At 70.0% G+C, this 47,549-nt stretch carries 44 protein-coding genes and 1 pseudogene; 25 read left to right on the top strand and 20 right to left on the bottom strand.

Features of this window, described 5'->3' with window-relative positions; all coding sequences use genetic code 11:
* Positions 1–91: 91 nt before the first annotated feature.
* The 3 genes from HNQ58_RS12150 to HNQ58_RS12140 form a co-directional block, all read right to left on the bottom strand.
* The gene (locus HNQ58_RS12150) at positions 92–700 is read right to left on the bottom strand and encodes a hypothetical protein (protein WP_183949200.1); all 609 of its coding nucleotides are present in this window, start codon (positions 698–700) and stop codon (positions 92–94) included.
* 92 nt (positions 701–792) lie between these two features.
* On the bottom strand, positions 793–1,266 hold the full coding sequence (locus HNQ58_RS12145) for a hypothetical protein (protein WP_183949199.1): 474 nt from the start codon (positions 1,264–1,266) through the stop codon (positions 793–795).
* 68 nt (positions 1,267–1,334) lie between these two features.
* Positions 1,335–1,817: a hypothetical protein gene (locus HNQ58_RS12140; RefSeq protein WP_221301290.1), complete on the bottom strand. Its 483-nt coding sequence runs from the start codon at positions 1,815–1,817 to the stop codon at positions 1,335–1,337.
* A 920-nt stretch (positions 1,818–2,737) separates the two neighbouring features.
* Here HNQ58_RS12140 and HNQ58_RS12135 point away from each other — a divergent pair.
* The 5 genes from HNQ58_RS12135 (at position 2,738) to dxs (ending at position 9,184) form a co-directional block, all read left to right on the top strand.
* Entirely contained in the window at positions 2,738–3,349 is a 612-nt protein-coding gene (locus HNQ58_RS12135; RefSeq protein ID WP_343057306.1) for a GNAT family N-acetyltransferase, read from the top strand.
* A gap of 442 nt (positions 3,350–3,791) precedes the next feature.
* Positions 3,792–4,985 carry an RtcB family protein gene (locus tag HNQ58_RS12130; RefSeq protein WP_183949202.1) on the top strand — a complete coding sequence of 398 codons (1,194 nt, stop codon included), beginning with the start codon at positions 3,792–3,794 and terminating at the stop codon, positions 4,983–4,985.
* 198 nt (positions 4,986–5,183) lie between these two features.
* Complete coding sequence (locus tag HNQ58_RS12125; RefSeq protein ID WP_183949196.1) at positions 5,184–5,828, top strand: HNH endonuclease; 645 nt, start codon at positions 5,184–5,186, stop codon at positions 5,826–5,828.
* Between the two features lie 220 nt (positions 5,829–6,048).
* Entirely contained in the window at positions 6,049–7,164 is a 1,116-nt protein-coding gene (locus tag HNQ58_RS12120; RefSeq protein ID WP_183949195.1) for a hypothetical protein, read from the top strand.
* Positions 7,165–7,279: 115 nt separating this feature from the next.
* A complete protein-coding gene (gene dxs, locus HNQ58_RS12115; protein WP_183949194.1) occupies positions 7,280–9,184 on the top strand; it encodes a 1-deoxy-D-xylulose-5-phosphate synthase in 1,905 nt (634 codons plus the stop codon).
* Positions 9,185–9,211: 27 nt separating this feature from the next.
* Here the strand turns inward: dxs and prmC are convergent, their stop codons facing one another.
* From prmC to ahpC, 3 genes are all read right to left on the bottom strand, one after another.
* Complete coding sequence (prmC, locus tag HNQ58_RS12110) at positions 9,212–10,069, bottom strand: peptide chain release factor N(5)-glutamine methyltransferase (RefSeq protein ID WP_183949193.1); 858 nt, start codon at positions 10,067–10,069, stop codon at positions 9,212–9,214.
* A 109-nt stretch (positions 10,070–10,178) separates the two neighbouring features.
* Complete coding sequence (gene ahpF, locus HNQ58_RS12105; protein ID WP_183949192.1) at positions 10,179–11,768, bottom strand: alkyl hydroperoxide reductase subunit F; 1,590 nt, start codon at positions 11,766–11,768, stop codon at positions 10,179–10,181.
* 240 nt (positions 11,769–12,008) lie between these two features.
* The gene (gene ahpC, locus HNQ58_RS12100; protein WP_183949191.1) at positions 12,009–12,572 is read right to left on the bottom strand and encodes an alkyl hydroperoxide reductase subunit C; all 564 of its coding nucleotides are present in this window, start codon (positions 12,570–12,572) and stop codon (positions 12,009–12,011) included.
* 188 nt (positions 12,573–12,760) lie between these two features.
* Between ahpC and oxyR the strand changes: the two genes are divergently transcribed.
* The 5 genes from oxyR to HNQ58_RS12075 all read left to right on the top strand — a co-directional run bounded on the left by oxyR (position 12,761) and on the right by HNQ58_RS12075 (position 16,924).
* Complete coding sequence (gene oxyR / locus HNQ58_RS12095; RefSeq protein ID WP_183949190.1) at positions 12,761–13,729, top strand: DNA-binding transcriptional regulator OxyR; 969 nt, start codon at positions 12,761–12,763, stop codon at positions 13,727–13,729.
* 94 nt (positions 13,730–13,823) lie between these two features.
* A complete protein-coding gene (rnk, locus tag HNQ58_RS12090) occupies positions 13,824–14,237 on the top strand; it encodes a nucleoside diphosphate kinase regulator (protein WP_183949189.1) in 414 nt (137 codons plus the stop codon).
* Between the two features lie 145 nt (positions 14,238–14,382).
* Positions 14,383–14,802, top strand: coding sequence for a rubrerythrin family protein (locus tag HNQ58_RS12085; protein ID WP_183949188.1), 420 nt, complete (start codon positions 14,383–14,385; stop codon positions 14,800–14,802).
* A gap of 130 nt (positions 14,803–14,932) precedes the next feature.
* The gene (locus HNQ58_RS12080) at positions 14,933–16,276 is read left to right on the top strand and encodes a heterodisulfide reductase-related iron-sulfur binding cluster (protein WP_183949187.1); all 1,344 of its coding nucleotides are present in this window, start codon (positions 14,933–14,935) and stop codon (positions 16,274–16,276) included.
* A gap of 66 nt (positions 16,277–16,342) precedes the next feature.
* Positions 16,343–16,924 (top strand): DUF3501 family protein, encoded by a 582-nt coding sequence (locus tag HNQ58_RS12075; protein WP_183949186.1) that lies wholly within the window; start codon positions 16,343–16,345, stop codon positions 16,922–16,924.
* A gap of 27 nt (positions 16,925–16,951) precedes the next feature.
* Here the strand turns inward: HNQ58_RS12075 and HNQ58_RS12070 are convergent, their stop codons facing one another.
* From HNQ58_RS12070 to HNQ58_RS12050, 5 genes are all read right to left on the bottom strand, one after another.
* Positions 16,952–17,326, bottom strand: coding sequence for a hypothetical protein (locus tag HNQ58_RS12070; protein WP_183949185.1), 375 nt, complete (start codon positions 17,324–17,326; stop codon positions 16,952–16,954).
* 180 nt (positions 17,327–17,506) lie between these two features.
* Entirely contained in the window at positions 17,507–18,025 is a 519-nt protein-coding gene (locus HNQ58_RS12065; protein WP_183949184.1) for an adenine phosphoribosyltransferase, read from the bottom strand.
* The gene (locus tag HNQ58_RS12060) at positions 18,022–18,909 is read right to left on the bottom strand and encodes a DMT family transporter (protein WP_183949183.1); all 888 of its coding nucleotides are present in this window, start codon (positions 18,907–18,909) and stop codon (positions 18,022–18,024) included. Before HNQ58_RS12060 ends, HNQ58_RS12065 begins: the two co-directional genes overlap by 4 nt.
* A gap of 214 nt (positions 18,910–19,123) precedes the next feature.
* Complete coding sequence (locus tag HNQ58_RS12055; protein ID WP_183949182.1) at positions 19,124–21,346, bottom strand: diguanylate cyclase; 2,223 nt, start codon at positions 21,344–21,346, stop codon at positions 19,124–19,126.
* Between the two features lie 166 nt (positions 21,347–21,512).
* Positions 21,513–21,791: a putative signal transducing protein gene (locus HNQ58_RS12050; protein WP_183949181.1), complete on the bottom strand. Its 279-nt coding sequence runs from the start codon at positions 21,789–21,791 to the stop codon at positions 21,513–21,515.
* Between the two features lie 63 nt (positions 21,792–21,854).
* Here HNQ58_RS12050 and HNQ58_RS12045 point away from each other — a divergent pair, with 63 nt between their 5' ends.
* The 5 genes from HNQ58_RS12045 (at position 21,855) to rlmM (ending at position 26,544) form a co-directional block, all read left to right on the top strand.
* Positions 21,855–22,373, top strand: a complete 519-nt coding sequence (locus HNQ58_RS12045; protein ID WP_183949180.1) for a DinB family protein — start codon at positions 21,855–21,857, stop codon at positions 22,371–22,373.
* Positions 22,374–22,437: 64 nt separating this feature from the next.
* Positions 22,438–24,174 (top strand): glutamine--tRNA ligase/YqeY domain fusion protein, encoded by a 1,737-nt coding sequence (locus HNQ58_RS12040; protein WP_183949179.1) that lies wholly within the window; start codon positions 22,438–22,440, stop codon positions 24,172–24,174.
* A 176-nt stretch (positions 24,175–24,350) separates the two neighbouring features.
* A complete protein-coding gene (locus HNQ58_RS12035; protein WP_183949178.1) occupies positions 24,351–24,734 on the top strand; it encodes a hypothetical protein in 384 nt (127 codons plus the stop codon).
* A 4-nt stretch (positions 24,735–24,738) separates the two neighbouring features.
* Positions 24,739–25,311 carry a nucleoside deaminase gene (locus HNQ58_RS12030; RefSeq protein WP_183949177.1) on the top strand — a complete coding sequence of 191 codons (573 nt, stop codon included), beginning with the start codon at positions 24,739–24,741 and terminating at the stop codon, positions 25,309–25,311.
* A 192-nt stretch (positions 25,312–25,503) separates the two neighbouring features.
* Positions 25,504–26,544: a 23S rRNA (cytidine(2498)-2'-O)-methyltransferase RlmM gene (gene rlmM, locus HNQ58_RS12025; protein ID WP_183949176.1), complete on the top strand. Its 1,041-nt coding sequence runs from the start codon at positions 25,504–25,506 to the stop codon at positions 26,542–26,544.
* Between the two features lie 15 nt (positions 26,545–26,559).
* Here the strand turns inward: rlmM and HNQ58_RS12020 are convergent, their stop codons facing one another.
* Both HNQ58_RS12020 and ubiH read right to left on the bottom strand, forming a co-directional pair.
* Complete coding sequence (locus HNQ58_RS12020) at positions 26,560–27,735, bottom strand: FAD-dependent oxidoreductase (RefSeq protein WP_183949175.1); 1,176 nt, start codon at positions 27,733–27,735, stop codon at positions 26,560–26,562.
* A complete protein-coding gene (ubiH, locus tag HNQ58_RS12015; protein WP_183949201.1) occupies positions 27,732–28,940 on the bottom strand; it encodes a 2-octaprenyl-6-methoxyphenyl hydroxylase in 1,209 nt (402 codons plus the stop codon). Before ubiH ends, HNQ58_RS12020 begins: the two co-directional genes overlap by 4 nt.
* Positions 28,941–29,021: 81 nt before the next feature.
* On the opposite strand from ubiH, the gene HNQ58_RS12010 reads away from it, so the two are divergent.
* The 9 genes and pseudogenes from HNQ58_RS12010 to HNQ58_RS11970 form a co-directional block, all read left to right on the top strand.
* The gene (locus tag HNQ58_RS12010) at positions 29,022–29,618 is read left to right on the top strand and encodes a hypothetical protein (RefSeq protein ID WP_183949174.1); all 597 of its coding nucleotides are present in this window, start codon (positions 29,022–29,024) and stop codon (positions 29,616–29,618) included.
* Between the two features lie 194 nt (positions 29,619–29,812).
* Positions 29,813–30,367, top strand: a complete 555-nt coding sequence (locus HNQ58_RS12005; protein WP_183949173.1) for a cob(I)yrinic acid a,c-diamide adenosyltransferase — start codon at positions 29,813–29,815, stop codon at positions 30,365–30,367.
* A gap of 121 nt (positions 30,368–30,488) precedes the next feature.
* Positions 30,489–31,409 (top strand): arginase family protein, encoded by a 921-nt coding sequence (locus tag HNQ58_RS12000; RefSeq protein WP_183949172.1) that lies wholly within the window; start codon positions 30,489–30,491, stop codon positions 31,407–31,409.
* Positions 31,410–31,498: 89 nt separating this feature from the next.
* On the top strand, positions 31,499–33,700 hold the full coding sequence (gene lptD / locus HNQ58_RS11995) for an LPS assembly protein LptD (protein ID WP_183949171.1): 2,202 nt from the start codon (positions 31,499–31,501) through the stop codon (positions 33,698–33,700).
* An 86-nt stretch (positions 33,701–33,786) separates the two neighbouring features.
* Entirely contained in the window at positions 33,787–35,151 is a 1,365-nt protein-coding gene (locus HNQ58_RS11990) for a peptidylprolyl isomerase (RefSeq protein ID WP_281379665.1), read from the top strand.
* A 19-nt stretch (positions 35,152–35,170) separates the two neighbouring features.
* Positions 35,171–36,148 (top strand): 4-hydroxythreonine-4-phosphate dehydrogenase PdxA, encoded by a 978-nt coding sequence (gene pdxA, locus HNQ58_RS11985; protein WP_183949169.1) that lies wholly within the window; start codon positions 35,171–35,173, stop codon positions 36,146–36,148.
* A 179-nt stretch (positions 36,149–36,327) separates the two neighbouring features.
* Positions 36,328–37,140 (top strand): 16S rRNA (adenine(1518)-N(6)/adenine(1519)-N(6))-dimethyltransferase RsmA, encoded by an 813-nt coding sequence (gene rsmA, locus HNQ58_RS11980; RefSeq protein ID WP_183949168.1) that lies wholly within the window; start codon positions 36,328–36,330, stop codon positions 37,138–37,140.
* A 9-nt stretch (positions 37,141–37,149) separates the two neighbouring features.
* Positions 37,150–37,530: a Co2+/Mg2+ efflux protein ApaG gene (gene apaG, locus HNQ58_RS11975; RefSeq protein ID WP_183949167.1), complete on the top strand. Its 381-nt coding sequence runs from the start codon at positions 37,150–37,152 to the stop codon at positions 37,528–37,530.
* Positions 37,530–38,366, top strand: a pseudogene (locus HNQ58_RS11970) (symmetrical bis(5'-nucleosyl)-tetraphosphatase); the annotation flags it as partial. The gene apaG and the pseudogene HNQ58_RS11970, both read left to right, overlap by 1 nt.
* Positions 38,367–38,509: 143 nt before the next feature.
* On the opposite strand, the gene HNQ58_RS11965 reads toward HNQ58_RS11970, so the two are convergent.
* The 4 genes from HNQ58_RS11965 to HNQ58_RS11950 all read right to left on the bottom strand — a co-directional run bounded on the left by HNQ58_RS11965 (position 38,510) and on the right by HNQ58_RS11950 (position 41,935).
* A complete protein-coding gene (locus HNQ58_RS11965) occupies positions 38,510–39,001 on the bottom strand; it encodes a dihydrofolate reductase (protein ID WP_183949165.1) in 492 nt (163 codons plus the stop codon).
* Positions 38,998–39,792, bottom strand: a complete 795-nt coding sequence (locus tag HNQ58_RS11960) for a thymidylate synthase (RefSeq protein WP_183949164.1) — start codon at positions 39,790–39,792, stop codon at positions 38,998–39,000. Before HNQ58_RS11960 ends, HNQ58_RS11965 begins: the two co-directional genes overlap by 4 nt.
* 68 nt (positions 39,793–39,860) lie before the next feature.
* Complete coding sequence (gene lgt, locus HNQ58_RS11955) at positions 39,861–40,739, bottom strand: prolipoprotein diacylglyceryl transferase (protein WP_183949163.1); 879 nt, start codon at positions 40,737–40,739, stop codon at positions 39,861–39,863.
* Positions 40,736–41,935, bottom strand: coding sequence for a class I SAM-dependent methyltransferase (locus tag HNQ58_RS11950; protein ID WP_183949162.1), 1,200 nt, complete (start codon positions 41,933–41,935; stop codon positions 40,736–40,738). The genes lgt and HNQ58_RS11950 overlap by 4 nt, the downstream gene beginning before the upstream one ends.
* A 74-nt stretch (positions 41,936–42,009) precedes the next feature.
* Here HNQ58_RS11950 and HNQ58_RS11945 point away from each other — a divergent pair, with 74 nt between their 5' ends.
* Positions 42,010–44,094, top strand: a complete 2,085-nt coding sequence (locus tag HNQ58_RS11945) for a thioredoxin domain-containing protein (RefSeq protein ID WP_183949161.1) — start codon at positions 42,010–42,012, stop codon at positions 44,092–44,094.
* Here the strand turns inward: HNQ58_RS11945 and HNQ58_RS11940 are convergent.
* The 3 genes from HNQ58_RS11940 to HNQ58_RS11930 form a co-directional block, all read right to left on the bottom strand.
* Entirely contained in the window at positions 44,079–44,468 is a 390-nt protein-coding gene (locus tag HNQ58_RS11940) for a diacylglycerol kinase (protein WP_183949160.1), read from the bottom strand. The genes HNQ58_RS11945 and HNQ58_RS11940 overlap by 16 nt on opposite strands.
* Before the next feature lie 20 nt (positions 44,469–44,488).
* Positions 44,489–45,946: an aminomethyl-transferring glycine dehydrogenase subunit GcvPB gene (gene gcvPB, locus HNQ58_RS11935; protein WP_183949159.1), complete on the bottom strand. Its 1,458-nt coding sequence runs from the start codon at positions 45,944–45,946 to the stop codon at positions 44,489–44,491.
* 257 nt (positions 45,947–46,203) lie between these two features.
* Positions 46,204–47,187, bottom strand: a complete 984-nt coding sequence (locus tag HNQ58_RS11930; protein ID WP_183949158.1) for an isoaspartyl peptidase/L-asparaginase family protein — start codon at positions 47,185–47,187, stop codon at positions 46,204–46,206.
* Positions 47,188–47,549: the final 362 nt, after the last annotated feature.

Genomic DNA, 47,549 nt, shown 5'->3' with positions numbered 1-47,549 from the left:
CGCCCGGCGGCGGCGCCAGGTCGGTCACGGTGCGCCGTTGCGCGAGTGGCTGACGACGTTGCCGGCACTTGGATGAATTTCGCAGGGCCGACTACTTGAGCTCCAGATCTGGATCGAGAGCACGAACCACTTCGAGCATCTCGTCTGCCATCGCCAAGGTGTGCTTGCTCGCGCGAGCCTCCCAGTAGGAACGGTCGGTTACTGCTTGGACTTCTTCGTCTTCGTCCACGAGGCCCAGCCGCACCTCGTCAAGCACCTTCGAACAAATGAGGGACACGGAATCGCCGAGCCGAACCGCGCTAAGCTGAATGGCGACAAGGGGAATAGATCCGTTGAAGAGACTGATGACGTTGAGGAACCGGCTCGTAATGTCTTCGGCGACGATCACTGCCGTGTGGTCGTACTGGGGGTAACGCTTGCGTTCGATATCCCAGTACTCGATGGCGCGGATGATGTGCGCCTCGTCAGTCCTGCCCAATTGCACCTCGACTTCGTAGCGCTTGTTTGTCTCGGCGTCTTGGAGAAGAAGGTCGAGCCGTCCGGCCCGCGGTTGAAGTCGCTCCCGGTCCTTCAATACGAGGTCTCCGAGACCAAGGAGTGAAGGGTCCTCACCGATTCGGTCCTGAAGCCATCGCTCGTTCAGTTCGGGATGGTTCTTCAACCAGATCCGTTCGGGCTTCGTGTACTTCAAAGAGGTCATGCCAATCTCCGTTGCTGCTCAGGCTGCATAACGTTTGAGTTAAGCGACGCACGGCTTTTTGCGCGTCCGCTTGGACGAATAGTTATACGGCATCACTCGCCTTCCTCGCGCTCTGCGTCGATGACTCGGTACGTTGTTTTTTCCGCTGGCTTTTTGCCTGTAATTTCCTCGTATAGAACACCAAGAAATGCAGCGCCCGCACCGAATACAACCCAAAGTGGCACACCGATTGCCGTACCAAGCGCAGCTATACCCGCCCCTTGGCTACCAAACAATGCAAGCCCGATTGCGGCACCGCCAATACCTAGCCGGCCCGTCAATCCGCGGTCATCCCAGGCGAGGCGTTTTGTTTCGCGAGCAATGATCTTGACCGTAGGAACAACAACGCTACTGCTTGCCGTTAGGGTGATGGCCTGCTTGGCTTTTTGGATAGCAGGAAGGCCGGATGCTTTAAGTTCCAAGAGCCGCTCAATCCAAATGCGTAGCGCCTCCTTCTCTGCGGCGTTCGCTGTTGAGGCGATACGAACAGCAAGTTGCTTCTGCTTCTCTGGGCTTGGATCACTCATGGCACCCCCCTGCCGTATAACGCCTGAATTAAGCCGAGCCGCGAAGCGGCTTCGGCTTGAATGAATTGTTAGGGGGCGGGCTCATGCTTCTCGAAGTCCTTTGCAAATGCGGTATTGAGATCCTTCACCGCATCAACCGCCACCTTGCGTTTATGAAAGGTGCGAACCTGTTTGAAACTTAGGTTCTCCTGCTCAAGCTCAGAAGCTATGGCCTGCAAGGCGCTTAGCAAGGGAGCAAATCTCTCGCTCTCTCGGTGCAGCTTGGCAAGCTCGTCGTATGCGCGGCTGACTATCTCTGAATGCGGCGCATCAACTCCGCCGGAAAGTTTTGCTCGGATAGCATGAGGGATCTCTTTGACTATCACGGCATTTGCTGAGTGATGGAACGAAAGTGCGACTTGATAGGCATCCCAGAAGACATTGGATTGAACCAGAGTGCGAAGCCTGTGGTGAGCTGGGCGGTGAAAGTTGGAGCCCGAAAGCGGCGTGAAGCCATCGGTTAGCTGGTCTCTGTCAAATTGTTCTTCAGAGTCACGGTACTCCTTTAGCACATGTAGGCATCGAGCCCAGTTGTGACTAAACGCTCCGCTAACTGACTCAAGCTCAGCTGCGACCAAATCAACAGATTGCTCAAGGTATCGTTGCTTTACAAGCTCATATTCCTTCTGTCGAAAGTAGACCCATAAACCCACTCTCGCGACAACCAGCCCGACGGTAAGAGTGATCAGGCCGCGTATGATTTCCTGGCAAATTGTAGGCATCTTTCCGAGCCCCCTAACGCCGCGTTAAGCGGCCGCGGGTGCGAGCTGCATCAGGAAACACGATAGCCTCTCCCCGCGGTCCGCTTGAACGCATAGTTAGGTGCCATTCGCGCAGCTAAGGAAGGCGTACGTGCTCGGCTCGACCTTCCGAACGTACTGGCCTTGAGTGTAGTTCAGGATCATGCCCTGCCCAAGGAAATTGAGGCTCCAGTCGGATCCGGAGACGACGACACGGGAAACAAACGTGGCATGGGCACGCTCCCAACCACCCGTGCTTGCGTCAAGAAGAGATTGGAGCTGTGAAAACACGCTCGAGCCGGGCTGCAGAATACATTGTTCAACGTGAGCGCCGGCGCGATAGATGGACAGCTGGAGCGGCTCGGAGCTCGGCAGCTGAAATGCGATCTCCCGTGCGCACGCCGACGCCAGAAGAAGCGACAAAATGGCTGTGGATGCGCGGCAAAGCATGAAAATGGCACCTAACTACGATTCGGCCCCATTGTGGGGCGTAATCCCGACGCATAACACCGGCACCCGCCCGCCCTGCCACCAGCGCACCCCCGGCAACACCAAGCAGCAACCACCCGCCTAATGTCCTGCCCGGACGGGTCCACATCCCACAACCCCACCCACGCATCGAAGTCACGGCAGCGGTGCATCGCCACTCTCCCCGGGCTCGTGTCGGCCGGTGCGTGGAACCGGCCCGGGCGATGGTCGCGCTGTCGTGGCCGGCTGTCCAGTTTGCCGGGGGCGGCGGGGCAACCCCCTCCACAGCCCCGCCGGAGGATGGTAAAGATGCGCGACGGATTCCCCCGGACCGACCGTTCGCCGCAGCGATGCATATCCAGGCCGCCGATACCGAACTGCTGATGCGGGCCGCCGAGCCCGCCGACGACGATTTCATCCTCGGGCTGGTGCCGCGTTTCACCAGCTTCGAACTGCCGCCGGGGCGCAAGAAGCTGGTGGTGTCGGAAGGCATCCGGCGCGATCTGCTCAAGCATCTGGACGGCAGCCAGCCGGGCAGTTTCCTGTTCATCGCCGAGACCGACGACGGCGAGCCGGCGGGCTTTCTTCACCTGCAAATCGTCAACGACTTTTTCTCCGGCAAGCCCAACTGCCACATCTCCGACCTGGCGGTGGCCAACGGCTGGGACGGCAAGGGGCTGGGGCGGGCGATGCTGGATTTCGCCGAGCGCTTCGCCCGCGAGCACCGCTGTGAGCGGCTGACCTTGTCGGTGTTCGTCGGCAACGAGCGGGCACGCCGGTTCTACGAGGCCAACGGCTTCAGCACGGAAATGCTGCGAATGGCCAAGCCGCTGTGAGGCGGCTGTTCTCCCTCCCCTTCAGGGGGAGGGCCGGGGTGGGGGTGGTGTTTCGCGCCTTGCAGGCCGCGCGGGCGTTCGCTCGGGTGTTCGCGGTGATCGACCCCCCCCTTGAAGGGGAGGGCTTGAAGCGACCGGCTTGAAGAAGCGACCGCATGAAGGGGCAGGCTCGAAGCAGCGCTTCTGCCCGGACGCGCACGCTTCGACTCCGGCGCTTCCAGGGAAAGCCTGAACAAGTCCACTGGCGCTCATCATTCCCGCGAGAGCGGGACCGAGCGCAGCGATGGCATGGCCGCGAAGCGGCCGAGTCCAGTGCCTTGAGTTTTCAAAGGCTTGAAGTCGCTGGATCCCCGCTTTCGGGGGGATGACGATACTTGTTCGGGCTTTCCCTAGAATGGTGACTGCCGACGGCGCGCTGCGCCACGGCCGTGTTCCCGCCGCCATGCCGGTCCAGCTCGTCCTCGCCACGCCCAACGTCCCGGTCCGCGTCTGGACCGAGGATGTCGATCCGCAGGCGCTCGAACAGCTCAAGCGCACCGCCGCCCTGCCCTTCGTCCGCCACCACGTCGCGGCGATGCCGGACGTGCATCTGGGCATCGGCGCGACGGTGGGCTCGGTGATCGCCACCCGCGGGGCGATCGTGCCGGCGGCGGTCGGGGTGGACATCGGCTGCGGGATGATGGCGGTGCGCACGACGCTGACGGCGGCCGATCTGCCCGATACGCTCGGGCGGCTGCGCGCGCGCATCGAGGCGGCGGTGCCGGTCGGCCTGGATCAGCACGACGAGCGGCACGCGCCGGTGCAGGCCGCCAAACGACTCGACGCCGGCCTGCGCGCCATCCTCGACCGGCACCCGGCGATCGCGCCGAAGGGCAAGGAGCGATCGCGCTGGGTGCAGCAACTGGGCACGCTCGGCGGCGGCAACCACTTCATCGAGGTCTGCCTGGACGAGGACGAGCGGGTGTGGGCGATGCTGCATTCGGGCTCGCGCGGCATCGGCAACCGCATCGGCACGTACTTCATCGCCCGCGCCCGCGAGCTGGCGCAGGCGGCGGACGCGCACCTGCCCGACCGGGACCTGGCCTGGCTCGACGAGGGCAGCGCCGACTACGACGACTATCTTCACGCGGTCGGCTGGGCGCAGGACTACGCGAGCGAGAACCGTCGGCAGATGATGGCGGCAGTGCTCGACGCGATGCGCGCCGAGCTGCCGGCCTTCCGCACCGACGCGATGGCGATCGACTGCCATCACAACTACGTGGCCCGCGAACGTCATTTCGGCGAGGAGCTGCTGGTCACGCGCAAGGGCGCGATCCGCGCCGGCGCGGGCGAGCTCGGCATCATCCCCGGCTCGATGGGTGCGCGCAGCTACATCGTGCGCGGCAAGGGGCAGGCGGAGAGTTTCTGCTCCTGCGCGCACGGGGCCGGCCGGCGGATGTCGCGCAGCGAGGCCAGGCGGCGCTTCTCGCGGCAGGATCTGGCCGAGCAGACGCGCGGGGTGGAATGCCGCAAGGACGCCGGCGTGATCGACGAGATCCCGGCCGCCTACAAGGACATCGACGCGGTGATGGCCAACCAGCGCGATCTGGTCGAGGTGGTGCACACGCTGCGGCAGGTGCTGTGCGTGAAGGGGTGAGGGACTCGGGACAGCGCATCGAGGCGGCGCCACCCCGGCGCAGGCCCGTGCGGCGCGGGTCACGGGCGCGGGCCAGGCGGAGGCGGCATCGCCGCGACCCGCAAGGACGATGACTCCGCGCCACCGCCATGGCGGCGCCGGCATCGACATCCCGGCCATCCCCAACCCGCAACCGATTTGCTATATGCTCGGCTTCCGATGGGAACGCCATCGCCGCGACTGGCCTTGATCCGCTCCGGGTCCACGTATCCGGTCGGGAACGCTTCCCCCGACCCCGCCGGCAGCCCGCGCGTGCTCTCGCTCGACGCCCACGGCCGCATCCTCGACTGGATGAGCTGGCAGGACGCCACCTGCCTGTACGTGCGCGGCGCGGTGGTGTGGACGCTGGGCGAGCCGTGCATGACCGTGCACGGCGGCACCAACCGGGCCACCGGCCGGCAGAGCGTGATCGAACTGCATCCGATCGTCGCCGCGCGCGGGCACGCCCGCCCGCACATGCCCGAGCCGACCCCGGCACTGACCAATGCCGCGCTGTTCTCCCGCGACGGCTACCTGTGCCTGTACTGCGGCAACGAGTTCCACCGTCACCAGCTCACCCGCGACCATGTGGTGCCGACCTCGCGCGGCGGCCGCGACATCTGGGAAAACGTGGTGACGGCCTGCTTCCAGTGCAACTCGCGCAAGGGCGGGCGCACGCCGCAGCAGGCCGGGATGCCGCTGCTGGCGGTGCCGTACCGGCCGAGCTGGGTGGAGCACCTGATCCTCTCCAACCGCCACATCCTGGCCGACCAGATGGCCTTCCTGAAGAGCCATCTGCCCAAGCGCGCCCGCCCGCAGGCCTGAGCGCTTGCGGACGGTCACCGCGCGGGGCCGGGCGCATGCCCGAGGCCGTCGCGAAGCGGCCGGATCGGCCCGTGGCCGGTGCCGCGCCGGGGCAGATTGCGAACGGCGTCCAGCTTCCGGCAACGCAGGCTTGACACGACGTTGACGCGTCTGTGCAGCTTGGCCGACACTCGCCGGCCAGCGGCCGCCGGCGCCGCAATCCTTCGGGGGGAGGGAGGTAATGTCGAAGTACCCGCTGTGCTTCACCGGCATGGAACAGGCCGACGAAGCCACGCTGAAGATGCTGTTCGTCGATGCCAATGCCAGCCTCGGCGAACCGTTCGAGCTGACCAGCGAGGATCGGGCGCAGATCCTCGTCGTCGATCTCGGCTCCATCTACGGCCACATGACCTGGCTGCGGGCGCACAGCGCCGGCAAGACCGTGGTCGGGTTGTCCAACCGCGCCGACTCCGAGGCCGATTTCACCCTGCTGCGGCCGGTGAGCGAGTCGAGCCTCCGCGACATCCTGGCCGCCGTCGCCGCCGCGCAGACCGGCGCGGCCAACGAGCCCCTCGACGGGATCGCCGACGGCGGCACGGCGTCGGCCGCGGCCCGGGACGATGCGGACGAGCCGACGGCGTCCGCGGCGCCGATGGCAGGCACGACCGACGCGGTCGAGACCGTCGAGACCGTCGAGACCGCCGATGCCGCCGATCCGGAGACGGAGACGGATGGGTCGACGGCCATAGCCGCGCAGACGCCCGAAGCCGCCGAGCAGCCGGCGCCCGAGCCGCCGCGCGAGAAGCATCTGGTCGACTACCTGCGCGCCGGTGCCCTGCCCGGCCCGATGCGCCTGCAGCTGCCGGACGCGCCGCCGCTGGTGGTCGATCCGCGCACCGGACACTACTTCGGCCCGCCGCAGCTCAAGCCGCTGATGCCCTACTGCCGCATCGTCATCGCGCCGGAGCAGTGGGTGCCGGCCAGCGCCGAGGACGCCGCCCGCGCCGGCAGCCCGCAGCCGTGGACGCGGCTGATCTGGCTGTGCGGCCTGGTGTCCGGGGCCGGCCGCCTGGTCGATGCCGGCGATGGCGAGCGCCAGTACCGGCTGCTCAAGTGGCCCCAGATCGAACGCGAGTTCCCCCGGCACTTCCGCATCGCCACGGCGATGATGAAGGGCCCGGCGACCCTGCCGGAGATCGCCCAGGCCAGCAGCGCCACGGTCGAGGAGGTGGCCGACTTCGTCAATGCCAGCCTCGCCACCGGCTTCGCCGCGATCGAACTGCCGCCGTCCGTCGAGCCGGAAGCCCCCGCCAAGGGCGGCCTGCTGGGCCGGCTGAAGGGCCTGCGCGGCGGCTGACCGCCACTCGCCGCCCGCGTCCGTCCACCCGGCGCGGGCGGTTTTCCTTGCCCGGATCCCGGGGCTGGCCGAAAATCGTCCTTCTGCCCGAACCGGCCGCGTCCGACGCCTCCCGATGATCGACCCGCAGCGCTACCCGCGCCTCTCACGCATCGCCGTCCCTGCCGACCTGCGCCAGTTTCCGGAAGAGGAACTGCCGGCGATCGCCGGTGAGCTGCGCGCCTACCTGATCGAGACCGTCTCCCAGGTCGGCGGCCACTTCGGTGCCGGCCTGGGCGTGATCGAGCTGACCGTGGCGCTGCACTGGCTGTACCGGACGCCGGAGGACCGCCTGGTCTGGGACGTCGGCCACCAGGCCTACCCGCACAAGATCCTCACCGGCCGCCGCGACCGCATCCACACGGTCAAGCAGCGCGGCGGCGTGGCGCCCTTCCCCAAGCGCGCCGAGAGCGAGTACGACACCTTCGGCGTCGGCCACAGCTCGACCAGCATCTCGGCCGCGCTCGGCATGGCGGTGGCGCTGCAGCGCGCCGGCGACGAGCGCAAGGTGGTGGCGGTGATCGGCGACGGCGCGATGACGGCCGGCATGGCCTACGAGGCGCTCAACCACGCCGGCGGCATGGATCCGGAGCCCAACCTGCTGGTGATCCTCAATGACAACCGGATGTCGATCTCCGAGAACGTCGGCGGGCTGACCCGCATGTTCGGCCGCATGACCGCCAGCCGCACGCTCAACGCCATGCGCGAGGGCGGCAAGCGCCTGCTCGGCGACAAGCACAATCCGGCCGCGCGCTTCGTCAAGCGCTGGGAAGAACACTGGAAGGGCATGTTCGTGCCGTCCACGCTGTTCGAGGAGATGGGCTTCCACTACACCGGCCCGATCGACGGCCACGACCTGCCCGCCCTGCTGTCGGCGCTCAAGACCCTCAAGGACCTCAAGGGCCCGCAGCTGCTGCACGTCATCACCACCAAGGGCAAGGGCTACGAACTGGCCGAGGGCGACCAGATCGAATACCACGCGGTGTCGCCGTTCGATCCGGGCGTCGGCGTGGTGAAGAAGGCCGGCACGGGCCGCCCCAGCTACACCCAGGTGTTCGGCGACTGGCTGTGCGACATGGCCGCCACCGACGACAGGCTGATGGGCATCACCCCGGCGATGCGCGAAGGCTCCGGGCTGGTGCGCTTCAGCAAGGAATTCCCCGAGCGCTACTTCGACACCGCCATTGCCGAGCAGCACGCGGTGACCCTGGCCGCCGGCATGGCCTGCGAGGGCGCCAAGCCGGTGGTGGCGATCTATTCGACCTTCCTGCAGCGCGCCTACGACCAGCTGATCCATGACGTCGCCATCCAGCATCTGGATGTGCTGTTCGCCATCGACCGCGGCGGCGTGGTCGGCCCCGACGGCGCCACCCACGCCGGCAACCTCGACCTGAGCTACCTGCGCTGCGTGCCCGGGATGGTGGTAATGGCGCCGGCCGACGAGGACGAATGCCGCAAGATGCTCAGCACCGGCTATCACCACCCCGGCCCGGCCGCGGTGCGCTACCCGCGCGGCACCGGCCCCGGCGTGGCGGTGCAGCCGACGCTCGACACCCTGCCGATCGGCAAGGCGCAACTGCGCCGGGAAGGCCGCGGCCTGGCGCTGCTCGCCTTCGGCGCGGTGGTGCCGGCGGCCGAGCAGGTCGGCGCCGAGCTGGGCCTGACCGTGGTCAACATGCGCTTCGTCAAGCCGCTCGACCACGCGCTGGTGCTGGAGCTGGCCAGGACCCACGAAGGCTTCGTCACCCTCGAGGACAACGTGGTGATGGGGGGCGCCGGCAGCGGCGTGCTCGAACTGCTGGCCTGCGCGGGGATCGCCCTGCCGGTGCTGCAACTGGGCCTGCCCGACGCCTGGCAGGAGCACGGCAGCCGTGAGCAACTGCTCGCCGAAGCCGGCCTCGATGCCGCCGGCATCCGCGCCGCCATCCTGCGCCGCTGGCCGCAGTACGGCGGTGGCGAGGCCAGGACCGCTGCCGGCTGAGCCCGGCGGCGACGCCAGACGCCAGGCTCAGGGACGACGGCCGAGGGCGACGCGCTCGCGACCTTCGAGGTCGCGCGCGGTGGCCACGTCGACCAAGCCCGCCGCACGGAAAATGCTGCGCACGGCCCCGCCCTGGTCGTGGCCATGCTCGACCAGCAGCCAGCCGCCCGGCACCAGGTGCGCCGGCGCCGCGTGGGCGATCGCGCGGATGTCGTCGAGGCCATCGATGCCGGCGACCAGCGCACTGCGCGGCTCGAAGCGCAAGTCGCCTTCGCCCAGATGCGGATCGGCGGCGGCGATGTAGGGCGGGTTGCTGGCGATCAGGTCGAAGCGCTCGCCTTGCAGCGGGCCGAACCAGCGGCCCTGGCGCAGCTCGACCCGGCCAGCGCCGAGGCGCGCGATGTTGCGCCGCGCGACCTGCGCCGCCGCCGCACTCGCCTCGACCGCGACCACCCATGCCTGCGGCCGTTCGACGGCGAGCGCCAGCGCGATCGCGCCGGTGCCGGTGCCGAGATCGGCCAGCCGCAGCGGGCGGTCGTGCGGCAACCGGGCCAGTGCGAGTTCGACCAGCAGCTCGGTTTCCGGGCGCGGGATCAGCGTGGCGGCATCGACGTCCAGCTCGAACGTCCAGAACCCGCGCCGGCCGACCAGATGCGCCACCGGCTCGCCGCGTGCCCGGCGCGCGACCAGGACCTCGAAGCACGCGACCGCATCGTCATCGAGCGCATCGTCGGCGTGCGCGAACAGCCAGGCGCGGTCGCGACCGAGCGCATGTCCGAGCAGCAGCTCCGCATCCAGCCGCGCGCTGTCGCCACCGATGCGCGCGGCCGCCGCGGCCAGCGCGGCGCGCACCGTGGGCGTTGCAGGATTCGCGGCGTCGGTCATGCGTGGCTGGCGAAGGCGATGACGCCATCATAGCGCCGCGCCGGATACCGCCATCGCACTTCACCGCGACGGCTGTTCGCGATCGCGACGCAGGCCGGCCCGGGGATGCTCAGGCCGCGACGGCTTCGGCCGGCTCGGCCGCCGGCGCCGAGCTGCGGATCAGGTGATCGAAGGCGGCCAGCGCGGCGGTGGCGCCGGCGCCCATCGCGATCACGATCTGCTTGTACGGCACCGTGGTGGCGTCGCCGGCGGCAAACACGCCCGGCAGCGAGGTCTGGCCGCGCTCGTCGATGACGATCTCGCCACGCGGGGTGAGCTCGAGCGTGCCCTTGAGCCACTCGGTGTTCGGCAGCAGGCCGATCTGCACGAAGATGCCCTCGAGCGCGACCTCATGCTCCTGGCCGCTGGCGCGATCGCGGTAGCGCAATCCGGTGACGCGCTGACCATCGCCGAGCACTTCGGTGGTCTGCGCGTTCACCAGCACGCTGACGTTCGGCAGGCTGCGCAGCTTGCGCTGCAGCACGGCATCGGCGCGCAGCTTGCCGTCGAACTCGATCAGGGTGACATGACTGACGATGCCGGCCAGGTCGATGGCGGCCTCGACGCCGGAGTTGCCGCCGCCGATCACCGCCACCCGCTTGCCCTTGAACAGCGGGCCGTCGCAGTGCGGACAATAGGCCACGCCACGATTGCGGTACTGTTCCTCGCCGGGCACGTTCATCTGCCGCCAGCGCGCGCCGGTGGCGAGGATCACGCTGCGCGACTTCAGCGAAGCGCCGCTTTCCAGCTTCACCTCGATCAGCCCGTCCTCGCCGGCCGGCACCAGGCCGACCGCGCGCTGCAGGTTCATCACGTCCACGTCGTGGTCGCGCACATGCTGCTCCAGCGCGCTGGCCAGCTTCGGCCCCTCGGTGTGCCGGACCGAGATGAAATTCTCGATGCCCAGAGTGTCGAGCACCTGGCCGCCGAAACGCTCGGCGGCGACGCCGGTGCGGATGCCCTTGCGCGCGGCATAGATCGCCGCCGCCGCGCCGGCCGGGCCGCCGCCGACCACGAGCACGTCGAAAGGCGCCTTGGCGGCGATCTTCGCCGCCGCGCGCGCGGTCGCGCCGGTGTCGAGCCTGGCGAGGATCTGCGCCAGATCCATGCGCCCCTGCCCGAACGGTTCGCCGTTGAGGAATACGCTCGGCACCGCCATCACACCGCGCGCCTCGACCTCATCCTGGAACCGCGCACCATCGATGGCGACGTGGCGGATGCGCGGGTTGAGCACGCTCATCGTGTTCAGTGCCTGCACCACGTCCGGGCAGTTCTGGCAGGACAGCGAATAGTAAGTCTCGAACAGGTACTCGCCATCGAGCGCGCGCACCTGCTCGATCAGCTCGGGCTCGACCCGCGGCGGATGGCCACCGACCTGCAGCAGGGCCAGCACCAGCGAGCTGAACTCATGACCCAGCGGCAGACCGGCGAAGCGAACGCCGATGTCCGTGCCGACGCGGCCGATCGCGAAGGACGGCTTGCGCGGGTCGCTGTCGTCGCGGCGCAGGGTGATCTTGTCCGAAAGCGCGGCGATCTCGCGCAGCAGCGCGTCGAGCTCGCGCGAGGCATCGCCGTCGTCGAGCGCGGCGACCAGTTCGATCGGCTGCACGAGCCTTTCGAGGTAGGTCTTGAGCTGGGACTTGAGGGTGTCGTCGAGCATGGGGACTCCTGATGCCGTCGGCGGACGAAGACTGAAGGCAGCGGCCCGACACGGAGGGAGCGCGGGCGAACGCCGGCCGGGGCGCCGGCGGGGCCGGGCCGCTGTCTTCAGGCTTCGGGGACCGGTAAGAGACTTGGCTCGTCCTTGACGCTTCCGCGGCAGGGACGTGTGGTGTGCCGCACGGCCTGGATGGGCCGCGGCAACCGCGGCCCCGGGCGGATGCCCGGGGCCGGGTACGGATCAGAGCTTGCCGACCAGATCCAGCGACGGCGCGAGGGTCTTCTCGCCCTCCTTCCACTTGGCCGGGCAGACCTCACCCGGGTGGGCGGCAACGTACTGCGCGGCCTTGATCTTGCGCAGCAGCTCGGCGGCATCGCGGCCGATGCCGCCGGCGGTGATCTCGACGATCTGGATGCGGCCTTCCGGATCGATCACGAAGGTGCCACGGTCGGCCAGACCGGCATCCTCGATCAGCACGTCGAAGTTGCGCGACAACGTCCAGGTCGGGTCGGCGACCATCGGGAACTGCACCTTGCGGATGGTCTCGGAGGTGTCGTGCCAGGCCTTGTGGGTGAAGTGGGTGTCGGTCGAGACCGCGTAGATCTCGACGCCCAGCTTCTGGAACTCGGCATAGTGGTCGGCGAGGTCGCCCAGCTCGGTCGGGCAGACGAAGGTGAAGTCGGCCGGGTAGAAGAACACCACCGACCACTTGCCGCGCAGGTCGGCGTCACTGACGGTGACGAACTTGCCCTGATGATAGGCGGTGGCGGTGAACGGCTTGACTTCGGTGTTGATCAACGACATTCGACACTCCTGTTGAAGTGGGTTGTTGGGAAGGGTGGTGAATCAAAACGGGGGCTATCTTAGGGAGCGACTATCAATCCGTAAAGTGGATTGTATTTATCGCCAAGATAGGAATAGTCTATCAACACCGCCTGAGACCATCCTCGCACCGGCAACAGCGCAGCCAGTCCAAGTCACGAGGCCAGACCATGAATCTCCGCGACCTGCGTTATCTCGTCGCCTTGGCCGACCACCGGCACTTCGGGCGCGCCGCCGCGGCCTGCTTCGTCAGCCAGCCCACCCTCTCGACCCAGATCAAGAAGCTGGAGGAGGAGCTCGATGTCACCCTGGTCGAGCGCGCGCCGCGCCGGGTGATGCTGACCCCGGCCGGACGCGACATCGCCGAGCGCGCCCGGCGCATCCTGAGCGACGTCGAGCAGCTGCACGAGATCGCCCGTCGCACGCGCGATCCCGAGGCCGGCACGGTGCGCCTCGGCCTGTTCCCCACCCTGGGTCCCTACCTGCTGCCACACGCGGTGCCGCGGATCCGCAAGCGCTTTCCGCGGCTGGAACTGCTGCTGGTGGAAGAAAAGACCGAAACGATCCTGCGCCAGTTGCGCGAAGGCCGGCTCGACGCCGGCATCCTCGCCCTGCCGCTGCACGACGACCAGCTGCACGTCGAGCCGCTGTTCGAGGAGCCCTTCCTGCTCGCCGTGCCGGAGACGCACCCGTTCGCCCGGCGCGAATCGCTCAGCCTCAAGGACCTCGCCAACGAGAGCCTGCTGCTGCTGGAGGACGGCCACTGCCTGCGCGACCAGGCGCTGGACGTGTGCCATCTGTCCGGCGCCGAGGAGAAGACCGGCTTCCGCGCCACCAGCCTGGAAACGCTGCGGCAGATGGTGGCGGCCAACGTCGGCATCACCCTGCTGCCCACCCTGGCGATCAAGCCGCCGGTGCCGCAGTCGGAGAACATCCACCTGCTGCCGTTCCGCGATTCGCGGCCGAGCCGGCAGATCGCGATGGTCTGGCGCAAGAGTTCGGCGATGGGGGAGTTCCTGGTCAAGCTGGCCGAGGTGTTCCGCACGCTGCCGGCAGAGCTGTTCAGTATCGATCTGCCGCCCGCCCGCGCGCGCAGGCCGCGCGGCCCGGACCGGCGCGCCCGCACCGGTGCGCACTGATTGCATCCGGATGCGGCGCGGGCTACGGTAGGCGCACAAACCGACACGACGGGCGATGCGCTCCGCGCACCGCCCGTTTCACTTTGGAGCCGCCATGTCGTCCGCCCCCGCCATCATCGTCTCAAGCCGCGACCATGCGCGCCTCGACGCGCTGCTGGAGTCGCCCGCGTACAGGCACACCCCGGCCGCGCGCGCGCTGATGGAAGAGATGCTGCGCGCCGAGGTGCGCGAACCGCAGGACATGCCCGCCGACGTGGTGACCATGAACGCCACCGTCACCTGCGTGGACGAGCTCGGCGGCGAAACCCACCGGCTCACGCTGGTGTACCCGGACCAGGCCGATGCCGGCGCCGGCCGCATCTCGGTGCTCGCGCCGGTCGGCAGCGCCCTGCTCGGGCTGTCGGTGGGCCAGCGCATCGACTGGGAGACTCCCGATGGCCGCAAGCTGCGACTGCGCGTCACCGAGGTCCATCCCCCCGCGGCGCCGGCCGACGGGGCCGACCGCTGAATGCCGGATGCCGCGCCGCATCATCCATGGCGTCTATCGAAGCCATCGTCACAATCAATTTCATTCCGTCGCCGCGCGGCGCTAGGCTCGGATCGACCCGGTGCGTCCGGGCCATCCTCCAGCCATACCGCCACGAGGTGACGCCATGAACCTGAAAGGCTCCAAGACCGAGGAAAACCTCAAGTACGCCTTTGCCGGCGAGTCGCAGGCCAACCGTCGTTACCTGTATTTCGCGCAGAAGGCCGACGTCGAGGGCTACAACGACGTCGCCGCCGTGTTCCGCTCCACCGCGGAAGGTGAAACCGGCCACGCCCACGGCCATCTGGAATACCTTGAAGCCTGCGGCGATCCGGCCACCGGACTGCCCTTCGGCGATACCGCCAGCAACCTCAAGTCGGCCATCGCCGGCGAGACCCACGAGTACACCGACATGTACCCGGGCATGGCCAAGACCGCCCGCGACGAGGGTTTCGACGAAATCGCCGACTGGTTCGAGACCCTCGCCAAGGCCGAGCGCTCGCACGCCAACCGCTTCACCAAGGCGCTCAACGAGCTCACCGCCTGAGCCACCGCGCGGCGGGCCTGCACGCCCGCCGCGTGTCGTCCTCATCCCGCAGGAGCGGCCCGCTGCACGACCGCAGCCCTGGTCTGCGGTCACGGCCACCCCTGCGTCCGATTCCACGAGGAGGCATGCCATGAGCCAAGCACCGAGCGCGCCGCGCGAAGGCAGCCTGGAGGCGCCGACCCGTCATCCGCTGGACTGGCAACGCGCCGAGTTCTGGGACCCGGCCGCATTGGAGCGGGAACTCGAACGCGTCTTCGACCTGTGCCATGGCTGCCGTCGCTGCGTGAGTCTGTGCCAGGCCTTCCCGACCCTGTTCGACCTGGTGGACGCGAGCGAAACCATGGAGGTCGACGGCGTGGCCAAGTCGGACTACGCCAAGGTCGTCGAACAGTGCTACCTGTGCGACCTGTGCTACCAGACCAAGTGCCCGTACATTCCGCCGCACCCGTGGAACATCGACTTCCCGCACCTGATGCTGCGGGCCAAGGCGGTGGCCTTCCGCAAGCACGGCGCGCCGCTGTCGGCGAAGCTGCTGTCGAACACCAGGACGGTCGGCCGGCTGGCCTCGATCCCGGTCGTGGTCGAGGCGGTGAATCGGGCCAACCGCAATGCAACGGCGCGCGGGCTGGTCGAGAAGACGCTCGGCGTGCATCGCGACGCCCGCGTGCCCACCTACCACAGCCGCACCGCCGACAAGCGCGTGCCCCACGACGACGACGGCACCGACGCGACGCCGGCCGGTCCCACGCGCGGCAGGGTGGCGGTGTTCGTCACCTGCTACGGTCGCTACAACCAGCCGCAGATGGTGGAGGACCTGGTCGCCGTCTACCGGCACAACGGCATCGCGGTGAAACTGATCCGCCGCAACCAGTGCTGCGGCATGCCCAAGCTGGAGCTGGGCGACCTCGACAGCGTGGACCGCTACAAGCGGGACAACCTGCCGGCGCTGGCGGACGCCGTGCGCGCGGGTTGGGACATCGTCGCGCCGATTCCTTCCTGCGTGCTGATGTTCCGGCAGGAGATCCCGCTGATGTACCCGGACGATGCCGAGGTGCAGGCAGTCAAGGCGGCGATCTTCGACCCCTTCGAATACCTGATGCACCGTCACCAGGCCGGCCTGCTGAACACCGGCTTCAAGCAGGGGCTCGGCAAGGTGGCCTGGCAGGCGGCCTGCCACCAGCGGGTGCAGAACATCGGACCGAAGACCAGACAGGTGCTGGAGCTGGTGCCCGACACCGAGGTCGTCGCCATCGAGCGCTGTTCGGGCCACGACGGCACCTACGGCGTGAAGAAGGCCACCTATGGCTTCGCCCGCAAGATCGCCAAGCCGGTCGAGACGCGGGTGAAGCAGGCCCAGGCGCAGCACTTCACCAGCGACTGCGTGATGGCGGGCGCGCACATCGCCCACGGCCTGGGCGATGGCCGCGAGGCCGAGCATCCGATCAGTCTGCTGCGCAAGGCCTATGGCATCTGAGGCCGGGCAGGCCGCCCCCGCGCAGGCCGGGCCCACGCCGTTCGTGAACTCGCCGGGAACACCGCCATGGAAAAGCTGACCCGCTCCGACCTGTACACGCTGGAGGCCTACGCGGCCGGGCGCGCCGCGTTCCGCAACCGCGTGCTCGCGCACAAGAAGGCGCGCAGGCTGCGTCTGGGCGAGCACGTCACCCTGCTGTTCGAGGACCGGCTGACGATCCAGTACCAGATCCAGGAGATGCTGCGGATCGAGCGGATCTTCGAACCCGAGGGCATCCAGGACGAACTGGACGCCTACAACCCGCTGATCCCCGACGGCAGCAACCTCAAGGCGACGATGCTGATCGAGTTTCCCGACATCGAGCAGCGCCGGCGCGAACTGGCGCGGCTGGGCGGCATCGAGCATCGCGTGTACGCACAGGTCGACGGCCACGACCGGATCTTCGCCATCGCCGACGAGGATCTGGGCCGCAGCGAGGCCGGCAAGACCGCGGCCGTGCACTTTCTGCGCTTCGAGTTCGCGCCGGCGCAGATCATGGCGCTGCGCGCCGGCGCCGGCCTGGCCTTCGGCATCGACGACGACCGCCTGCGCCTGGAAACACGGGCCAGCGAGGACACGCGCCGGGCATTGACTGCGGATTTCTCCTGACCGCCCCGAGCCCGGCTGGCCGCGCACTCAGAACACCGCCAGGTCCTCCGGCGAGGACAGGACCACCTCCGGGCGCTTGCCGACCAGCGTCACCCGGCCGCTGACGCAGGCCGTCCTGCCGACCAGCGACTCCAGATCATGCTCGAACTTGTCGCGGTCCTGTCCCCAGACGCGGGCGGAGAACTTGTGGTGCGGAAACGCGCCGCCCATGTGCAGCAGGGTCGGCTCGCCCTGCACGTTGGGCGCGCGGCGGGCGGTGTCGACCGGACCGCACACGGTGACCTCGCGCCCCTCGTACTGGGCGGCCTTGTCGATCGGGACCTGCTGGCGGCCCTCCTGTGCGAACGCGGACACGGAGGCAAGCAGGACGACGGCGAACGGGATGCGGTGGGCGAGCGGCATGGGCGTGGACCTTGAAACCAGGGAGCGGATGACGGCGACCGTGCCCCCACACGTCGCCGCATGGCGGCGCGAGAGATTACGGCCTCCCGGGCGGGAATTTGAGCGCGGGAATGTGACCGTCCGCCGACTTTCGCATTCACGATGCGGCGACCCGGCCGAAGACCGGTCCGTGCGCCTGCCTCAGTAGCGAAGCAGCGCCCGCAGGGGAACCGTGTCCGACCAGCGCTCACGTCCCCTGAGCGCAGCCAGCTCGATCAGCACCATCGCGCCGGCCAGATCGGCGCCGACCCCTTCGACCAGTCGCCGCGAGGCGGCGAGCGTGCCGCCGGTCGCCAGCACGTCGTCCACCAGCAGCACGCGGGTGCCGCTTGCGACGGCGTCGGCATGGACTTCCAGCCGGTCGCTGCCGTACTCCAGCGCGTAGTCGGCGCCGAGCGTGCGGCCAGGCAGCTTGCCGGGCTTTCGGATCGGCACGAAACCGGCGCCGAGTTCGCGCGCCAGCGCCGCGCCGAGAATGAAGCCGCGCGCCTCGATGCCGGCCACCACCTCGATCCCGGCCGCACGCCAGGGCTCGGCCATGTGCCGGATCGCCGCGGCGAAGCCGGCACCGTGGCCGAGCAGTGGCGTGATGTCCTTGAACAGGATGCCGGGCCTGGGAAAGTCCGGCACATCGCGGATCAAGGTCTCGAAATCCATCATGGCTTGCCCGGGTTGGCCTTGAGTGTGCCGAGAAAGATACCCGCCAGCGACAGCGCCACGCCGAGCCATTCGATGGAGCGGGTGGCGCGGTCGAACAGCAGCACGTCCTGCACGAAGGCCAGCGAGGGCTGCAGCAGCAGCACCAGTCCGACCACCGAAGCCGGCAGTCGCGGCATCGCCGAGGCGATCAGCACCCAGCCCAGGCACTGGCCCACGAGACCGAGCGCGAGCAGGGCACAGAGCGAACCGGCATCGGGAATCGCGAACGAGGCGCCCTCGCCGGTCACGGCCGCCGCCAGCACCGCCGCGCACAGCAGCGAGTTCATCGCCAGCAGCTGCGGCGCCGGCAGCGTCGAGCGCTCGCGCTGGGCATGACGGAAGCTGAGCATGTAAGCCGCATAGGCCAGGCCGGTGAGCAAGCCGAACACCACGCCCAGCCGGTAGCGTGCGTCGAAGCCGCCCCAGTCGACGCCGACCAGCAGCCACAGGCCGCCGAAGGCGAGCGCCAGCCCGCCGAGGAAACGCGGGCCCAGCCGCTCGCGGTGCAGCAGCACGCCGGCCAGCGCCATGACGAACACCTGGAAGTTGGCCAGCAGCGTCGCCAGCCCTGGCCCGACCTCGTGGATGCTGCGATGCCAGAGGAACAGGTCGAGCGCGAAGAACACCGCCGGTGCCAGCATCCAGCCCCAGTCGCGCAGCGCCGCCGGCCGCCACTGCCGGGCGACGGCCAGGAAGCCGGCCAGCATCACGCCACCGAAGGCCATGCGCCAGAACGCCGACACCGTCGGCGCGACGTCGGCGTAGCGCACCAGCACACCGGTGGTGCTGATCAGCGCCGCGCCGGCAATCAGCGACCACAGCGCGCCGCGGGTCTTCGCGGTCATGCCGGCGCCCTCTCCGTCGCCGGCCGCCACACGGGCGCGCCGCCCGGGCCGGACACCGGCCGTGGCAGGGTCGAGGCATGGCTGGCGTTGCCGTGGATCGGTGGGGACATGACCGGGACACGCGCGAGGGCGGAGCGATCATCCTCGCCCCGGCCATCCGTGCGCACAAGGACTACTGCAACCAGAGCGGCCCGGGACCGGCTTCCGGATTGCTTCAGCTCGGCGCCATCTGCACCTGGTTGCGGCCGCTGCGCTTGGCCGTGTACAGCGCGCGGTCGGCGCGGTCGATCACCGGCTGCGCGGCGTGCTCGCTGGCCTGCCGGCCGGCGATGCCGATGCTCACGGTGAAACGCACCGCGTCCTCGCCCTCGCCGATGCGCAGCTCGGACACCGTCACCCGCAGCCGCTCGCCGAACTGGCGGGCCTGCTCGGCGGCACGCCCGGGCAGGACGATGATGAACTCCTCGCCGCCGTAGCGGCCGAACAGATCGTCCGGCCCGAGCATGCGGCGGATCGTCTCGGCCAGCACGCGCAGGCACTGGTCGCCCACGGTATGGCCGTGGCGGTCGTTGACCTGCTTGAAGTGGTCGAGATCGACGAACAGGATCGACAGCGGACTGTGCGCGGCATGCGCCGCCGCCATCGCCCGCGCGAGCAGGGTATCCATCGCGTGCCGGTTGTAGGCCCCGGTGAGCGAATCCAGCTCGGCCTTGCGGCGCAGCTCGCGCGCGGCGGCCGCCTCATCGGCCGCCTGCGTCGCCATCGCGGCGAACTCGGCGGCCAGGCGCAGCTCGTTGTGATCGAAGCTTTCCCAGGGCTGGCGCTCGATCAAGAGCGCGCCCCAGCCCGGCTTGTCCATCCGCAGCGGCACCACCGCGAACAGCCCGCGCTCGTGCGACGACCCCTCGCCGGGCGTCTGGCCGTCGTCCAGCAGCACCTGGACCGGATTGCGCGAACGGCACAGCCCCTTCAGCGTGCCGCCGCGGGCGCCGAGCATGCGCGAGTAGCGTTCCTTGAGGGCGATCGGCTCGGCCAGCAGCAGGTCCAGCCCGTGGTAGCCGAAGGCCAGCACCGCCGAGCCCTGTTGCGGCACCAGCGGGCGCAGCGACTCCAGCAGCCGGCGGAAAGCCAGCCACTCGATGTCGCCGTTGTCCGCCTCGCGCAACGCGGCCAGACTCTCGGCAAACCGGCGCCGCCCCTGCTCGGTCTTCAGGCTGGCGTCGGCCTGCTCCTTGGCCAGCCGGGCGCGGTCGCGCTGCTTGCGGAATTCCATCACCCGCCCGGTCAGGCCGAGCATGAGCAGGAAGACGCTCGCCACCAGCGCCAGCTGGAAACCGTACATGGTCCACACGTTCTGCGGCAGCCAGCCGTAGGACACCAGCGGCCGCGCGCAGGCGCTGACCAACAGCGCGAACCAGAGCAGCAGCATCGGCAACGCCAGCGGGCGCCCGTGGCGCAGCGCGATCGCCGAAGAGCCGATGCACAACGCCCCGGCTCCTGCCCAGGCCGCGGTCGAGCCGACCTGGATGACGTCGGCCGCCGCCAGCGGCAAGCCCAGCGACAGCGCGGCCAGCGCCAGCAGCAGCCACGGCGTCCAGCCGAGGATGGCGTCCAGGCGCGGCGCGCAGGCGCCCAGGCCGGCGAACTGGCGCGCCAGCAGGACGATGCAGGCCGCCGTCGCATGGCCGAGGGCGAACAGGCCGGGGGAGGCGGAAATGCCCAGCCAGCGCAGGCCGGGAATCGCGTACAGATGGCCGTTGACCGCCGTCAGCAGCAGCCATGCCGCCAGCGCGAACCCGACGAATTTCAGGTACAGCGGCTCGCGCATCGCCGCGAACAGCGCCAGTCCGATCAGCGCCAGCACCACCAGGCCGGCATAGATCGCGCTCAGCGCGACCGTCATCCGCCGGTCGCCGAGCCGGTAGCGCCACTCGGATTCGAGGATCGGCCGCAGGCTGACGGCAACGCGGTTGCGCACCTGCGCCAGCATCACCACCTTCCCGTCCGGCAGCGGCGGCAGCAGGAAGACGAAGCCGCTGGCCAGCAGCTCCTCCTCCGGCCCGGGCGCGAAGAAGCTGCGCGACTGGCGCCACCAGCCGCCGTCGACCGGCACATGCAGCTCGAACTCGGCCACCGGCACGCGATCGAACCAGAGCACCCGGTGCGGGTCGTGGGCGTCGGCCTGGCCGTCCAGCTCGGCCTCGATCCGGATCCAGTGCGTCCGCCCCGAACCGCCGGGCAGCAGGACCCGGCCGCCGGGCAGCGCGCGGAATTCGCCCGCCCGCCCGGCCAGCACTTCCTCCGGGCTGTAGTCCGCCTCGGTGCTCAGCAGGGCCAGCCGCAGCGGAACCGACCCCTCGGCCACGACCAGGCCGCTCCAGGCCAGCATGGCCAGCAGGAGCACGAGCCCCCAGCCCTTCGGGTCCATTTGCGGCATGCCGTTCCCCCTACGGACCAGTACAGTCTGCCCGCCGGCGGCGAAAGTGCAACCTGGAGGCGCGGCCGGGGCGGCCGCCGCGAACCGGTCGCCGGGCCGACGCCGGACCGGCCTGCCTGCACCGCACCGCGCGGCGAGGGCGCAGGGATGTGCCCCGCTTGCATGTTCAGGCCGTGAACAAACCGCCGTCCGGATCCGTGACCCCCTCGTCCGCCGCCTGCGTTTCGCCCGGACCGGGGCGGCACAGCAGCTCCGGCAGCAGGGCGCTGGCCTCGGGCCAGCGCGAGGCCGGCACGCAGACGGCGACCAGGCCGCCGACCGGCAGCTCCCCCATCGCGCCGGTGAGGAATTCCCCGCGCACCCAGGCCGGGATGCCGGCCTCTTCAAGCGCGCCACGGACCAGATGCGCGTCGATCAGGTTCTCCGCCTCGTAGACCACACGCATCGTCACTTCCTCCACCGGCCGTCCCGTCGCAGCATACGCCTTCCCGTCCGCCACGGAGCCGCCATGGACCTGCACCGCCACCTCCGGCTGATGGCCGGCTACCACCTGTGGGCCTGCCGCCGTCTCTACGCCGAAGTCGACAAACTGGCCGAGGCCGACTACTTCGCCGATGCCGGGCTGTTCTTCCGCAGCATCCACGGCACCCTCAACCACCTGCTGGTGGTCGAACACCTCTGGCGCGAGCGGCTGGAAGGCGCGCCGCGGACGATCCACAGCCTCGACCAGGAGCTGTACGCCGACCGCGATGCCCTGCGCACGGCCCTGCTCGGCTACGCCGGCCGCTGGCAGGACCATCTCGATGCCCTGGACGCCGCCGACCTCGCCAGCGACTTCGCCTATCGCAACCTGCAGGGCGATGCCTTCACGCTGCCCAGGGCCAGCGCGATCGCCCACGTCTTCAACCACGCCACCCACCACCGCGGCCAGGTCTCCGCCGCCCTGACCCGGCTCGGCGCGCAGGCGCCGGTGATGGACCTGCCCTACTACCTGCTCGAACTGCCGCGCGAGGCGCTGCGCGGCTGAACGCGGCCCCCGCTGCGTCCCGCCGACCGGCTAAACTGCGCGTTTTCAGCGCGCACCACGGCCCATGAGCGTCCCTGCCCCGACCGTCGAGAAGAACGACTTCATCCGCCAGATCGTCCGCGACGACCTGGCCTGCGGCAAGCACACCACCATCCGCACCCGCTTCCCGCCCGAGCCCAACGGCTACCTGCACATCGGCCACGCCAAGTCGATCTGCCTGAACTTCGGCATCGCCGCCGAATTCGGCGGTTGGTGCAACCTGCGTTTCGACGACACCAACCCGGCCCGGGAAGATCCCGAATACGTGGAAGCGATCAAGGAGGACGTGCGCTGGCTGGGCTTCGACTGGCACGAGCTGCGCCACGCCTCGGACTACTTCGAGGTGTTCTATCTCGCCGCCGAGAAGCTCATCCGCGACGGCCACGCCTTCGTCTGCGACCTGACGCCCGAGCAGGTGCGCGAGTACCGCGGCACCCTTACCGAACCGGGCCGCGACTCCCCCTGGCGCAATCGCAGCGTCGAGGAGAACCTCGACCTGTTCCGCCGCATGCGCGCCGGCGAGTTCGCCGACGGCAGCCGCACGCTGCGCGCGAAGATCGACATGGCCAGCGGCAACATCAACCTGCGCGACCCGGCCCTGTACCGGATCAAGAAGGTGCCGCACCAGAACACCGGCGACGCCTGGTGCATCTACCCGATGTACGACTTCGCCCACTCGCTGTCGGACGCCATCGAGGGCATCACCCACTCGCTCTGCACGCTGGAGTTCGAGGACCACCGCCCGCTGTACGACTGGTGCGTGGACAAGGTCGACCTGGTCAACCACCCCGAACTGCTGCGGCCGCTGCTCGAACGGGGCCTGCCGAACGAGGCCGCCAAGCCGCGCCAGATCGAGTTCTCCCGGCTCAACATCAACTACACGGTGATGAGCAAGCGCAAGCTGATGGCACTGGTGCAGGAAGGCTTGGTCGCCGGCTGGGACGACCCGCGCATGCCGACGATCTGCGGCCTGCGCCGGCGCGGCCTGACGCCCGCCTCGATCCGCCTGTTCGCCGACCGCATCGGCATCAGCAAGCAGAACTCGCTGATCGACTTTTCGGTGCTGGAAGGCTGCGTGCGCGAGGACCTGGACGCCACCGCGCCGCGACGCCTGGCGGTGATCGACCCGGTGAAGCTGGTGCTGACCAACCTGCCGGAGGCGCACGAGGAGTCGCTGACCTTCCCCAACCACCCCAAGGACGAATCCTTCGGCAGCCGCAGCGTGCCGTTCTCGCGCGAACTGTGGATCGAGCGCGAGGACTTCATGGAAGTGCCGCCCAAGGGCTTCCATCGCCTCGTCCCCGGCGGCGAGGTGCGGCTGCGCGGCGTGGGCATCGTGCGCTGCGACGAGGTAGTGAAGGACGGCGAGCGCATCGTCGAACTGCGCGGCACGCTCGACCCCGACACCCGTCCCGGCATGCCCGGCGCCGACCGCAAGGTCAAGGGCACCATCCACTGGGTGTCGGCGCGCCACGCCGTGGCCGCCGAGCTGCGCCTGTACGACCGCCTGTTCGCCGTGCCCGACCCGGACGACGAGCGTGAGGGCAAGACCTACCGCGACCACCTCAACCCCGACTCGATCCGCATCGTGCAGGGCTGGGTGGAGCCGGCCGCGGCCGGCGTCGAGCCGGAGACCCGTTTCCAGTTCGAGCGCCTGGGCTACTTCGTCGCCGACCGCCACGACCATGCCCCCGGCCGGCCGGTGTTCAACCGCACGGTGACCCTGCGCGACACCTGGGCCAGGCAGGGCGGCAAGGGCTGATTGGGGTACGCTCCGTCCGGTGGGTCCTGGCCCACCGGACGCAAATCGGGAGAGCACCACCGCTGTTCCAAACGAACGCGGCCAGGCCACGCGGCCGATTTCACATTTCCGGTTTCCCGGCCGGAGAGCCGCGGTCCATCCCGGGCGACAGAACGAAACGGAGGAGGCTCCCACACATGACCGCCCGTCTGCTGCCATTGCCGCTCCTGCTGCTCCTGCTGCTCCTGCTGCTGGTCGCCTGCGCGCCGTACGCCGAGACGCCGGCCGCCGACGCTCCGACACCGGCGGTCGAGCCTGGCGAGGTGGAGCCTGGCGAGGTGGACTATGCCTGCAAGGTCGACAGCGACTGCGCGGTGAAGAACGTCGGCAACTGCTGCGGCTACTACCCGGCCTGCGTGAACAGGGACAGCCCGACCTTCCCCGAGCGGGTGATGGCACGCTGCGCCGAGGAAGAGATGGCCGGCATCTGCGGCTTCCCCGAAATCGCCGGCTGCGCCTGCGTCGCGGGACGCTGCGAGAACGTCCTCGCCACACCGCTCATCGAAGGCCAGGAGCACTGAGCGCATGCTGCACACCCAGGTCCATCTCGCCCTGCCTGCCTGGCTGCAGGAAGAGGTCGACGCCGGTCGCCGCTACCCCGACGACGAGAGCAAGGTGGCGCTGGCCGTCCACCTCTCGCGCCGCAACGTCGAGCACGGCAGCGGCGGGCCGTTCGGCGCGGCGCTGTTCGACGGCGACGGCCGGCTGCTGTCGGTCGGCGTCAACCGGGTGATCCCGCAGACCTGCTCGGTCGCCCATGCCGAGATGATGGCCTTCATGACCGCGCAGCAGGACACGCAGCAATTCCGTCTCAACGACGAGGGCAGCGGCATCGTCCGGCCGATCACCCTGGCGACCTCCTCGCAGCCGTGCTGCATGTGCTACGGGGCCAGCTTCTGGGCCGGCATCGACGCGCTGCTGATCGGCGCGCGCGCCGAGGACGTGATGGAGCTGACCGAGTTCGACGAAGGCCCGCTGCCGCTGGACTGGATCGGCGAACTGGAGAAGCGCGGCATCGCCGTGCGCCGCGACATCCTGCGCCATCCTGCCCGCGACGTGCTGCGCTACTACAGCGAGCAAGCCGGGCAGCGCTATTGAGCCGCCCGGCTCTCGCAACAACGACGTCAGCCGCGAACGCAATGCCGAAACAGCAAGGCGCCCAGGCCACGGATCTGCGCGGATGAGCACGGACAACTCGATCGACTGCTCCATCCGCACCCATCCGCGCGAATCCGCGGCTGCAACGCCGTTCGCGGCAGAAGCCGTCCCGGCATCCACCCGAGCCACCGCATGACCGGCCTGCTCTGCTACTGCCGCCCCGGCTTCGAGCCCGAACTCGCCGCCGAGTTGGGCGAACGCGCCGCCCGCGCCGGCCTGCCCGGCCATGCGCGCACCGAGCGCGGCAGCGGTTACGTGCGGTTTCTCGGCGCCGACGGCGACATGCTGGCGCCGGCGCTGCCGTTCCACGAGCTGATCTTCGCCCGCCAGAAGCTGCGCCTGCTCGCCGAACTGCGCGACCTCGACCCGCGTGACCGCATCGCACCGATCCTCGCCACGCTGCCCGAACGCCGCTGGGGCGAACTGTTCGTCGAACACCCCGACACCGACCAGGCCAAGCCGCTGGCCGGTCTCGCCCGCGCCTTCGGCAACGCGCTGCGCCCGGCGCTGCGCAAGGCCGGGCGACTGAGCGAGCGCGACAACCCGCGCATCCCGCGCCTGCATGTGTGCTTCGTCGCCGGCAACCACGCCTTCCTCGCCGAAGCCGACACCCGCGACGCCTCGCCCTGGCCACTGGGCGTGCCGCGCCTGCGCATGCATCCCGACGCGCCCTCGCGCTCGGCGCTGAAACTCGAGGAGGCCATCCTCACCCTGCTCGACGCCGACCAGCGCGAGCGGCTGCTCCGGCCTGGCATGACCGCCGCCGATCTCGGCGCCGCGCCCGGCGGCTGGACCTGGGTGCTCACCCGCCACGGCATCCACGTCACCGCCATCGACAACGGCCCACTGCGCCCGCACCTGCTCGACAGCGGACTGGTGACCCACCTGCGCGCCGACGGCTTCCACTGGAAGCCGCCGAAAGCGCTCGACTGGATGGTCTGCGACATGGTCGAGCAGCCGCGCCGCGTCGCCGCGCGCATGGCCGAATGGTTCCGCGAGGGCTGGTGCCGGCAGGCGATCTTCAACCTCAAGCTGCCGATGAAGAAACGCTGGGAAGAAACCCGGCTGTGCCTGGACCTGTTCGCCGAACAGGCCGGCCGCCCGCTGGCGATCCGCGCCCGCCAGCTCTACCACGACCGCGAGGAGATCACCGTGCTCGCGCAGCCGCGCTGAGGCCGCCGCTGCCGGTCAAATGCCTGCCGCCCGGCGGGCGAGGAGCCGCGCCAGCGGCGGCATGCGCCCGGCCAGGCCGAGCAGGTGGCCGCGCAGCAGCGTCGGCAGCAGGGCCTCGTTGGAGAACACCCGATTGATGCCGTCGAAGGCCCAGGCCGACAGCGTGTTGTCGCTGCGGCGCTCGCGCCGGTAGCGGGCGAGGCGGTGGCCGGTGCCGATGTCGTGCCGGCCCGCGCCGGCGACGATGCGGCGCAGGCAGGCGACGTCGCGCAGGCCGAGGTTGACGCCCTGCCCGGCCAGCGGGTGCACGGCGTGTGCGGCGTCGCCGGCGAGCACGACGCGGCCGGCGACGTAGTCGTCGGCCAACTGGCGGCGCAGCGGGAAGGCGACGCGCCGGGACACTTCGACCACTTCGCCCAGCGTGGCGTCGAAGGCGCGCGACAGTTCGCGGCAGAACGCCGCGTCGTCGATGGCGAGCAGGCGCGCGGCCTCGTCGTCGGGCAGCGTCCACACGATCGAGCAGCGGCCGTCGGCGCAGGGCAGGAAGGCCAGCGGGCCGGTCGGCAGGAAGCGCTGCCAGGCGGTGTCCCGGTGCGGCCGCTGGCAGCGCACGTAGGCGACCAGCCCGCGCTGGCCGTAATCGTGGCGGTCGACGGCGAGGCCGGCGAGTTCGCGCAGCTTCGAGTCGGCGCCGTCGGCGGCGACCACCAGGCGCGCCTTCAGCCGTGCGCCGCCGTGCAGTTCGAGCGTGGCGGCGTGCTCGTCCTGCTCGAGCGCGACGACGTGGTCCGGGCAATGGCGGACGATGCCGGGCTCGCGAACGATGGCCTGCCACAGCCGATCGACCAGCAGGCCGTGCTCGACGATCCAGCCGAGTTCGTCGCGACCGAGCGCCTCGGCATGGAAAGCCAGTTCGCCGCCGCCTGCCGCGTCCCACACGCGCATGTGCCGGTACGGCTGCGCGCGCGCGGCGAGCACATCGCGCCACACGCCGAGCGAGTCCAGCAGCGCGGCGTTGTCCGGCGCGAAGGCATACACGCGCAGATCGGGCGTGTCGGCGCGCCACGGCGCCGGCTCGCGCGCCTCGACCAGGGCCACCCGGCGACCGTCGCGGGCGAAGGCCAGCGCCGCGGCGGCGCCGACCACGCCGGCGCCGACCACGGCGATGTCGAACGGCTCGCGCCGGCTCATGCCGCGCCTCCCCGGGTGAGTTGCAGATCGGCGCCACGCCAGCCCATCGCGCCGCCCACCAGTGGCGCTTTCAGGCCCGGCAGGCGGTCGAGCAGCAACAGGCCGAGCGAGCGCAACACATGCATGGGGAAAGAAGGATTCGCGGTGAGCCGCGCCAGGCCATCGGAGAAGGCCAGCGTGCGCTCGCGGTCCTCACGGCGCAGTACGGGGTAACGCGCCAACCTTGCCGGCTCGCCCGGATCGCCACCATCGGCGACCAGCTCGGCCAGGGTCAGGGCGTCGCGCAGGCCCAGGTTGAAGCCCTGCGCGCCGACCGGGTGGATGGTCTGCGCGGCATTGCCGATCACCACCGCACGCGGCGCGGTGAGCCGCTCGGCCAGCACGCGGCGGACCGGATACCGGCTGCGCCGGCCCACCCGCCGCAGCCGCCCGGCGCGGCCGCCGGCACGTGCCTGCAGCAGCGCGAGGTAGTCGGCGTCGGACAGCGCGGCGACGGCCGCGGCATCCTCGTCCGCCACCCCCATGATGGCGCCGTAATGGCCGTCGGCACGCGGCAGCAGGGCGACCGGTCCGGTATCGGTGAAACGCTCCCAGGCGCGACCGTCGGGCGCGCGGTCGGCGGCGACGGTGCTGACGAACAATGTCTGTCCGTAGTCGTGCTCGATCGTGCCGATGCCGAGCGCCTCGCGGACGAAGCTGCGGGTGCCGTCGGCAGCGACCAGCAGCTTCGTTTCCACCACCTCGCGGACACCATCGCGCTCGAGCCCGACGCGCCAGCCGTCGGCGAACGCCTCCAGCGCAACCACCTTCGCCGGGCAATGACGGCGCAGCGAAGCCAGCGCTGACAGCCGCGCCTCCAGCGCATTGCCCAGCTCGCGCGCCACCACCACGCCACCGAAGGCCTCGCGGCCATACTCGGCCGCATCCAGCCGCACCGCGCCGAAGTCGCCGGCGCGGCTGACGTGGATATGCCGGATCGGCGCCGGTGGCGTGGCCAGGTGCGCCAGCACGCCCAGCGCCCGCAGCGCATTGAGGCTGGCGGCGGCCAGGGCGAGGTTGCGTTCGTCGAAGCTGGGCGGTGCCGCGCTGTGCGCGGGCACGGCCTCCACCAGCGCCACGCGCCGGCCTGCGCCGTCCAGCGCGCAGGCCAAACTGGCGCCGACCAGGCCGCCACCGACGATCAGGATGTCCACCGGCTCGCTCATGCCGCGCATGATACGCGGGGCCATGCGTCCCCTGCCCGCGCTTCCGCTAGAATCGGTGGTCCAGTCCAGCGGAAGTCCACCATGAGCCTGTCGTCCCCCACGCGCATCGGAATCTTCGCCCTGCTCGCCATCCTGATGGCGGCCACGCGCCTGCATCATTTCGGCGCGCTGCCCGATGCCTCGTGGGCGGTGTTCTTCCTGGCCGGCTTCTACCTGCGCGGCTCGCTGCGCTGGGCCTTCCCGACGCTGATGGCGCTGGCGGTGGTGGTGGATTACCTGGTCATCACCGGCCAGGGGCTGAATTTCTGGACCCACTACTGCGTGTCGCCGGCCTACTGGTTCCTGTTGCCGGCCTATCTGAGCCTGACCTTGGGCGGCGCCTGGCTCAACAAGCGCTACCACGGCCTCGGCGTGCGCGAGCTCGGCCTGCTGGCCGGCAGCGCGTTCGTGTCGATCAGCGTCTGCTACCTGATCTCCAACGGCAGCTTCTACTGGCTGAGCGAGGTGGTATCCGAGCCGAGCTTCGCCGGCTGGATGAAGAACCTTTCCGACTGGTACCTGCCCTACCTGCGCACCACCGGCCTGTACCTGGGCGTGGCCGCGGCGATCCACGCCGTGGCGGCGATGACGCTGCGTGCGCTGGGCGCGGTCGGCGAGCACCGCACCGCCAAGCACTGATCGCCACGTGGGCAACCGCCTGTCCAAGATCTACACCCGCACCGGCGACGACGGCGGGCTTGGCTCGATGTCGGAAAACGCACTTCCTGTGCGTTTTCCTCCCCGCCCGGCAAAAAACGTGGTTTTTGCCGGGCGCCGACAGGCGCCTCACGGCGCCTGCGCTCAGGCATCCCTGCCTTCGAGGTCGTGCCGTCGTGGGTAACCGCCTGTCCAAGATCTACACCCGCACCGGCGACGACGGCACGACCGGCCTGGGCGACGGTTCCCGTGTCGCCAAGGATTCGCTCCGCGTCGCCGCCTACGGCACGGTCGACGAGGCCAATTCCGCCATCGGCCTGGTGCTGGCCTGCGACCTGCCCGAGAACATCCGCACGCTGCTGACCGCGGTGCAGCACCAGCTGTTCGACCTCGGCGGCGAGCTGTGCATCCCCGGCCACGCGGCGATCCACGACGAGGACGTGGCGCGGCTGGAGCAGCACCTGGACGCACTCAATGCCGACCTGCCACCGCTCAGGGACTTCATCCTGCCCGGCGGCGGAATGGCCGCGGCGCACTGCCATCTGGCGCGCACGATCTGCCGCCGCGCCGAGCGCGAGACAGTGGCGCTGTCGCGCGCCGAACCGGTACGGCCCGAGGCGGTGCGCTACCTCAACCGGCTGTCCGATCTGCTGTTCGTGATCGCCCGCGTGCTGGCCCGCCACAGCGGTCACGGCGAAGTGCTCTGGCGGCACGAGCGGCGCAAGGGTTGAACAACCGGGACTCGAGGCTGAGCATCGAAGCTTGACCCATCCCCGCACATGCGGATTGTCGGGCTGGAGGAGTTTTCGGCTTAATGCTCCTCACGCGCTCCGAGCCAAGGGCTTCGCCATCGTGTCGTTCGCCTTCTACACCCATCCCGCCTGCCTTGCGCACGACCCCGGGGCCGGCCATCCCGAGTGCCCGGCGCGGCTGGAAGCGGTGATCGAGGCGCTGAAGGCCGCCTACCCCGATCAGCCCTGGCGCGAGGCGCCGCAAGCGCTGCGCAGCCAGCTGGCGCGCGTGCACGACGACGCGCTGATCGCCACCGTGCTCGACACGCCCCTCGATGGCACGCGGCGGCTGGATCCGGACACGGTGATGAGCGCCCATTCGCGTGAGGCCGCGCTGCGCGCCGCCGGCGCCGGCGTGGCGGCAGTGGACACTGTGTTGCGCGGCGACCTGCGCCGCGCCTTCTGCGCGGTGCGCCCACCCGGCCACCACGCCACCGCCGACACCGCAATGGGCTTCTGCCTGTTCAACGCGGCCGCGGTGGCCGCTGTCCATGCACTCGATGCGCACGGCCTGCAGCGGGTGGCGGTGGTCGATTTCGACGTCCACCACGGCAACGGCACCCAGGCGATCCTGGAGCGCGAGCCGCGTGCGATGTACGTCTCCTCGCACCAGTGGCCGCTGTACCCGGGCACCGGCGCGCGCGAGGAGCGCGGGGTCGGCAACATCGTCAACGCGCCGCTGCCGCCGCTCAGCGGCGGACGCGAGTTCCGGCGCATCTGGGCGGAACTTCTGCTGCCGGCGCTGGACGCCTTCAGGCCGCAATTGCTGCTGGTCTCGGCCGGTTTCGACGCCCACCGGCTCGACCCGCTGGCCGATCTGAATCTCGAGGCCGAGGACTACGCCTGGCTCAGCGCCAAGCTGGTGCAGCTGGCCCGTTGCCACGCCGGCGGCCGCCTGGTATCGCTGCTGGAGGGCGGTTACAGCCTGGCGGCCCTGCGCGAGAGCAGCGTGGCCCATGTCGGCGCCCTGCTGGCCGACTGAACCCGATCCAGCCCGACAGCCCGTACCGCATTGCCGCGCCACGCCCGTTTGCGGCAAGCTAGCCGCCGTTTCGCCGGATGGACCCCCGCGTGCCCAGACCGCTGCTGCTGCCGCTCGGCCTCGCCGTCACGCTCGCCTTCGGGCAGGCCGAGGCGGCCGATCCGTGGCGACTGTGTCCCAGCCCCGACATCCTGCCGCCGTTCCGCAGCGGCGACCTGCCCGCGCCCGCTGCCCGTGACCGCCTGCCGACCGAGGTCGAGGCCGACCGTTTCGACCTGTCGCAGACCGGCCGCTCCATCCTCGACGGCGACGTGCTGCTCAAGCGCGGCGACCAGTGGCTGGGCGCCGAGCGGCTGGAATTCGAGCACGAAACACAGCGCTACGTCGCCAGCGGCGGGGTCCGCTACGAGGATGAGGGCTTCCGTCTGACCGCCCGCGAGGCCCGCGGCGACCAGCGTGCCGACAGCGTCGAGCTGGACGACATCGCCTACCAGCTGGTCGCCGAGCGCGGCAACGGTCGCGCCGAGCGGGTCGAGGTCGTGGGCAACGACGCCACGCTGTTCCAGGCCACCTATTCCACCTGCGACCCGAACCAGCGGCTGTGGGAGCTGCAGGCACGACGGGTGAACGTCGACCGCGAGGAGGGACTGGCGCGCATCCACGACGCCCACCTGCGGATCGGCCGGGTGCCGGTGCTGTATCTGCCCTACCTGATCGTGCCGGTCGACGACCGCCGCCGCACCGGCGTGCTGTACCCCACCATCGGCCAGAGCGAGACCAGCGGCTGGGACATCCGCGTTCCCTACTACCTCAACCTGGCGCCGAACTACGACGCCACGCTGACCCCGCGCGCGCTCGGCAAGCGCGGCCTGATGCTGGGCGGCGAGCTCCGCTACCTCAGTGAACGGCACCGGGGCATCTTCGAGGGCGACTGGCTGCCCGACGACCGCCTCGCCGACCGCCGCCGCAGTTACCTGCGCTTGGACCACCGCACCGACCTGAGCCGGGACTGGTACGCCACCACGCACCTGCGCCAGGTCAGCGACCGCCGCTACTTCGAGGACTTCGGCGAGAACGTCGCACAGACCGCGATCAGCTTCATCGACAGCACCGCCGCGCTGTACGGCCGCGGCCGCTACTGGCGCGCCGAGCTGCTGCTGCAGGACTGGCAGATCACCGACGCCCTGCTGCCGGACGGCGCCGAGCCCTACCGGCGCCTGCCACGCGCGGTGTTCGCCTGGGAGCAGCCACTGCTGCCCTGGGCGGTGGGCGGCCTGCGCTCGGAGCTGGTCGCCTTCGACCACGCCGTGCGCGACGGCGGCCGCCGCATCGACCTCAAGCCCTACCTGCGCCTGCCGTTCGAGGGCGACGCCTGGTTCGTCCGCCCCGAGTTCGCCTGGCGCTACACCGCCTACGACCTCGACCGCCGCGACGGCGAGCGCAAACCGACCCGCAGCCTGCCGATCACCAGCCTGGACATGGGCGCCTTCTTCGAGCGCGGCACCGGGTTGTTCGGACGGCGCTACGTGCAGACCCTGGAACCGCGCCTGTACTACCTGCGCGCCCCGTTCCGCGAACAGTCGGACCTGCCGATCTTCGACACCCAGGAGCTGACCTTCGGCTACGCCCAGCTGTTCCGCGACAACCGCTTCGCCGGCGCCGACCGGCAGAGCGACGCCAACCAGGCCACCGTCGCCCTCACCACCCGCCTGATCGACGAGGGCAGCGGGCGCGAACGGCTCAGCGCCAGCGTCGGCCAGATCCGTTATTTCGACGCCCCGCGGGTGCTGCTGCCCGGCGAGTCGCCGCTCGACCGCAGCCGCTCGGCCTACGTCGTCGAGGCCGATGCCCGCCTGTCCGACCGCTGGAGCCTGGGCGCCTCACAGCAATGGGACCCGGAGCTGCACGCCACCACCTTGTCCTCGATCCGCGGCCAGTACCGCTTCGGCGAAGGTGGCGAGGCCGGCGTGGCCAACCTGGCCTACCGCTTCCGCCGCGACAGCCTGGAGCAGGCCGAGCTGTCCTTCGCCTACCCGCTGAACCTCGCCTGGCGCCTGCTCGGCCGCTGGAACTACTCGCTGCTCGACCGCACCACCATCGAAGCCTTCGGCGGCGTCGCATGGGAGAGCTGCTGCATGGCCGTGCGACTGCTCGCCCGCAACTATGTCCGCAACCGCGAGGGCGAAAAGGACACCGCCGTGTACTTCGAGATCGAACTCAAGGGCCTGGGCTCGTTCGGCCGTGACACGGACCGCCTGCTGCACAGTGGTATCCTTGGCTATTCGCGCTGACGGCCCCCGCCCGGCCTCCGCGGCCTGAGCGGCGCGCATTCGCGCACGATTCATCCGGCCCGGGCGATGCTGGCCGGCAGCGCGGAATGACCGGGCAGGCCCGGTCCGGTGGAGCCCTATCCGACAAACCACTCACTCCGCGCCGACAGGCGCCCCGGAGCAAGATCCAGATGAGACTCGTCCTCGCCCTCCTGCTCGCCGTCGCGAGCTTCGCCACCGCCCAGGCGCAATCCCTGCTGCAGCCGGTCGACCGCATCGTCGCCGTGGTGGACGAGGATGTGATCCTGCGCAGCGAGCTCGACATGGCGCTCGCCAACGTCCTGGCCCAGTTCGCCGGTCGGGAGGCGCAACTGCCGCCGCGCGAGATCCTGGAGCGGCAGGTGCTGGAACGTCTGGTGGTGACGCGCCTGCAGCTCGAGCGCGCCAACGCCTCGGGCATCCGCGTCTCCGACGCCGAACTGGAGCAGGCCATCCAGTCGATCGCGGCGCAGAACCGCATGACGCCCGCCCAGCTGCGCACCCAGCTCGCCGCCGACGGTCTCTCCTACGAGGAGTTCCGCACCCAGCTGCGCGACGAGATCGCCATCCAGCGCCTGCAGCAGCGCGTGGCGCAAAGCCGGGTCACGGTGAGCGAGACCGAGATCGACATGGCGCTCGCCGCCCAGGGCGACGGCGGCATGATCTACCGGCTGGCCAACATCCTGGTCGCCCTGCCGGAAGCCCCGACGCCCGAGCAGCTGCAGCTGGCACAGACCAAGGTCAACGGCATCAAGCAACTGATCGATCGCGGCGAGATGGACTTCGCCGCCGCCGCCATCCGCTATTCCGACAGTCCCAACGCGCTGGAGGGCGGCGACCTCGGCTGGCGCGGGCTCGACGAGATCCCGGTGCTGTTCGCCAATGTCATCCGCGAGATGAAGCCCGGCCAGACCAGCGATCCGATCCGCGGCCCCAGCGGCTACCAGCTGATCCATCTGGCCGAGGTCCGCGAACAGGGCCGCCAGACCATCACCGAGTACCGCGCCCGCCATCTGATGGTGCGCATCACCGAGCTGGTTTCGCCCGAGCAGGCGCAGCGCAAGATCGAACAGCTCCATGCCCGCCTGCTCGCCGGCGAGGATTTCGCCACGCTGGCGCGCGAGCACAGCGACGACCTCAGCACCCGCGTCCAGGGCGGCGACATGGGCTGGTTCGCGCCCGGCGCCTGGGGCACCGCGGTGACCCAGCAGGTCGAGATGCTGCAGGACGGCCAGCTCTCCCAGCCGTTCCGGACCGAGGCTGGCTGGCACCTGCTGCTGCGCGAGGGCAGCCGCGAGCAGGACGTGACCGAAGCCAACCGGCGCAACCAGGCGCGCGAAGTGATCGCCCGCCGCAAGTCGGAAGAAGAGATCGAACGCTTCATCCGCCAGCTGCGCTCGGAAGCCTTCGTCGAGCTCCGGCTGGGCACCTGAACCCGCGGAGCGCGGCGCCATGACACCGCGCCTGGCCCTGGTCCCCGGCGAGCCGGCCGGCATCGGCCCCGAACTCTGCGTCCATCTGGCCCAGCGCGCGCGCGACGCCGCGCTGGTCGCCGTCGCCGATCCTGACACCCTGCTCGCCGCCGCCGCCACGCTCGGCCTGCCGCTGACCCTGCGCGACGCCGATGCCTGCACCGGACCGGGCGAGCTGGCGATCCTCGCGCTGCCGCAAGCCACGGCGACGGTTCCCGGCCACCCCGACCCGCGCAATGCCCACGCCGTGGTCGCCGCGCTGCGCCGCGCCGGCGAAGGCTGCCTGCGCGGCGAGTTCCACGGCATGGTCACCGGCCCGGTGCACAAGGCCACCATCAATGCCAGCGGCATCGCCTACACCGGCACCACCGAACTGCTGGCCGAGCAGGCCGGCTGCGAAGTGGTGATGATGCTGGCCAATCCGGGCCTGCGGGTGGCACTGGCCACCACCCACCTGCCGTTGCGACAGGTGCCGGACGCGATCACCCGCGAAGGCCTGATCCGCACGCTGCATGTCCTGCACGATGCATTGACGCGCGACTTCGGCATTGCGCAGCCGCGGATCGCCGTGCTCGGCCTCAATCCGCACGCCGGTGAGAACGGTGTGCTCGGCCGCGAGGAGATCGAGACCATCGCGCCGGCGCTCGATGCGTTACGCGCCCAGGGCATGCATCTGCTCGGCCCGCTGCCGGCCGACACCGCCTTCCTGCCGCGCAAGCTCGCCGACGTCGATGCGGTGCTGGCGATGTACCACGATCAGGGGCTGCCGGTGCTCAAGCACAGCGGTTTCGAGCAGGCGGTCAACGTCACCCTCGGCCTGCCCTACCCGCGCGTGGCCGTCGACCACGGCACCGCGCTCGACCTGGCCGGCCAGGGCGTGGCGGACCCGTCGAGCCTGATCGCCGCCGCCACGCTCTGCGCCGACCTCGCCCGCCGCCGCCACGGCCTGGCGTCGTAGGAGCGGCCTCAGCCGCGACCCAGCGTGCGGAGGAGTGAAGCGCGAGAAAACAAAGCTGCGGCAAGCCGATGCCTCCCCTCGTTTCTCACTCCTCTTCACTCATTTCTCGCTTCGCGAGTCGCGGCTGAAGTTGCTCCTACGAAATCTAGAATTTCCAATCCTGAATCCCGATCCCGTCCATGTCCCTCGACCAGCACCGCCACAAGAAGCAGTTCGGCCAGCACTTCCTGCACGAGCGCGGCATCATCGAGCGCATCCTGCTGGCGCTGAATCCGCAGCCGGGCGAGCGCATCGTCGAGATCGGCCCCGGCGGTGGCGCGCTGACCTTCCCGCTGCTGGCACGGCACGGCCGCCTGACCGCGATCGAATTCGACCGCGACCTGATCGGCCCGCTGAGCGAGGCCGCACGCGAACACGGCGAACTGGAGATCGTCCATGCCGACGTACTCGACGTCGACCTGGGTGCGCTGGCGGGCGGCGGAAAACTCCGCCTGATCGGCAACCTGCCCTACAACATCTCCACGCCGATCCTGTTCCACTGCCTCGACCACGCCGCGGCGGTGCGCGACATGCACTTCATGCTGCAGAAGGAAGTGGTCGACCGCATGGCCGCCGCGCCCGGCTCCAAGGTCTACGGCCGGCTGAGCGTGATGCTGCAGGCCTACTGCGAGGTGACCGCGCTGTTCCGCGTGCCGCCCGGCGCATTCACGCCGCCGCCCAAGGTCGACTCGGCGGTGGTGCGGCTGGTGCCCAAGGCAGCGGAGAAGATCGGCATCGCCGACCCGGCGCTGTTCGCGCGCATCGTCCGCGATGCCTTCGGGCAGCGCCGCAAGACCTTGCGCAACGCGCTGGCGCAGATCTGCTCCGGCGAGGCCATCGCCGCCGCCGGCCTGCGCCCCGATGCACGCGCCGAGCAACTGACTGTCGCCGAATTCGCAAGCCTCGCCAACACGCTGGCCGCCCACCCGCGCCTTCCCGGCACAAAGCCGTAAAATGGCGTCATGAACGACCCGCTGTACGCCATCGACATCGCCGTCGCCACGCGCTTCCTCGACGAGCAATCGCAGCCGGCCGACGACCGCTACGTGTTCGCCTACACCATCACCATCCGCAACCGCGGCAAGCTGCCGGCGCGCCTGCTCGGCCGCCACTGGATCATCACCGACGCCAACGGCAAGGTGCAGGAAGTGCGCGGCGAGGGCGTGGTCGGCGAGCAGCCCTGGCTGCGTCCGGGCGACGACTTCCAGTACACCTCCGGCGCGGTGCTCGAAACCGCGGTGGGCACGATGCGCGGCAGCTACGAGATGCTGGCCGACGACGGCACCCGCTTCGAGGCGCCGATCCCGCCGTTCACGCTGTCCGTGCCGCGGACCCTGCACTGATGGCGACCTGGGCGATCGGCGACCTGCAGGGCTGCCACGACGCCCTGCAACGCCTGCTCGACCGGCTGCGCTTCGATCCGGCGCGCGACCGCCTCTGGTTCTGCGGCGATCTGGTCAACCGTGGCGGGCAGTCGCTGGAAACGCTGCGGCTGGTGCGCTCGCTGGCGCCGTTCAGCCAGGTGGTGCTCGGCAACCACGACCTCTCGCTGCTGGCCATCGCCCAGCGCAGCGAGGCCGACCAGCGCAAGGTCAACGCGGACCTGCAGCGCGTGCTGTTCGCCGAGGACCGCGAGCTGCTGCTGGACTGGCTGCGCCGGCAGAGGCTCATCCATGTCGATCGCGGCCTGGGCTGGGCGATGGTCCACGCCGGGCTGGCGCCGAAGTGGACGATCCGGATCGCCGAAGCGCGCGCCCGCGAGGTCGAGGAACGCCTGCACGGCGACGGCTACCGCAAGCTGCTGCGCAACATGTACGGCGACAAGCCCTCGTGGTCGCCCAAACTCACCGGCGTGGACCGCTTGCGCGCGATCATCAACGTCTTCACCCGCCTGCGCTACTGCAGCCCCGGCGGGCGCATCGCCTTCGAGGAGAAGGGCGTACCCGGCACCCAGAAGGCCGGCCTGTATCCGTGGTTCGAAGTGCCCGGTCGCGCCGAACGCGAGCTGCGCATCGTCTGCGGCCACTGGTCCACGCTCGGCCTGTTCCAGGGCCTGGGCGTGCACAGCATCGACACCGGTTGCGTCTGGGGCGGCAAGCTCACCGCGCTGCGGCTCGACAGCGAGCTGCCGGACGTGGTGCAGGTGCCCGGGCGCGAGGTGCGTGCCGAGGCCGCCGTGCGCGCCTGAGCATCGCGCGCCGGCAGCGGCCATGGCCGCGCTCGCCCCATGCCCGGACAGGTCTGGGCAGGTTCATACTGGACTTGCCCGGCCGCTGCGCGCCATCCATGGCGCGCGGCAGCACTGACTCGATCAGCGTTGCCTTACGGACGCGCGTAATCCACGAACTCGAATGCCAGCCGGTGCCTCGCATCGGCCGGGTGCGGCTCGCGCGCGATGACGCGCCACTGCGCCGCGTCGAAGTCCGGAAAGAAGGCATCGGCGCCCTCGACCACCGTGTCGACATGGGTCAGATACATCCGAGCCGCGTACGGCAGTGCCAACGCATAGACCTCGCCGCCGCCGATCACCGCCAGCTCCGGATCATCGGCGACCGCCGCCAGCGCCGCAGCGAGCGAAGCGACCGGCTCCATCCCCGCGAACGGCACCCGGCCGTGACGGGTGAGCACCAGGTTGCGCCGCCCCGGCAAGGCGCGACCGAGCGACTCGGCGGTGCGCCGGCCCATCAGCACCGGCTTGCCCAGGGTCAGTGTCTTGAAACGCTTGAGGTCGTCCGGCAAACGCCACGGCAGTGCATTGCCGCGGCCGATCGCGCGGTTGCGATCGAGCGCGGCGATCAGCACCAGCTCGGTCATACCGCCACCGGCGCCTTGATCGCCGGGTGCGGGTCGTAGCCGAGGATCTCGATGTCCTCGTAGCGGAAGTCGAACAGGTCGGTCACGTCCGGATTCAGACGCAGCTTCGGCAACGGCCTGGGCGTCCGCGCGAGCTGCTCGCGCGCCTGCTCGATGTGGTTGGTGTACAGATGCGCGTCGCCCAATGTGTGCACGAAGTCGCCCACGCCCAGTCCGCACACCTGCGCGACCATGTGCGTCAGCAGCGCGTAGCTGGCGATGTTGAACGGCACGCCCAGGAAGATGTCGCCCGAACGCTGGTAGAGCTGGCAGCTCAGCCTGCCGTCGGCGACGTAGAACTGGAACAGCGTGTGGCAGGGCATCAGCGCCATCCGGTCCAACTCGCCGACGTTCCAGGCACTGACGATCAAGCGCCGCGAATCGGGGTTGCGGCGGATCTCGTCCAGCACCCAGCGGATCTGGTCCACCGTGCGCCCGTCGGCCGTCGCCCAGGCCCGCCACTGCTTGCCGTACACCGGCCCGAGCTCACCGCGCTCGTCGGCCCACTCGTCCCAGATGCTGACCTTGTTCTCCTTCAGGTAGGCGATGTTGGTCTCGCCGCGCAGGAACCACAGCAGCTCGTGGATGATCGAGCGCAGGTGCAGCTTCTTGGTGGTGACCAGCGGGAAGCCTTCGTTCAGGTCGAAGCGCATCTGCCAGCCGAACACCGAGCGCGTGCCGGTGCCGGTGCGGTCGGCCTTGTCGGTGCCGTGTTCGAGCACGTGGCGGAGCAGTTCCAGGTATTGCCTCATCGTCTCCCGTCCCTTGTAGGCGCGGCGTCGGCCGCGACCCGAAAATCCGGTGCGCCCTGGATCCCGGCTCAGGCCGCGCCTGCCGGCCTCAACGTCGGCGCACGCCGCGACATCCCCAGCAGCACGATGCCCACGGCCACCAGCGGCAGGCTCAGCACCTGCCCCATGGTCAGCCAGCCCCAGGCCAGATAACCGATGTGCGCGTCCGGCTCACGCACGAACTCCACCGCGAAACGGAACACGCCGTAGAGCAGCGCGAACAGACCCGATACGGCGTAGCGCGGGCGCGGCTTGCGTGAGAACCAGTACAGCACCACAAACATCGCCAGGCCCTCCAGCCCAGCCTGGTAGAGCTGCGAGGGGTAGCGCGCGAACTCCTCCAGCGCGCCGGCCTGGTGCAGCTCGCGCAACGTGGGCAGGTCCAGCCGCGCCAGCTCCGGCGGCAGCGCATCGGGAAACACCACGCCGCCCTGGCCGCCGGTCGGCTTGCCCCACAGTTCGCCGCCGATGAAGTTGCCGAGCCGGCCGAAGCCGAGGCCAGGCGGCACCAGCGGCGCGACGAAATCGAGCGTGTCGAACACATGCAGGCGGCGACGCCACGACCACCACGCCACCGCCGCCATCACGCCGAGCAGGCCGCCGTGGAAGCTCATGCCGCCCTCGTGGATGCGCAGCAGCATCAGCGGGTCGCGCAGGAAATCGCCGAAGCCGTAGAACAACACGTAGCCGAGGCGTCCGCCCAGGATCACCCCGAGCATGGCGTAGAACATCAGGTCGCCCCAGCCATTGGCGTCCACGCCGGGCAACCGCCCGGCGTTCACCCGCCGCGTGCCCAGCCACCAGGCGACCAGGAAGCCGGCTACGTACATCAGGCCGTACCAGTGGATGCCGTGCGGCCAGAACGGCAGCGGGATGGCGATGGGATCGATGTCGTGCAACCAGCTCATGCGGGCGTCGTCCTGAACACGTAACCCTTGAGGTAGTCGGTTTCGGGGATGGCCGGATGTACCGGATGGTCCGGCGCCTGCGACAGCGGCTCGACCATCTGCACGAAGCGGTCGAGGTGACGCGCACCGGCCTGCACGCCCTCCATCAGCGCCGCGCGCGGCATGTGATGGCTGCACGAGCAGGTGATCAGGATGCCGTCGCGTTCGAGCACCTGCATACCCAGCTCGTTGAGGCGGCGGTAGGCCAGCGCGCCTTCCTTGAAGTCCTTCCTGCGCTTGACGAAGGCCGGCGGGTCGAGGACCACCACGTCCCAGCGCCGGCGCTCGGCGCGCGCGGCCTTGAGGAAATCGAAGGCATCTGCCTCGATCGCCTGCACGCGCGCGTCCAGCCCGTTGAGCGCGGCGTTTCGGGCGACCGCCTCGACCGCACGGCCGGACACGTCCACGCAGTCCACGCGCTCGGCACCGAAGGCGGCCGCGCGCAGGCCCCAGGCGCCGACGTAGCTGAACACGTCGAGCACGCGCTTGCCGGCGACATAGGGCGCCAACCGGTCGCGATTGGCGCGCTGGTCGAAGAACCAGCCGGTCTTCTGCCCGCCGATGACGTCGACGTCGAAGTCCAGCCCACCCTCGCGCACCCGCAGCGGGCCGGAGAATTCGCCCAGGCCGATGTCGGCGCAGGACGGCAAGCCCTCGATGGCACGGGCGCCGCTGTCGTTCTTCCAGATCAGCGCGCGCGGGGCGAGCACCCTCTCGATGGCCTCGGCGATGGCGTCCTTGAGCCGCTCGGTGCCGGCGGTGGTGGTCTGGGCGACCACGATGTCGCCGAAGCGCTCCACCACCAGGCCCGGCACGCCATCACTCTCGCCGAACAGCAGCCGGTAGAACGGCTCGGAATGCAGGCGCTCGCGCAGCGACAAGGCCACGTTGAGCCGATGCACGAACAGCGACCGGTCCAGCGCGTGGCCGCCGCGATCCACCAGCCGCGCGGCGATCAGCGTGTTCGGATTGACATAGCCGCTGCCCAGCGCCTTGCCGGCATGGTCGAGGACGACCACCGGATCGCCGGGCGCGAACGCCGTCAGCGGGCTGCGCGCCACGTCCACCTCGTTGCTGAACACCCACAGGTGGCCGGCGCGCAGGCGACGGTCCTCGCCGCGCTTGAGGTACAGCGCCGGATAATCGGGTCGACTCACGGGAATGCTTCCTGCCAAAGCGGCAGTTTAACGGCTGCCGGCGTAGGCTCAACGAACCCGACGGGAAAACGCCCATGCCCAACCGTCTCGCCGCCGAAACCAGTCCCTACCTGCGCCAGCACGCCGACAATCCGGTGGACTGGTGGCCGTGGTGCGACGAGGCGCTGGCGCTGGCGCGCAGCAGCCGGCGCCCGATCCTGCTCTCGATCGGCTACTCCTCCTGCCACTGGTGCCACGTGATGGCGCACGAGAGCTTCGAGGACGAGGCCACGGCGGCGGTGATGAACGCCCTGTTCGTCAACATCAAGGTCGACCGCGAGGAGCGGCCCGACCTCGACCGCATCTACCAGCTCGCCCACCAGGCGCTCACCCGGCGTGGCGGCGGCTGGCCGCTGACGGTGTTCCTGACGCCCGACGACCACCTGCCCTACTTCGCCGGCACCTATTTCCCGAAGACCCCGCGCTACGGCATGCCGCCGTTCGTCGAGGTACTCCGGCAGGTGCGCCAGTGGTACGACCAGCGGCGCCAGGAGGTGATGGCGCAGAACGCGGCACTGGGCGAGTTCCTGCGCGACTACGGGCGCGCGCCCGGCCATGCTGCCGCCGCGCTCGACGGTTCGCCGCTGCGCGAGGGTCTGGTGCGGCTGGAGCGCAGCTTCGACCCCGTGCACGGCGGCTTCGGGGGGGCGCCCAAGTTCCCGCACGCCGGCGACCTGGCCCTGCTGCTGGACGCCGCCGACGCCTCGCCGGACAGGGGCCGCGCCGGCCGCTGGCGCCGGATGGCCCTGCACAGCCTGCGCCGCATGGCCGAGGGTGGCATCCACGACCAGCTCGGCGGCGGCTTCTGCCGCTACAGCGTGGATGCGCAGTGGGCGATCCCGCACTTCGAGAAGATGCTCTACGACAACGCCCTGCTGCTGCCGCTGTACGCCCGCGCGGCGGCGCAGACCGGCGAAGGACGGTTCGCGGATGCCGCCGAGGGCATCGCCGACTGGCTGGAGCGCGAGATGCGCGGCCCCGACGGCGGCTACTGCGCCGCCCTGGATGCCGACAGCGAGGGCGAGGAAGGCCGCTTCTACCTCTGGGCCAGCAGCGAAGTGCAGGATGCCTTGTCGCCGGAGTCATGGGCGGTGGCGGCGCCACACTGGGGACTGGACGGCCCGCCGAACTTCGAGGGCCACGCCTGGCATCTCGTCGTCGCACGCCCGCTGGAGGAGGTGGCCAGCGCGCTCGGTCTCCCCGTCGACGAAGCCCGGCAACGACGCGACGCCGCCCGCGCGCGGCTGTTCGCAGAGCGCGAACGGCGCGTGCGCCCCGGCCGCGACGACAAACGGCTGACCGCCTGGAACGCCCTGCTCGCCAGCGGTTTCGCGCAGGCCGCCGCCTGGCTGGGCCACGACGCACTCGCGCAGCGGGCGCGCGATACCGTCGCCTTCCTGCGCCGCGCGCTGTGGCGCGAGGGACGCCTGTACGCGAGCTGGAACGCGGGGCAGGCACGTTTTCCCGGCTACCTCGACGACCATGCCTTCCTGCTGGAAGCCCTGCTCGATCTGCTGCGCGTCGATCCCGATCCGGCCCATCTGGACTGGGCGCTCGAGCTGGCGGAGCAACTGCTGGCGCGTTTCGAGGACCGCGCGCAGGGCGGCTTCTTCTTCACCGCCGATGACCACGAGCCGCTGATCGCCCGGCTCAAGCCGTACGCCGACGAAGCCCTGCCCAGCGGCAACGGCGTCGCCGCGCGGGCACTGCTGCGGCTGGGCCACCTCACCGCCGAGCCGCGCTGGCTCGACGCCGCCGAGCGCACGCTGCGCGCCGGCTGGGCGACGATGGGCGAGATTCCACACGGCTGCGCGACGCTGCTGTCGGCCCTGCGCGAGTTCCTGCAGCCGCCGGCGCAGGCCGTGATCCGGCTGCCGGCCGGCGACGGCCGCGCCTGGCGCGAAACCGCACGCGAACTCGGGCGGCAGGGGCTGCGCTGCGCCTTGCTGCCGGAGGATGCGCCCGTGCTGCCGCTCTACGCCGCACGCCAGGGCGGCGTCGCATATCTGTGCAGCGGAACCCGTTGCCTGCCGCCGCTGGAAACACCGGCGGCGCTGCGCGAAGCGGCCGCCGCCGAGCTCGGGGCGCGGCCGGCCGGCCCGGCTCAGGCGCCGAAGTAGCGCGGCCCCAGGATCAGGCCCCAGACCAGCAGTACGTTGAGCATCAGCACGAACACCGCCGCCGAGCCCATGTCCTTGGCGCGGCCGGCCAGCTCGTGGTGCTCGGGGCCGTAGCGTTCGATCACCGCCTCGACGGCGGAGTTGAGCAGCTCGGCGCTGATCACCAGCAGCAGGCTGCCGATCAGCAGGGCGCGCTCGATCGCGCCCTCGCCCAGGTACCAGCCCAGTGGCGCCAGCACGGCGAAGGCGTAGATCTCCAACCGGAACGAGGACTCGACCAGCCACGCCGCGCGCAGCCCCTTGAGCGACCACAGGAGCGCGCGCCACATGCCCACCGGGCCGCGTGGCGCGAAGCTGCCCTTGCCGTCGGCCATCGTCGCGCCCCCGGCGGCGTTCAGGCCGCCGGCTGCCAGGCCAGGTCCAGCTCCCTGGCGGCCTTGACGTCGTCCAGTCGGCGCACCGGCGTGGTGTAGGGCGCGCCCTTCATGCGCTCGGTGTCGTTGGCGGCGGTGTCGAGCAACTTGGCCATCACTTCCACGAACTCGTCGAGCGTCTCCTTGCTCTCGGTCTCGGTCGGCTCGATCAGCAGGCACTCGGGCACCAGCAGCGGGAAGTAGTTGGTCGGCGCGTGGATGCCGTGGTCGAGCAGCGCCTTGGAGAAGTCCAGCGCGGTGATGCCGTGGGCCTTCTTCTGCGGCGCCACGGTGACGATGAACTCGTGGCTGGCACGGCGCTCGGGATAGGCCAGTGTGAACCCCTTCTCCGCAAGCCGCTTGGCCAGATAGTTGGCGTTGAGCGTGGCGTACTCGGCGACCCGGGTCATGCCCTCGCGGCCGAGCAGGCGGGCATACACGTAGGCGCGCAGCAGCACGCCGGCGTTGCCGGCGAACGCCGACAGCCGGCCGATGCTCAGCGGCGCGTCCTTCTTGCGGACGAAATGGTAGCTGCCGTCCTCGCTCTTGCCGATCATCGGGATCGGCAGGAAGGGCTTGAGCCGCTCGCTGACGCCCACCGCGCCCGCGCCCGGACCGCCACCGCCGTGCGGCGTCGAGAAGGTCTTGTGCAGGTTCATGTGGATGGCGTCGAAGCCCATGTCGCCCGGGCGCACCTTGCCGAGGATGGCGTTGAGGTTGGCGCCGTCGTAGTACAGCAGGCCGCCGGCCTCGTGCACGAGCCGTGCGATCTCGACGATGCGGCGCTCGAACACGCCGATGGTGCTCGGGTTGGTGAGCATGATGCCGGCGGTCTTCGGGCCGAGCACCTTCTTCAGCGCCTCCAGGTCGATGTCACCGTCGTCCCGGGTCGGGATCTCGCGCACGGTGCAGCCGCACATCACCGCGGTCGCCGGGTTGGTGCCGTGGGCGGCGTCGGGGACGATGATCTCGGTGCGCTCGAGATCGCCGCGGTGCTTGTGGTAGGCCATGATCATGGCCACGCCGGCGAATTCGCCCTGCGCGCCGGCCATCGGCGCCAGCGACACGCCGCCCTTCATCCCGGTGACCGCGGCGAGGATCTCCTGCAGCTCGTACATGCAGCTCAGGAAGCCCTGCGACAGCGCGTCCGGCGCATAGGGATGGCGGCCGAGGAAGCCGTCGAGCAGCGCCATCGAATGGCACACGCGCGGGTTGTACTTCATCGTGCACGAACCCAGCGGGTAGAAGTTCGTGTCGATCGAGAAGTTCTTGCGCGACAGGTTGGTGTAATGGCGCACCGCCTGCAGCTCGGAGACTTCGGGCAGGCCGACCGGCGTATCGCGCAGCAGTTCGGCCGGCAAATCGGCGGGAATGGCGGCATCGGCGGGAAGCTGCGCGGCGGCCGTGCGGCCGGGCTGGGACTGCTCGAAGATCAGCATGGGCGGGAGGTCTGGCAGGTGGGGGGGCGTGGGCCGAAACAGCCTCGCATTTTGCCATAGCGACACGGCGGCGTCCCTGCCGCGCCTTCCCGGCCGGCATCGTTGCCGGTCCGCGTTGCGGCGCTCGCCGTCCCGGTTCGAGGGGCCCGGCATGGCCGACCGGCATCGCGCGGATCGCTCCGGTGCGTGCGCACCTCCCTTGGCCGAGCGTAGCCGGGCCGTCGCTGCCGTGAGCGACGGCCCGACGTGGTGGCGGGTCACTCCTTGAAGATCGCCGTGCCGCGTGTCCCATCCGGCTTGATCCAGCCGCGATACATGCCGGAGGTGTTGAAGGTCGCGCTGATGTTGCCCTCGCCGTCGAGCGCGATGATGCCGCCGTCGCCGCCGATCGCCGGCAGGCGCTTCATCACCACCTCTTCGGCGGCCGCCGCCAGGCTGTCGCCGCGGTACTCCATGCGCGCGCAGATGTCGTAGGCGACCATGAGGCGGATGAAGAACTCGCCGGTGCCGGTGGCCGACACGCCGCACCGTGCGCCGGCATAGGTGCCGGCGCCGATCACCGGCGTGTCGCCGACCCGGCCCCAACGCTTGTTGGTGGTGCCGCCGGTGGAAGTGGCGGTGGCGATGCGGCCCTCGCCGTCCAGCGCCACCGCGCCGACCGTGCCGTAGTGGTAACCGCGCGGCAGCGCGGCCTGTGCAGCCTCCCTCGCCTTCGCGTCCTGCAGTTGCTGCCAGCGGTGCTCGGTGCGGAAGTACGCCGGATCGACGAACTCGATGCCCACCGACTCGCCGAATTTCTCCGCGCCCTCGCCGATCAGCATGACATGACGCGACTGCTCCATCACCGCACGGGCGAGCCTGATCGGGTTCTTGGTGCGGTGGATGGCGGCCACCGCGCCGGCACGTTGCGTCGCGCCGTCCATGATCGCGGCGTCCAGCTCGTTCACGCCCTCGGCGTTGAACACCGCGCCCTTGCCGGCATTGAAGTGCGGCGAATCCTCCAGCACCACCACTGCCGCCGTCACCGCGTCCAGCGCGCTGCCGCCCGCGCGCAGCACCGCGTGCCCGGCATCGAGCGCACGATCGAGGTCGGCGCGGATTTCCGCCTCGCGTTCGGGCGTGAGCGCTTCGCGGCTCATCGTGCCGGCACCGCCGTGGATCACCAGGGCAAGCGGCTTATCGGCGGCACAGAGGATGGGACTGACGAGCAGTGACAGGACGAAGGCGGCGCTGCGCAGCATGATGGCTCTCCGGCGAGGAAAGCTCCGAGCATACCCGGCGCGCGGCGATCGATCAGCCGTTCGCCCCCGCATGGCGCCATGTATCGGCCCCGATCGGGATAGGGGCCTCGGAGAATGCCACCTCCGAGGACCCCTCCCACACCACCGGACATGCGGGTCCGCATCCGGCGGTTGGCAGGGTTGAGGTTGGCGTGTTTGAGCGCTCCCGACACGCCACCTGATTTCGCTGATCTACGAACCGCCTGAGTCGGCTTCTCGCTGCCAGTTGCCGACCCGGCTTCACCCGGTCGGCGTGAGTGGCGAGCTCCGCTTTCGCGGACATCTGAGATGCGCCTATCAGAGGCCCGAAGGGCGATACCTCC

Source organism: Rehaibacterium terrae, from assembly GCF_014202935.1.
In the GTDB taxonomy this organism is placed as follows: domain Bacteria; phylum Pseudomonadota; class Gammaproteobacteria; order Xanthomonadales; family Xanthomonadaceae; genus Rehaibacterium; species Rehaibacterium terrae.
The sequence above is the reverse complement of the archived record's forward strand: the minus strand, read 5'-3'. Positions and strand labels throughout refer to the sequence as shown.

Bases quoted from the DNA above. Each gene is read 5' to 3' on its own strand.
- HNQ58_RS12055 (WP_183949182.1), bottom strand. From the start codon at position 21,346: ATGCCGCAAATGGACCCGAAGGGCTGGGGGCTCGTGCTCCTGCTGGCC.
- HNQ58_RS12145 (WP_183949199.1), bottom strand. From the start codon at position 1,266: ATGAGTGATCCAAGCCCAGAGAAGCAGAAGCAACTTGCTGTTCGTATC.
- rnk (WP_183949189.1), top strand. From the start codon at position 13,824: ATGTCGTCCGCCCCCGCCATCATCGTCTCAAGCCGCGACCATGCGCGC.
- HNQ58_RS12150 (WP_183949200.1), bottom strand. From the start codon at position 700: ATGACCTCTTTGAAGTACACGAAGCCCGAACGGATCTGGTTGAAGAAC.
- ahpF (WP_183949192.1), bottom strand. From the start codon at position 11,768: ATGCTCGACGACACCCTCAAGTCCCAGCTCAAGACCTACCTCGAAAGG.
- HNQ58_RS12135 (WP_343057306.1), top strand. From the start codon at position 2,738: ATGGTCGCGCTGTCGTGGCCGGCTGTCCAGTTTGCCGGGGGCGGCGGG.
- gcvPB (WP_183949159.1), bottom strand. From the start codon at position 45,946: ATGCTGATCTTCGAGCAGTCCCAGCCCGGCCGCACGGCCGCCGCGCAG.
- ubiH (WP_183949201.1), bottom strand. From the start codon at position 28,940: ATGAGCGAGCCGGTGGACATCCTGATCGTCGGTGGCGGCCTGGTCGGC.
- dxs (WP_183949194.1), top strand. From the start codon at position 7,280: ATGATCGACCCGCAGCGCTACCCGCGCCTCTCACGCATCGCCGTCCCT.
- HNQ58_RS11990 (WP_281379665.1), top strand. From the start codon at position 33,787: ATGACCGGGCAGGCCCGGTCCGGTGGAGCCCTATCCGACAAACCACTC.
- HNQ58_RS12120 (WP_183949195.1), top strand. From the start codon at position 6,049: ATGTCGAAGTACCCGCTGTGCTTCACCGGCATGGAACAGGCCGACGAA.
- HNQ58_RS12030 (WP_183949177.1), top strand. From the start codon at position 24,739: ATGCTGCACACCCAGGTCCATCTCGCCCTGCCTGCCTGGCTGCAGGAA.
- HNQ58_RS11945 (WP_183949161.1), top strand. From the start codon at position 42,010: ATGCCCAACCGTCTCGCCGCCGAAACCAGTCCCTACCTGCGCCAGCAC.
- prmC (WP_183949193.1), bottom strand. From the start codon at position 10,069: ATGACCGACGCCGCGAATCCTGCAACGCCCACGGTGCGCGCCGCGCTG.
- rlmM (WP_183949176.1), top strand. From the start codon at position 25,504: ATGACCGGCCTGCTCTGCTACTGCCGCCCCGGCTTCGAGCCCGAACTC.
- HNQ58_RS12065 (WP_183949184.1), bottom strand. From the start codon at position 18,025: ATGATGGATTTCGAGACCTTGATCCGCGATGTGCCGGACTTTCCCAGG.
- HNQ58_RS12070 (WP_183949185.1), bottom strand. From the start codon at position 17,326: ATGCCGCTCGCCCACCGCATCCCGTTCGCCGTCGTCCTGCTTGCCTCC.
- ahpC (WP_183949191.1), bottom strand. From the start codon at position 12,572: ATGTCGTTGATCAACACCGAAGTCAAGCCGTTCACCGCCACCGCCTAT.
- rsmA (WP_183949168.1), top strand. From the start codon at position 36,328: ATGTCCCTCGACCAGCACCGCCACAAGAAGCAGTTCGGCCAGCACTTC.
- HNQ58_RS11965 (WP_183949165.1), bottom strand. From the start codon at position 39,001: ATGACCGAGCTGGTGCTGATCGCCGCGCTCGATCGCAACCGCGCGATC.
- apaG (WP_183949167.1), top strand. From the start codon at position 37,150: ATGAACGACCCGCTGTACGCCATCGACATCGCCGTCGCCACGCGCTTC.
- HNQ58_RS12080 (WP_183949187.1), top strand. From the start codon at position 14,933: ATGAGCCAAGCACCGAGCGCGCCGCGCGAAGGCAGCCTGGAGGCGCCG.
- HNQ58_RS12050 (WP_183949181.1), bottom strand. From the start codon at position 21,791: ATGCGTGTGGTCTACGAGGCGGAGAACCTGATCGACGCGCATCTGGTC.
- lgt (WP_183949163.1), bottom strand. From the start codon at position 40,739: ATGAGCTGGTTGCACGACATCGATCCCATCGCCATCCCGCTGCCGTTC.
- HNQ58_RS11930 (WP_183949158.1), bottom strand. From the start codon at position 47,187: ATGCTGCGCAGCGCCGCCTTCGTCCTGTCACTGCTCGTCAGTCCCATC.
- HNQ58_RS11960 (WP_183949164.1), bottom strand. From the start codon at position 39,792: ATGAGGCAATACCTGGAACTGCTCCGCCACGTGCTCGAACACGGCACC.
- HNQ58_RS12045 (WP_183949180.1), top strand. From the start codon at position 21,855: ATGGACCTGCACCGCCACCTCCGGCTGATGGCCGGCTACCACCTGTGG.
- HNQ58_RS12085 (WP_183949188.1), top strand. From the start codon at position 14,383: ATGAACCTGAAAGGCTCCAAGACCGAGGAAAACCTCAAGTACGCCTTT.
- HNQ58_RS12130 (WP_183949202.1), top strand. From the start codon at position 3,792: ATGCCGGTCCAGCTCGTCCTCGCCACGCCCAACGTCCCGGTCCGCGTC.
- oxyR (WP_183949190.1), top strand. From the start codon at position 12,761: ATGAATCTCCGCGACCTGCGTTATCTCGTCGCCTTGGCCGACCACCGG.
- HNQ58_RS12035 (WP_183949178.1), top strand. From the start codon at position 24,351: ATGACCGCCCGTCTGCTGCCATTGCCGCTCCTGCTGCTCCTGCTGCTC.
- HNQ58_RS12020 (WP_183949175.1), bottom strand. From the start codon at position 27,735: ATGAGCCGGCGCGAGCCGTTCGACATCGCCGTGGTCGGCGCCGGCGTG.
- HNQ58_RS12040 (WP_183949179.1), top strand. From the start codon at position 22,438: ATGAGCGTCCCTGCCCCGACCGTCGAGAAGAACGACTTCATCCGCCAG.
- HNQ58_RS12060 (WP_183949183.1), bottom strand. From the start codon at position 18,909: ATGACCGCGAAGACCCGCGGCGCGCTGTGGTCGCTGATTGCCGGCGCG.
- HNQ58_RS12125 (WP_183949196.1), top strand. From the start codon at position 5,184: ATGGGAACGCCATCGCCGCGACTGGCCTTGATCCGCTCCGGGTCCACG.
- HNQ58_RS12075 (WP_183949186.1), top strand. From the start codon at position 16,343: ATGGAAAAGCTGACCCGCTCCGACCTGTACACGCTGGAGGCCTACGCG.
- HNQ58_RS12010 (WP_183949174.1), top strand. From the start codon at position 29,022: ATGAGCCTGTCGTCCCCCACGCGCATCGGAATCTTCGCCCTGCTCGCC.
- HNQ58_RS11940 (WP_183949160.1), bottom strand. From the start codon at position 44,468: ATGGCCGACGGCAAGGGCAGCTTCGCGCCACGCGGCCCGGTGGGCATG.
- pdxA (WP_183949169.1), top strand. From the start codon at position 35,171: ATGACACCGCGCCTGGCCCTGGTCCCCGGCGAGCCGGCCGGCATCGGC.